This is a genomic window from Mesorhizobium sp. M0317 (genome assembly GCF_040321555.1).
In the GTDB taxonomy this organism is placed as follows: Bacteria; Pseudomonadota; Alphaproteobacteria; order Rhizobiales; family Rhizobiaceae; genus Mesorhizobium.
In genome coordinates this window covers 54753-98816 of the sequence record NZ_JAMYRV010000022.1, presented here as the reverse complement: position 1 = coordinate 98816, position 44064 = coordinate 54753, and the positions used below count along the sequence as shown (strand labels likewise).

Here is a 44064-nt window from a genome sequence, read left to right as displayed (position 1 = left end):
CACGCCGGCCACGGGCCGCCACCACCACATATCCCCCCCCCGAACGCGCATGGCCCCCCGCCACGTGGGCGCCCCCCCCGCGGGCCGCGGCCGCGGCCGCCATCGGCACCATGTCGAGCCCGGCGCCGTGGCGGACCGCGGCTCTGAGTTTCGTGGCGTTTTCGAACAGCGACGGCGGCAGCGGTGCGCGAACGATGATGACGTCGGCATGCTTCGCCTCGGCGGTCAGCGTTGCCGCATCGAGCGCTGAGGCGACGACGAGTTCACCGGCGCCCGCCAGCATGGCGGAGGCACGCGGGTGCAGCGTGTGCGTCGACAGGATTCTGGGCATGGGGCTCTCGCTAGTCGCGATTCTCAAAGGAAAGCGCCGCGCGCTTTTCCCAGAAAAACTGTTTCACACCTTTCCTGGAATTGCACTAGACTTTCTCAAGTGCCAGGCTTTGCGCTTGCGCCTCCCGGCCCTCGATGATCCCCTTCCAGTAGCTTTCCGCGCCTTGCAGGTGGGCGCTCATCAGCGCCTGAGCGAGATTGCCGTCGCGACGTAGCAGCGCCTCGTAGATCTGGATATGCTCGGCATGCGAGCGCACTGAGCGCTCGGGATCGTTGAAGTAGATCGGCAGCCGCTGCTCGCCCATCAGGTAATAGACACTGCAGATATTGTGGAAGACGCCGTTCTTGGTCGCCCGCACGATTTCGAGGTGGAATTCGCGGTCTTCCTTGGCGAGGCCTTCGCCGGCGGCGATGCACTCCTCCGAGGCTTTCAGGATCTCCCGCAGGCGTTCGAAATTCTCTTCGGTGGCACGCGAACAGGCAAGTTCGGCGGCCTTGATCTCGTGGATCTTGCGCAGTTCGACGGTCTCGTAGATCTGCACCGGATCGAGCGGCAGGCCCGCGCGGGCGAAAAGAGCCAAGGCTTCTACACTGGCCTGCCTGGTGTCGACATAGATGCCGGATTTGGCGCGGCGCTCGACGATGCGCATGGCCTCGAGGATGGCCAGCGCCTCGCGGATCTGGCCGCGGCTGACGACGAAATGCTCCGCCAGTTCGCGCTCCGAAGGCGTGCGGCCGGTCTCCTTGTCCGAATGGGCAAAGAGATAGGCGGCGAGCTCGGCGAGAAGGTTCTTTTCTTTCATCGTCAACCGCGTTGCGCGTGCGCCTCCAGGAACCGCTCCGAAATGGTGAATCCCAGACCCGGCTTTTCAGGGATCGCTATCATACCGTCCCTTGCTTCGACAGTCTCTTCGATAAGATCGTGGATCATCGGGTTGGCGCCGAGCGAATATTCAACGGTAAAACTGGCAGGCGAGGCCGCACAAACATGCAGGCCGGCGAAGAAGCATGGCGCGCCGGCCCACAGATGCGGGGCAAAGCGCAGATTGAAGGCACTGGCGATGGTGCCGATCTTCATCGCCTCGCTGATACCGCCGCAAAAGGCCGGATCCGGCTGGAAGATGTCGGCGGATTTCAGCACCGCGAGATCGCGGAAGGCGTAGCGCGTCGCTTCGCTTTCGCCGGTGGCGATCGGGATCGAGCCCGAGGCGCGCACCTCGGCCATACCAGCCTTGTCGTCGGCGATAACAGGCTCCTCGAACCAGGCGAGGTCGAGATCGCTGGCCAAGCTGATGAAGCGCTTGGCCTCGGCCACCGTATAGGTGCCATGCGCGTCGACCATCAACTCGACGTGAGGACCGAGCGCCTGCCGTGCGGCGCGGACGCGGGCGGCGGAGATGTGCGGGGCGCCGTCCATGGCGCCGACGCGCATCTTCAGCGCCTTGAAGCCGCCTTTGGCGATGTAGGATTTAAGCTGCTCGCCGATAGCGTCGGCGGCAGCCCAGCCGCCGGAGGCGTAGGCCGGCATGCGGTCGAGCTTGCGGCCGCCGATGAGCCGCCACACCGGCTGTCCCAACGACTTGCCCAGAATATCCCAGAGCGCGATATCGACGGCGCTGATTGCCGCTATGCTCATGCCGCGCCGCGCCAGCTGCGGCATGGCATGGCCGGCGCGCGCGGCACTGTCATGGCGCACGCCGTTGTAGAGCATCTCCCAGATCATGCCGATGTCGGCGGGGTCGCGGCCGATCAGCTGCGGCCCGACCTCCTGATTCAGCATGTAGACCAGCGCACCATAGCTGCCGGCGCTGCCGGCGGCGTTCTTGCCCTCGCCCCAGCCGATCAGCCCGTCGTCAGTCTCAATGCGCAGGATGGCGGCGTCGAACGTCGTCACCTGGCCAAAGTCGCTGCGGTGCTGCTTCGCGGCCTCAATCGGCACGCGGACCCACCACGCCTGGACCGTTGTGATGCGCATCCCGATCGGCTACTTGATCAGCGGCAGCAGCGTTTCGGCCGTGATGCGCATCTGGTCGGTGTAGAATTTCTCCGTCAGCACGCTGGAGCCGTGATCCTGGATGAACTTCAGCTGTTCGGGAGAAATGTCGACCGGATTCCGGTCGACCATGTCGGGATAGGGCGCGGCGGGTGTGCGGTCGACTGGCGCGACAAATTCGTTCGTCAGCGCGCCGTCATAGCCGACTTCCTTCAGCGTCTGCACGATTCGTGGCCAATCAATCTGGCCAAGGCCGGCGGCAAAGCGGTTGTTGTCGGCGACGTGGAAGTCGAACAGCCGTTTGCCGACCTGACGGATCGCGTCATGGACGTTAAATTCTTCCATATGGATGTGATAGGCGTCGAGGCAGACGCCGCATTCGGGGCTGACCGCATCGGCCAGGGCCAACGCCTGCGCGCCGCGGTTGAACAGATAGGTCTCGAAGCGGTTGAGCGGCTCGACCGCGATCTTGACGCCGACCTTCTTGGCATGGGTGAAGCATTCGCGGGTGGCGTCGACCACCCACTTCCATTCCTCTTCCTCGGTGCCGTCCGGTACCACTTTGCCGACGGTCGCGGGCACCAGCGTTATGATCTCGCCATCAAGTTCGCTGACCATGGTCAGCACGTCCTTGACGTACTGCACCGAGCGTTCGCGCTGGCCCTGGTCCCTGGCGGCAAGGTTGCGTTCGCCCAGCATCAGCGTCACCGACCCCCAGCAGCGGATGCCGTATTCTTTCAGCAGCGCGCGGGTCTCCTTGGTCTTGTATTGCTCGGGCTCGCCGGAAATCTCGATCGACTCGTAGCCGAATTTCTTGATGCGCTTCAGCGTCACCTCCAACGGTTCCGCGCGCATCCAGTTGTGCGTCGAAAGATGCATGGTCTATCCTTCCCAGAATTCGTCTGTGCCAGTTCGCCTGCGATGCGCCCCACAAGGCGCGTCGCGTGTTTCCTCCCCAAGGCGCTCCAGCGTTTTTGCGCAACTGGTTCGACCAATTGGGCCCTAATGGAGGTCTACAGCAATTTTTGTCGCGCGGCAAGAACCGCCGCCATGCGATATCGGCATCTGTGTACCGTATTGATTATGCTGGTATATATCGCCAAAAATGGAATGCCCTGGCAGCTTTGCGCGTGAGTCAAATGGCTTGACCCATTTTCGGTATTTGGTAATACCAGAATGCCGATACGAGAATGCACATCGCAAGAGACCAAAGAGGCTGGCCCTGCTTTCATCAGGCGCTATGCTTGGTCCTTGGAAAAATGAATTGGGAGGATGCCGATGCCGTCGACAATGAAGGGTCCGGGGCTGTTTCTGGCGCAGTTCGCGGGGGATACCGCGCCGTTCAATTCGCTGGCCTCGATCACCAAATGGGCGGCCGGTCTCGGTTACAAGGGCGTGCAGATCCCGACCTGGGATGCACGCCTGTTCGACCTCAAGAAGGCGGCATCTTCCAAGACCTATTGCGACGAGGTGAAAGGCATCTGCGCGGATGCCGGCGTCGAGATCACCGAACTGTCGACGCATCTTCAAGGGCAGCTGGTGGCGGTGCACCCGGCCTATGATGCCCAGTTCGACGGCTTTGCACCGCCTGCGGTGCACAACAACCCCAAGGCCAGGCAGAAATGGGCGGTCGAACAGATGGAGTTCGGCGCCAAGGCCTCGAAGAATCTTGGCCTGAAAACCTCGGTGACGTTTTCCGGCGCTCTGGCCTTCCCGTATCTCTATCCCTGGCCACAGCGGCCGGCCGGGCTGATCGAGGAGGCCTTTGCCGAACTCGGCAAGCGCTGGAAGCCGATCCTCGACGTCTATGACGAGAACGGCGTCGACGTCGGCTATGAGATCCACCCCGGCGAGGACATCTTCGACGGCGCCACCTTCGAAATGTTCCTCGATGCGGTTGGCGGCCACAAGCGCTGCAACATCAACTACGACCCATCGCATTTCCTTTTGCAGCAGCTCGACTATCTCGAATTCATCGACATCTATCACGAGCGGATCAAGGCCTTCCATGCCAAGGATGCCGAGTTCAATCCGACGGGGCGGCAAGGCGTCTATTCCGGCTATCAGAGCTGGACCAATCGCGCGGGGCGATTCCGCTCGCTTGGCGACGGACAGGTCGATTTCGGCGGCATCTTCTCCAAGCTTACCCAGTATGGCTACGATTCCTGGGCGGTGCTGGAGTGGGAGTGTTGCCTCAAGCATCCGGAGGACGGCGCGGCCGAAGGCGCGCCCTTCATCCAGCACCACATTATCCGGGTGACGGAAAAGGCCTTTGATGATTTCGCCGGCGGCACCACCGACAAGAAGACGCTGCGCGCCATGATGGGTATTTGAGACAAGCAGGAGAAAGACATGGTCGGCGCATCGAAGTCGGAAGCGGGAGGCGGCCCGATCCGCTATGGCATGGTTGGCGGCGGCCAAGGCGCCTTCATCGGCGCGGTGCACCGGATCGCGGCGCGCATGGACAATGACTTCGTGCTGGTGGCCGGCGCCCTGTCGGCCAATCCCGAGCGCGCCAAGGCTTCCGCCGCCGAACTCGGTCTCGACCCGGCGCGCAGCTACGCCTCCTATGCCGAGATGGCCAAGGCCGAGGCCACGCGCCCGGACGGCATCGAAGCGGTGGCGATCGTCACCCCCAACAATGTGCACGTGCCGGCGGCCAAAGCGTTTCTCGAGGCCGGCATCCACGTCATCTGCGACAAGCCGCTGGCGACGACTTTGGCCGAGGCCAAGAAGCTCGCGGCCGTGGTTGAAAAGACCGGCAAGGTGTTCGTGCTGACGCACAATTACACTGCCTATCCGATGATCCGGCAGGCGCGCGAGATGGTGGCCAAGGGGCAGCTTGGCGACATCCGCATCGTTCAGTCCGAGTACCCGCAGGACTGGCTGACCGAGGATCTTGCCGCCACCGGCCAGAAGCAGGCGGCGTGGCGCTCCGACCCCAAGCAGGCGGGCGCCGGCGGCGCGCTCGGCGACATCGGCACGCATGCCTACAATCTGGCGCGCTTCGTCTCGGGTCTGGAGCTCGATTCCCTGTCGGCCGATCTCGACGCTTTCGTGCCGGGGCGGCTGCTCGACGACAATGTCAATGTCATGCTGCGCTTCAAGCCGGTCGGCAAGGTGCATCCGGCCAAGGGCATGATCTGGGCGAGCCAGGTCGCGCCCGGCCACGAGAACGGGCTGAAGCTGCGCATCTACGGCTCGAAGGGCGGCCTGGAATGGGTGCAGGCCGATCCGAACTATCTCTGGTACACGCCGTTCGGCCAGCCCAAGCAGCTGCTCACCCGCAACGGCGCCGGCGCGCTGCCAGTTGCGGGACGCGTCAGCCGCGTTCCGTCTGGCCATCCGGAAGGCTATCTCGAAGGCTTCGCCAACATCTACCAGGAGGCGGCGCGGGCGATCCGCGCGGCACGCAAGAAGGGCGGCAAGCCGGGCAAGGACGTGGTGTTCCCGACCATCCAGGACGGCGTCGAAGGTATGGCGTTCATCGAGGCCTGCGTTAAGTCATCGAAGAAGAACGGGGCGTGGACGAAACTTTAGGGAGCGCCGGCGCCAAGTCTCTTCTCCCTTCGGGGAGAAGGTGGCCGCGAAGCGGCCGAATGAGGGCGCATGGTGCGAGGTGCGAAAGAAACCAGCGCGCGCCGTCAAACGGGGAGGGGCTGTCGATGAAAATCGGCATGTGCATGTTTTTGTGGACGACTTCCGTGTCTAAGAAACACGAGCCGTTGCTGCGCGACATCAAGGCGACCGGCTTCGACGGCGTCGAGATACCGATCTTCTCAGGCACGCCAGAGGACTACAAGAAGCTTGGCGATCTGCTCGACCGCATCGGGTTGGAGCGCACGGCTGTTACGGCGATGGGCGACCCGGCGATGAATCTGATTTCGCCGGATGCCGCGACCCGCAAGGCCGGCATCGGCTACATGAAATGGGCGATCGATTGCGCCCAGGCGCTCGGCGCGAGTACGCTGAGCGGGCCGCTGCATTCGACGCTCGGCGCCTTCTCCGGCAGCGGGCCGACCGCTGCCGAGAAGAAGCGCTCGATCGCCTCGCAGCGCGCCATTGGCGATCATGCCGGCAAGCGGAACGTTACCATCGGGTTGGAGGCGCTCAACCGTTTCGAGTGCTATCTGCTGAACACGATGGCCGATCTGTCCGAGCACGTCGATGCCATCGACCGGCCGCACATCAAGGCGATGTACGACACCTTCCACGCCAATATCGAGGAAGCCGACCCGGTCGGCGCCTACATGAAGCACCGGCGGAATGTCGTGCACATCCACATTTCGGAGAACGATCGCGGCGTGCCGGGGCGCGGGAACATTCCGTGGAAAGAGACTTTCGCGGCCATCCGCAAGAGCGGCTATGACGACTGGCTGACGATCGAGGCGTTTGGCAGGTCGCTGAAGGATCTGGCGGCGGCGACCAAGGTGTGGCGGGATTTTTCCGAGACGCCGGAGGCAGTTTATCGCGAGGGATACAGGCATATCAGGGATGGGTGGAAGCGGGCGGCTTAGCCGCTCACTTCCTCATCCACGGGCGGAGCGGAACGCAGCGCACGCGGAGACCCGAGGACCCATGCCGCGACTGTCGCGCGCCGCAGCGGCGCAGGTAGGAGATGCGAATGGACGCCTCTTTTTGCACCGCTGGATTCTAGCGCAGACGTCACCGAATGAATCCTCGGGTCTGCGCCGCGTCGCTTCGCTCCTTGCTCCGCCCATGGATGAGGAAGCGACGGGCCTTTTCGCAAATCGCCGCGGTATGCGATCTGCCTTAACTCGGCACTTTCGCTCCACCAGATTTTTTCGGATGTCTTACCCCAACCTCGATCACAGCCTTGATCAGCCCCGATTTCTCATGCGCCCAGCGCGCGAGATCACGCGGTGTGCCGGTTAGCGTGGTGCGGTGGGTGACGAGTTTTGCCAGCGGCACCGCGCCGTTGCTGATCGAGGCGGCGACGTGGTCGAAATCGACTTTCAGCGCGTTGCGGCTGCCGATCAATGTCATTTCCCGCTTGTGGAATTCCGGGTCGGAAAAGACGATGTCGTCCTTGACGACACTGACCAGCACGAGCGTGCCACCATGCGCGACATGGGCGAAGGCCGACTGCACCGAGGCGGTGTTGCCGGTGGCGTCGAAGACGATGTCGAACCCTTCGCCGCCGGTTGCCTCGCGCACCAGTTCGGCTGCCGCTTTTTGTGAGCCGTCGAGCGTGGCGAAGCCGAGTTCGCCTTTTGCAAAATCCAGCCGCTCCGTGCTCATGTCGAGCAGGCTGACATCGAGCCCGGCGATGCGCGCAAACAGCGCTGCGCCAAGGCCGATCGGCCCGGCGCCGATGACCAGCGTGCGGGCGCCTGGTTCGGCGCGAGCGCGCCGCACGGCATGCGCGCCGATGGCGAGGAATTCCACCGCCGCCGCATCGGCCAGCGACAAGCCGTTTGCCGGATAAAGATTCCGTGCCGGCACCAGGATCTGCTCGGCCATGGCGCCGTCGCGATGCACGCCAAGCACTTCGATCCTGACGCAGCAATTCGGCTTGCCGTGCCGGCAGGCGATGCATTTTCCGCAAGCGAGATAGGGATTGATGATGACGGGCTCGCCCACGGCAAGGTCGACATCTTCGCCGGTCTCGACGACGGTGCCCGACACTTCATGGCCCATGATGCGGGGATAGGCAAGGAACGGGTGCTTGCCTTCGAAGATGTGGTAGTCGGTGCCGCAGATGCCGACATGGCTGACGGCGACCAGCGCCCAGCCGGCAGGCGGCGCTCCTGGCGCCGGCCGGTCTTCCAGGACAAGCTCGCCGGGCGAGCGGCAGACAACAGCTTTCATTCGGCAATTCCAGTGTTTCTCAAAAAAGGCGCCGGTCCGCTGTTAAGCAGGCCGGCGCAGAAGGTCAGGGAGAATTACTTGCCGCGACGGCGCAGCCCGTCGAAATAGACGATGATTATGATCAGCGCGCCGGTGATGATGCGCTGCCAGAACGAGTTGACGTTGAGCAGATTGGCGCCGTTGTTGATGGTGGCCAGGATGAAGGCGCCGAGCAGCGGGCCATGCACCGAGCCGACGGCGCCGAACAGCGAAGTGCCGCCGATCACCGATGAGGCGATCGCCTGCAACTCCCAACCTTCCGCCTGGGTCGGGTTGCCGATGCCGATGCGCGCCGCCAGCAGCACGCCGACGAAGGCCGCGCACAGGCCCGACAGCGTGTAGGCCATATAGATGGTGCGCTGGACATTGACGCCCGAGAGGCGCGAGGCCTCGGCATTGGATCCCACAGAGAAGAGATAGCGGCCCCAGCGGCTGTGGTGCAGGAAGATGTAGGCCGGGATACCGACCAGGATCACCATCCAGAACAGATTGGGGATGCCGACAAAGGAACTGCGCGAGAACGCGGTGAAGCTGTCGCTGTTGATGTTGATCGAATTGCCGTTGGTCATCAACAGGCCGATGCCGCGCAACGAGGTCAGCGTCGCCAGCGTGATTATGAATGGCGGCAGGCCCATCTTGACGATGCCGAAGCCGTGGAACAGGCCGATGGCAACGCCGACCAGCAGCGTCACCAGAATGGCGACCCAGATCGGGAAGCCGGCATTGATCATCATGGCGACAATGACGGTGGCGAAGCCGACCACGGCGCCGACCGAGAGGTCGATGCCGCCGGTGATGATGACGAAGGTCTGGCCGACCGCCATGATGGCGATCATCGAGCCCTGCCGCAAAAGATTGGCGATGTTGTTGGAGGAGGCGAAGCTCGGCGTCGCCACCGACAGCACGATCCAGAGCAGAACCAGCAACGCCAGAAGCGTCAGCCCGAACAGGACGTTGTAGTTCCGTTTCGGTTTTTGGATCGCGACGGTTTCGATGCTCATGGTTCCTCCCGTTTCTTGTTTTGTCAGCCGATCGCCTGCGTCAGCACGTCTTCGTGGCTAGCCGCGCGAAAACCGTGGCTCGCCACCAGTTTGCCGCGCCGGAACACGTGCAGCGTATCGGCGAGCTCGTAAACCTCGGGCAGATAGGACGAGATCAGGATGATGCCGGCGCCCTTGGACAACAGTTCCCCGAACAGGCGGTAAATCTCGGCCTTGGTGCCGACATCGACGCCGACGGTCGGCTCATCGAAGATGAACAGCTTGGCGCCGTGCGCCAGCCATTTGCCGATGACGATCTTCTGCTGGTTGCCGCCGGACAGGCTGGAGGCCAGTGCGCCGCGTGTCGGCGTCTTGATGCGGAGGCCGGCGATCTGGCGATCGGCTTCAGCCTTTTCCTTCGTGTTCGAAATCAGCAGGTTGTTGGAGATGCGCTTGTAGATCGGCAGGTTGAGGTTGAAGCCGACCGGCAGGTTCAGGCACAGGCCCTGGTCGCGGCGGCTTTCCGGCGCCAGCGCCATGCCGAGCTTGATCGCGTCGTGCTCGGAATTGATGTGGACCGGCTTGCCTTGCCAAAGGACCTGTCCGGCCGACTTCTTGTGGCGGCCATAGAGCGTGGTGACGAACTCGCTCCGCCCGGCGCCGATCAGGCCATAGAGCCCGACGATCTCGCCGGCGCGCACCGTCATCGAGACGTCTTCGAAACCCTTGCCCGACAGGTTTTTCGCTTCAACGATCACGGCACCGGGGGTGAAATGCTCCTTGTGGTAGACTTGCTCGATCGAGCGGTTGATCATCATCTTGACCAGCTCGGCGTCATTGGTCTCGGCAATGTTGCGGGTGCCGACCAGCGTGCCGTCGCGCAGCACCGAGACGCGATCGGCGAGTTCGAACACCTCTTCCATGCGATGGCTGATGTAGATGATGGTGACGCCTTCGCCCTTGAGCCTGCGGATCAGCGTGAACAGCTGGTCGGCTTCCTTGCGGGTGAGATAGGCGGTCGGCTCGTCGAAGATGAGGAATTTGGTGCCGCGCACGGTGGCGCGGGCGGCGGCGATCAGCTGCTGCTGGCCGATGGTGAGGTCACCCAGCATGACATGCGCCGGCAGGTCGAAGCCGAGACCGTCGATGATCTTCTGCGCTTCCTTGACCATGGCGCGCTGCTGCAGGATGCCGAAGCGCGAGTTCTCCTCGCCGAGGAACATGTTGGCGGCGACGGTGAGATGGCGACAGAGCACGACCTCCTGATGCACGGCGTTGATGCCCAGCGCCATCGCCTCGTGCGGGGTTGCCAGCGCTGCCGGTTTGCCCTCCCAGATGACATCGCCGGAGGTGCGCGGCATGACGCCGGTCAGAAGCTTGATCAGGGTGGATTTGCCGGCGCCGTTCTCGCCGACGATGGCGTGGATCTCACCTGCCTTGAAGGCAAGGTGAACGGGCTTCAGCGCATGCGTGCCGGGATAGCGTTTTTCCAGCCCGTGCAGTTCGAGGATCGTCCTGCCGGGCGCTAGCGTTGGGGCCGGGTGCAGTTCCTGCGCCGTGGGCGTCATGACAATCCTCCCAGATTGGCCTTACGATTGGCACGTCGCGATGCAGTCAGCCACATCGTCGAGGTGATTCAAGCCGGTGGATATTCAAGCTGGTATCCGGTGTTTCCGGGGCGCGAGGCCCCGGAAACGATTTTTGCCTGACGGGCTCAGAGCTTCGGGTTGAGCAGGGCGTCGATCTTGGGGTCTTTCATGTTTGCCTTGGTCACCAGGTTGGCGCCGGTGTCGACATTGGCCTCGACCTTCTCGCCCTTCGAGGCGGCGAGCGCGGTCTTGATGCCGTCATAGCCCATCCGGTACGGATCCTGGACGACGAGCGCGGAAATGACGCCGTCATTGAGGAACTTGATCAGCTTCTCGTCGCTGTCGAAGCCGACCAGCGCCAGCTTGCCGCCAAGGTTGTTCTCGGCGACTGCCTGACCGACGCCCTGCGCCATGATCAGGTTGGACGCGAAGATTCCCTTGAGGTTCGGGTTGGCGGTGATCAGGTCGGTGGCGATGTTGAGACCGGTCGTTGCCTGCCCGTCGGCATATTTGTCCGCGACGAGCTTGAGCCCCGGATATTTCGCGGCCAGCTGCTCGGTGAAGCCCTGCTTGCGCTGCTCCAGCGAACCGGCGCCCGGCGCGTTGGTGATCAGGGCGACGTCGCCCTCGATCTTGCCGCCGTTGGCTTCGCCGATGGCTGCTGCAAGACCGTCAGCGGCGACGCGTCCGCCCTGCACATTGTCGGTGGTCAGGAACGAGGTGAACGCCTTGGAGTCGGCGCCGGAGTCGATGCCGATGACCTTGACCTTGCTGGCCGCTTCATCGATCGGCTTGCCGAGCGCCTTGAATTCGGTCGGCGCGATGACGATCGCGGCCGGGTTGCCGGCGACGGCATTCTCGAGGATCGAGACCTGGCCGTTGACGTCGGTTTCAGCCTGGGCGCCGAGTTCGGGTACGTTGACGCCGAGATCCTTGCCGGCCTTACGGGCGCCGGCCAGGACGATCTGCCAGTAGAAGGACGTGGTGTCCTTGACGATGATCGGAATGGTCACGTCCGCCGCCGAAACCGGCGCCGTGTGCAGCGTGCCGGCAAGCATCGAGGCGGCAGCTAGTGCCATCAGTGAGCGGCGGTTGAGAATGCTGGTCACGAATTTCATTAGGAATCCTCCCTAGATCGCCCGGTGAAGGTTACGGAAGCCCCATTTGGATAGGCGCGGCCCAAACAGAACTTTATCAATAAAAAACAGTTGCCGCTTTTTGATAGTGCATCGGTCCGGCCGACGCAAGCGGTGTTTCATATCGGCCTGCGCATGGCTTGGCGGGGAAACCTCCCTGCCGATCCTCAGTGCCACGTCCAGACGCTCCCGATCCTCCTTGATCATCATGGAATATTAATTCCACCGTCGAGTCAATATGGAATATTCATTCCTTCTTGAGAACCGTGATCGTGGCGTTTCGTCAGCCGAGCTCCTGCACGATGGTGTAGGGAGCGTAGCGGGCGAATTCCGCTTGCGGCACCTGGACGTCGAACAGGTCGAGGTTGCGCGTCAGGTTGGCAGGCTTGGCCGTTCCGGTCAGCACGCTGGCCACGACAGGCTCCTGCAGCGGAAACTGCAATGCAGCCGCCGCCAGCGGATATCCGCCCTCATCAGCGATTTTCTCCATCGCGCCGACACGCTCGAGTATGTCCTGCGTCGCCGGCAGATAGTCGAAATGCGCACCGTGCACCGGCCCGGTCGCCAGGATGCCGGAGTTGAAGACGCCGCCGATGATGAGCGAAGTCTGTCGCTCACGACACAGCGGCAGCAACTCGGCTTCAGCCGAGCGGTCGAGCAGCGAATAGCGGCTGGCCAGCAGGATGCAGTCGAGCGGTGCTTCGCGCAATACGTCGAGGCAGATCTGCACCTCGTTGACGCCGAGCCCATAGGCGGAAATCACGCCGGACGTTTTAAGCTCTTCCAGCGCCTTCAACCCGCTGTCCACCAGCTGGCGAAAGTGCAGCTTCGTCTTCTCGACGCCATGTGTGTAGGTGCCGATGTCGTGCACAAACAGGATGTCTATCCGGTTCAGCCCGAGCCGCGCATAGGAGAACTCGACCGAGCGCATGATGCCATCATAGGAGTAGTCGTAGTCGAGCGCGAAGGGCAGGGGGTCGACATAGGAATGATCGGGAACCTGGTCTTCCGGCACCGGGCGGAACAGCCGTCCGACCTTGGTCGACAGCACATAGGAATCCCGCGGCTTGTAGCGCAGGAAATCGCCGGTCCGCCGTTCCGACAGGCCGAAGCCATAGAAGGGCGCGGTGTCGAAATAGCGCAGGCCGGCATCCCAGGCTGTCTGCAGCGTCTCCATCGCCGCTTCGCGCGGACAGGCCCGGTAGAGCCCGCCGATCGCCGCCCCGCCGAAGCTTATCTCAGTGACCTCGAGCGCAGTCGTGCCGATGCGGCGTTTGTCCATCCAAAGCCTCCCCTTGTGAGCCGTCGTTGCAGCCCGCTTTTTTCGTCGGTGGTTAGAGCGTCGCGCCGAGGTGCCACGGCACGAACTCGTTGTCGCCGTAGCCGAACGCCTCGCTCTTGGTCTTGCGGCCCGATGCCGTCTCGACGATGAGCTCAAAGAGTTCCCGGCCCATGCCGGCGATGGTCTTTTCACCCGAAGCAATGACGCCGCAATTGACGTCCATGTCCTCTTCCATCTGGTGGTACATGGTCGAGTTGGTGGCGACCTTGATCGACGGCGTCGGCCGGCAGCCGAAGCAGGAGCCGCGGCCGGTGGTGAAGACGATGATGTTGGCGCCGCCCGCCACCTGACCGGTCGCCGAGACCGGGTCGTAACCGGGCGTGTCCATGAACACCAGGCCACTGCCGGTGACCTTTTCGGCATAACCGAAGACGCCGTTGAGCGGAGTCTGGCCGCCTTTGGCCACGGCGCCCAGCGACTTTTCCAGGATGGTGGTCAGGCCGCCGCGCTTGTTGCCGGGCGAGGGGTTGTTGTCGATCGAGGCGCCGTGCTTGGCGACGTGGTCTTCCCACCATTTGACGAAACCGTCGAGCTTCTTGGCGATCTCCGGCGTTGCCGCGCGATAGGCGAGCAGATGTTCGGCGCCATAGATCTCCGTCGTCTCCGACAGGATGCCGATGCCGCCGACGCCGGCCAGGATGTCGACCGCTGCTCCCAGCGCGGGATTGGCGGTGATGCCCGACATGCCGTCGGAACCGCCGCATTGCAGGCCAACGACGATCTCCGAGACGGGGATCGGCTCGCGCTGATACTGGCCGACTTCCTCGGCGATTTCGGCGAGCACGCCCATCGCCTTTTCGACCGATTTGCGCGAACCGCCGGCGTCCTGGATGTTGAAATGGCGTTTTCCCGCCGCCGCACCCTTCTGGCCGTAAAGGGTGAGCTGGTTGACCTCGCAGCCGAGGCCGACCATCAGCGCGCCACCGAAATTCGGGTGGCGGGTGTAGCCGGCGAGCGTGCGGTGCAGCACCATCATGCCGTCGCCGGTGCCGCTCATGCCGCAGCCCTGGCCATGGACGATCGGGACGAAGCCGTCGATCCCCGGATATTTCGGCAACAGCACGCGGTTGGCCTCGTCGGCAATGGCGTGGCAGACGGTGGCCGAGCAATTGACGCTGGCGATGATGCCGATGAAGTTGCGCGTGCCGGCACGGCCATCGGCGCGACGATAGCCCATGAATGTCCGGGCGCGGTCAGCTTCGGTGGCATGCTCCGCTTCGCTCGGCGGCACCACCGGCAGACGGCCGGACTCGAAGACCAGATTGTGCGAATGGACGTGGTCGCCGGGCGCGATGTCCTGGGTGGCGCGGCCGATGGCCTGGGCATACTTGACCACCGCCTCGCCGGCGGCGATAGGCTTGATCGCCACCTTGTGGCCGGGCTCGATCAAGGCCGTGGCGACGGCGCCGCCGGGCAGAGGGGTGCCGATCTCGATGCGGCCATTGGCGACCGCGACATTGTCGGCGGGGGACAGAAGAATGCTGTTCGAGGCGTTCACGGGCAGTTTCCTGGGTCTGTTCCTGGGGATGCGCGGATTGACACGCGTCTGTTTACATATAATGTCTTTTATCGTGAAAAAACATTTGTGCGTCAATTGTTTTTTCAGGAGGAGACCATGCGTCCGATGGACGCTTGGCTTGTGGGGAGCGGCGTCTGACACGCAGAGCGTTTGCTCTGCCGGGGTCAGCGCCAGGACATATGTGATATCGCGCTTCAAGCCAGCCACAGCAAGCGCCGGCGCGCAACGGGGCAGGGATGTCGAAGAGCAACAACGTCTACAAGGACGCTTACAACAGGGGTCTGCGGCTGCTCGATGAAACGCAGAGCCTGCCGTCGGAGCCGGAACTGGGCACTTTGCTCGGCGTCAGCCGGACCACCGTGCGCACCATTCTGGCGCGCATGGAAGAGACCGGGCTGATCGCGTGGAACAAACGCAGCAAGACAGTGCTCAGGGCGCCGAAGCCGGATGATTTCTTCCCCGAGGAGGAGACAGACACACTGGCCCAGATCATCGAGCGGTCGTTTATGCGCAGATTGCTGGCTGGCGGCGCCGAGGCCGGCATGCAGATCAACGAGCTCGAACTGGCGCGCGAGATCGGCGTCGGCACCACCAGCGTGCGCGAGTTCCTCATCCGCTTCTCCCGCTTCGGCCTGATCGAGAAGCGGCGCAACAGCCACTGGGTGCTGAAGGGGTTTACGCGAGCCTTCGCGCTCGAACTCACTGAAATCCGCGAGATGTTCGAGATACGCTCGGCGGCGGCCTTTGCCGCCTTGCCTGGGGATAGTCCGGTCTGGGCGGATCTCGACCGGCTGGAAGACGAGCACCGGCTTCTGGCCAGCGAAATCGCCATCCGCTTCAACGAATTCTCGGAGCTAGACGAGCGCTTCCACCGGCTGATCCACCGGGCGTCGCACAACCGCTTCATCGTCGATTTCTACGACGTCATCGCCATGATCTTTCACTACCACTACCAGTGGAACAAGGCGCAGGAGCGCGAGCGCAACGAAGTCGCGGTGAGCGAGCATCTCGCCTACATCGCGGCGCTGAAATCGCGCGATCTCGGCAAGGTCGACGCCGCCTGCCGCAAGCATCTGAAGTCGGCACGCCACACGCTGTTGACGTCGATCCCGGAAATCGGTCGGATTGCTTCTTAACGCGCCGCGTTGCCGCAGCGATGATTTGGCGATTTTCCGGCCGCGTGACGCATGCTAGGTATCCGCCGTTGCTGCGTGAAGAGGCAGATCCTTGAACTTCGGGCGTAAGAGATGGAGCATGATGGCCGCGTTTGTCGCGGCCTGTGTGCTGCTGCTCCAGTCGACGCTCGGCGTGTTTGCCTTCGGCATTGCGCCGGATGCCTCGCAACTCGACGTTTTCGGCAACGTCATCTGTACACATGAGGGGGCGGTCCAGCTTCCCGGCGGCGATCCGCACCAGCCGCACATGCCGGCATGCTGCATGCTCGGCTGCAGCATGGCCTCCGTCGCCTATGCGCCGCCAGCAGGCGTCGGCGTGGCGCCGGTGAGCCTGTCTTTTGAAACAGTCGCGTTTCTTCCGCCGGCAGTCAGGCATCCCGACGTCACGCGCGAGCGCTCTCCGGCCAATCCGCGCGCGCCGCCGCTTGCGGGCTGAAAACCGCCGCTCGCTTTGCGTAACCTGCGCAGGCGATAATCATCCAATGATAAACTCGTTCGCAGCCGGACAAAGGCGCGACCTCATATTCATGGAGCCTACCCATGTCCCGTTTTCGTCATGCCGGCGCGTTGCGCCGCAGCACCCCTATCTTCACCACTATCGAGCAGCGTCTCGGCAGCGCCCTCTTTGCCTTTGCACTGTTGTTCGTCGGCGCCCATTCCGTCCTTGCGCATGAGTTCAAGGCCGGTGACATCGAGATCGAGCATCCCTGGTCCCGTGCCACGCCAGCCGGCGCCAAGGTTGCCGGCGGCTATTTCACCATCGTCAACAAGGGCAGCGCACCAGACCGGCTGCTGTCGATTTCCTCCGACATTTCGGGGAAGGCCGAACTGCATGAAATGGGGGTGAAGGATGGCGTCATGACCATGCGCCCGGTCAGTGGCGCCCTGGACATTCCGGCGGGCGGCAAGATCACGCTGGGTCCTGGCGCCTACCACGTGATGTTCATGGATCTGAAGCAGCCCCCTAAAGAAGGCCAGATGTTTGCCGCCACGCTGACTTTCGAGAGGGCCGGAACCGTGACCGTCGAGTTTGCCGTGCAAGCCATAGGCAGCGCGCCACCCCTGGAAGACAACGACTGACCAATTATTGCCAATCAATTTTTTCGAGAGGGACCCATCATGAACAAGCATCATTTGCCGGCCGCTGCATTCCTCGTCCTGGGGACAAGCGCTGCCTTCGGCCATATCACGCTCGAAACCCAGGAAGCGCCGGTCGGTTCGACCTACAAGGCCGTGCTGCGGGTGCCGCATGGCTGCGACGGCAAGGCGACGATTGCCGTGCGCGTGCAGATCCCGGAAGGGGTGATCGGAGTGAAGCCGATGCCGAAGCCGGGCTGGACGCTGCAGGTCAAGAAAGGCAAGTACGAGAAATCCTACCAGCTCTATGGCGAGGCGGTGACCTCGGGCGTCAAGGAAGTCGACTGGAGCGGCGGCAGCCTGCCGGATGAATTTTATGACGAGTTCGTCTTCCGCGGCACGTTGGCCGCCGATCTGCCGGCCGGGCAAAAACTCTATTTTCCGGTGGTGCAGGAATGCGATGGCGCCACCACGCGTTGGATAGACATTCCGGCGGCTGGTCAGGATGAGGATGCGCTGGAAGATCCGGCGCCCGGCCTCAACCTGCTGCCCAAGAAATGATGCATTGGCGGCGCGCTGCTTCGAAGCGGCGCGCCACTGTTTTGGTGGATGGCATGAACGTGGCCTGTTTCCAGCGGATGGAACGGACAGCCGGCAGGTGCTTCAGCTTGCTGGCCGCGATCCTGCTGCTTGCCGTCCTTGCCACGCCAAACCAGGCCTTTGCCCATGCGGCGCTGATCAAGGCCGAGCCTGCCGACGGCGCGGTTCTGGAGCGAGCGCCGACGCAATTTTCGCTGACCTTCAGCGAGCCTGTGTCGCCGCTGGTGCTGACCTTGGTGCGGCCCGACGGTACGCCTGTCGCTTTGACCTCGTTTCGGTTGAGCGACCAAACGGTTGAGATCGACAATCCACAAAAGCTCGGGCCGGGCACCCATGTCTTGAGCTGGCGGGTGATTTCCGCCGATGGCCATCCGGTCGGCGGCTCGGTGCTGTTTTCCGTTGGCGCGCCAAGTGCGGCGCCGGCGGTGGGGGAAGCTGTCGATATAGATTTGCGGTCAGCGATCTGGACCGGCAAGGTTCTTCTCTACATCGGGCTTTTCCTCGGCATTGGCGGCGCCTTCGCGCTGACATGGCTGGCGCAAGGCCAGCGCTCAGGCCAGCGCTTCGTCATTGCCGCCATCCTGTGCGGGCTGGTCGCAGCACCCCTGTCGCTCGGGTTCCAGGGGCTGGACGCGCTGGGCGCGCCACTCGCCCGGCTGGCGCAACCGGTGGTCTGGCGGACGGCGCTTGGCACCAGCTTCGGCTGGACGGTGCTGATTTCGCTGGCGGCGCTCGGGCTTGGCCTGCTGTCGTTGGTCGGATCGCGTGCTGGCGCCAGGCCGTTGGCGCTCGCCGGGCTGGCCGGTGTGGGTGCAGCCCTTGCCGCCAGCGGCCATGCCAGTGCAGCCGAACCGCAATGGCTGACGCGGCCGATGGTGTTCCTGCATGGCGCCGGCATCGCTTTCTGGGCTGGAGCATTGCTGCCGCTCGGCCTGGCGTTGAGCAGCCAATCGGTGGAAGCCGGGGCGTTCCTGCGCCGGTTTTCGCGCGCGATCATGCCCGTGGTGGCAGTGCTTGCCGCCGCCGGAGTGGTGCTTGCAATCGTTCAGGTGCAGACGCCGGCAGCGCTCGTCAACACCGCCTATGGCCGGCTGCTGCTGATCAAGCTGGCGCTGCTGGTGTTTCTGTTCACGCTGGCGGCGGTCAATCGATGGCGGCTCACCGCCTTGGCCGAGGCCGGAGCGACGGAAGTGCGGCGACGGCTTAGCCGCTCGATCTCAGTCGAAATGCTGATCGTGCTCCTGATCTTCGGCGTTGCCGCCGGCTGGCGCTCCACGCCGCCTCCACGGGCGCTGGCAATCGCCGCGGCACAACCGACGTCGACCCATATCCACACCATGAAGGCGATGGCCGACATCGACATCACGCCCGGCCATACCGGGGAGGCCACCGCCTCCATCGTCATCATGGATGGCGATTTCGGCCCGCTCGACGCCAAGGAAGTGACGCTGGTGCTGTCCAAGCCCGATTCGGGGATCGAGCCGATCAAGCGTCCGGCGACCAAGCCAGGCGACGGCACCTGGCGCGTCGATAATCTCGTCATTCCGATTCCAGGCCGCTGGACGGCGCGGCTCGATATTCTGGTTTCGGATTTCGAAGTGGTAAAGATCGAAGCGCCGATCGATATCCGCGCCGAGTGATATTCAGCCCGCCTGCGAAGGGCGCTCAGCCGAGTTCCTGGGCTAACCCGATGAGATGCCCTTCCGGCCCGCGGATGTAGCAGAGCCGATACACGTCCTGGTAACGGACGACTTCACCGGCCAGCTGCGCGCCACGCTTGCGGAGCCTTTCAAGCGTGTCGTCGATGTCGTCCAGGGTAAACATGACGCGCAGGTAGCCCAGGGCATTGACCGGGGCGTTGCGGTGATCGGCGACGACCGTCGGCGTGAGGAAGCGGGAGAGCTCGAGCCGGCTGTGGCCATCCGGTGTGCGCATCATGGCAATCTCGACGTGCTGATCGCCGAGCCCGGTGACACGTCCGGCCCACTCGCCTTCGATCGTCGCCCGCCCTTCCAGTTCGAGGCCGAGCTCGCGAAAGAAGGCAATCGTCTCGTCGAGGTCATCGACGACGATTCCGACATTGTCCATCCGTTTGACTGCCATAAGTTCAACCTAACGTCATTCGATCGGCAAGGCGTCGCCTGGTCACCAACTGACCCTTCCTGACTCGGTCTGACACAACGCAGACGCAACACAATTCGGCGAGGCGGTTGACGTGGCGCGAAAGGCCCGTCAATCATCTCGCCGAAAAATGGGCATCCCGAAAAACGCGGCCTCAACAAAATCCGAAAGCAGGGAAGAAACGATGGAAAAAGCCGAAATAGGCCTGATCGGCCTTGGCACAATGGGCTCCAACCTCGCGCTCAACATTGCCGAGCACGGGCACCGCATCGCCGTCTTCAACCGCACCAAGGCGCGCACCGATGCCTTCCTCGAAGGCGCCGGTTCGCTCAGGGACATGGTGGTGCCCTGCTACAGCCTGGAGGAACTGGCAGCTGCGATCAAGCCGCCGCGCCCGGTCATCATCATGGTGCTGGCCGGCAAGCCGGTCGACGAACAGATCGAAGCGCTGCGCGGCGTGTTGTCTGACAACGATATCGTCATCGATGCCGGCAACGCCAATTTCCGCGATACGATGCGGCGCTTTTCGGAACTGTCGGGCTCAGGTCTCACCTTCATCGGCATGGGCGTATCCGGCGGCGAGGAAGGCGCGCGCCATGGACCGTCGATCATGGTCGGCGGCACCGAAGACTCCTGGAAGCGCGTCGAACGCGTGCTGACCGCGATCTCGGCCAAGTTCAAGGATGAACCGTGCGCTGCCTGGCTTGGCACAGACGGCGCCGGGCATTTCGTGAAAACCATCCACAACGGCATCGAATATGCCGACATGCAGATGATCGCCGAGATCTACGGCATCCTGCGTGACGGTCTCGGCATGGGGCCGAAGGAGATCGGCAAGGTCTTCGAGGACTGGAACAAGGGCCGGCTCGATTCGTATCTGATCGAGATCACCGCCAAGGTGCTGGCCGCCGACGATGCAAAGACCGGCAAGCCGGTGGTCGACATCATCCTCGACCGTGCCGGCCAGAAGGGCACCGGCAAATGGTCTGTCATCGAGGCGCAGCAGCTCGGCATTCCGGCGACGGCCATCGAGGCGGCGGTGGCGGCCCGCGTGCTGTCCTCGATCAAGGATGAGCGGCAGGCGGCCGAAAAAGCCTATGGCAATATCGGCGTCACCAAGATCTCCGGCGACAAGGCGGCACTTCTGAAAGACCTGGAGCTGGCGCTGCTCGCCGGCAAGATCGCCGCCTATGCACAAGGTTTCGCGGTGATGAGCGCCGCCTCGAAGGAGTTCAACTGGAACTTGCCGATGCCGACCATCGCCAAGATCTGGCGTGCCGGCTGTATCATCCGCTCGCAGATGCTCGACACCATGGCGGAAGCCTTCGGCTCGGGCGGCGCGTCCACCAACCTTTTGATGGCGCCGGCTTTCACCACCATGATGCAGGAGGCGCATCCGTCGCTTAGGCGCACCGTTGCCAAGGCATCGGAAGCAGGCTCGCCGGTGCCTGCACTGGCGTCGGCACTTGCCTATTTCGACAGCTACCGCCAGGGCCGCGGCACCTCGAACCTGATCCAGGCGCAGCGCGACTTCTTCGGCGCGCATGGCTTCGAGCGCATCGGCGAGCAGGGCGCTTTCCATGGGCCATGGGGAAGTGGAGCGGCCGGATAGGGTCAGGTGAGGCGGACCTCTCAGGTCGTGCCAGTCAGCCCTGATACGCGACGACGTCGCCTGGCTTGACCACAGTCTGCAAAGAGCCAGGTGCCGCGCCGCCTATCCAGCCCAGCACGGCGCGGGCAAGCTCGGTGCCGGCGAGGCGGAAATCTTCGTTGACGATCAGCAACTCCCGGCGGAACAGATGCAGCAGTTCCGACGATTGCTTGGACACGACATCGACGTCGCGGCCGAGTTTCAGGCCGGCATCCTCGATGCCGGCGACGATGGCCAGCGTTGCTGCGGCGGCGCTGCTGACGAAACCGTCCGGCCTGACGTCGCGGCGCATCAACTGCGCGGTCCGCGTCCTGATCTGATCGATCGACTGGTCGATCGAAACAGCGTTGAACGGCACTTCGCTGGCGTCGACCTCGCTAAGTGCGTCGGCAAAGCCATTGACCGTGTGGTCGTAATAGGTGAGCCCGACCGGCGGCGCTACCAGCGCCAGCCGGCGCCGGCCGACGCTGGCCAGATGGCGCACCGCTTCGGCGGCGAAGGCGTAATTGTCGAAGTCGTGATAGGGGTGGACAAGCCCCATATCGGTGCGGCCATGCGTGGCAAAGGGTATGCCACGCTCCAGCATGTAGCGGGCGCGCGGATCGTTGGGCTGCGTGCGTGAGATGATGACGCCATCGGCCGAGCCGGACTCGACCAGATACTTTACCGGGTCCAGCGGATCCTGCGAGCGCGAGTAGGGCGTGACGATCAGGTGATAGGGTGTGTCGGCAATGACCTCCGAGACGCCGTAGATGATGTCCGAGACAAAGCTCATGATCTCGCGCTCGGTATTGAGCACGAGGCTGATAACATTGGTCTTGCCAGTCCGCAGGCGCACGCCGGCGCGGTTCGGCCGGTAGCCGATCTGCCTGGCGACGAGTTGAACCCGCCGCCTGGTCTCGGCGCCGATCTCGGGTGCATCCTTGAGCGCGCGCGAGACGGTGGTGACGCCGAGCCCGGTCATGAAGGCAAGCGTTTTCAGCGTCGGCCGCTCATGCGCCGACGCCTCGTCGTCCTTCTCCGTCTGGTCCCTGTCCATTCGTCCCGCCCCGTCAGGCGCATAGCAGCCGCCGGACCAGCCGACAATCGCTTCGATGACGATGTGGCACGGTTCTTCGCCGTCAGCCTCAATATACTGAAACGTTACAGATTTCCAACATCGCAGCGCGTGGGCCTCTCAAGCCATGGTTTTGGCAGGGTTTTGGCGGCCAGAAACGTTGCGCGACCATCAGGTTCGAGACGGTTTTCTTGCGCTGCAGCATGATTTTGCAGCGCAGCACCCGGTTTTGCGCGGAGTTTGCCGGTTTGCACGCAACGAATTTGTTCGCGCCTCGAAAAAACATTCGAGCGCGTTTATCTCAGGGGTTGCACGCACCGAATAATTGCCGTATCGAAAATCTGTAACGTTTCAGATTCTGGGAGGAACCGAAATGCGCTATAGACTTTTGACCGCTGCCCTTGCCGCGACGGCCGCGCTTCAGCTTGCCGGCCCGGCGGCCGCCACCGACCTGGAAGTCACCCATTGGTGGACGTCGGGCGGCGAGGCAGCGGCGGTTGCGGAATTCGCCAAGGCCTTCGACGCCACCGGCAATCACTGGGTCGATGGCGCCATTGCCGGATCCGGCGGCACGGCACGGCCGATCATGATCAGCCGCATCACCGGCGGCGATCCGATGGGCGCCACCCAGTTCAATCACGGCCGGCAGGCCGAAGAACTGGTGCAGGCCGGCCTGATGCGCGACCTCACCGATGTCGCCACCAAGGGCAAGTGGACGGAAATCGTGCGGCCGAAGAGCCTGCTAGACAGCTGCACCATCGACGGCAAGATCTATTGCGTGCCGGTCAATATCCACTCCTGGCAGTGGTTGTGGCTGTCGAACGAAGCCTTCGAGAAGGCCGGCGTGCCGCTGCCGAAGGACTGGAATGAATTCGTGGCGGCAGCGCCCGCCCTGGAAAAGGCGGGCATCATCCCGCTCGCTGTCGGCGGACAGGCCTGGCAATCTTCCGGCGCCTTCGATGTGCTGCTGGCGGCGGTCGGCGGCACCGATGCATTCCTCAAGGTCTACAAGGACAAGGACGCCAAGTTCGCCGCTGGGCCCGAGATCGCCAAGGTCTTCAAGGCCGCCGACGATGCCCGCAAGATGGCGAAGAACACCAATGTGCAGGACTGGAACCAGGCGACCAATCTGGTCATCACCGGCAAGGCCGGCGGCCAGATCATGGGTGACTGGGCGCAAGGCGAGTTCCAGGTTGCCGGCAAGGTCGCCGGCAAGGACTATGCCTGCCTGCCGGGCCTCGGTCTGAACGAAGTTATCGCCACCGGCGGCGACGCCTTCTATTTCCCGCTGCTCAAGGATGCCGACAAGTCCAAGGCGCAGGAGGTGTTGGCAGAGACGCTGCTCGACCCTAAGACTCAGGTCGCCTTCAATCTCAAGAAGGGCTCGCTGCCGGTGCGCGGCGACGTCGATCTCAATGCGGCGAACGACTGCATGAAGAAGGGTCTGGCCATCCTCGCCAAGGGCGCTGTCATCCCGTGGACGGACCAACTGCTTTCGCAGGATACCCAGAAGCAGAAGGAAGATCTCTTCGCCGAATTCTTCGCCAAGCCGGACCTGACCATCGAAGACGCGCAGAAGCGCTTCGCCGACCTCATCGCTTCGGCAGACTGACGTTGGAGGCAATACACCTCGCTCCCGGCCTTGCGAAAGCAGGGCCGGGATCGCACCGCCCTTACCCAGCCGGCTGACGAGATGAGCAAGAGCGAACGCCCCAACCCGCTGTTCCGCAACATCAATGCGAAGGTCGCCTCGATCCCGATGATCCTCACCGCGTCGGTGGTTTTCGTCGGCGGCACCGTCTGGACGGTGTTCTATTCCTTTACCAATTCGAAGCTGCTGCCACGGCTGAATTTCGCCGGGCTCGACCAGTATTACCGGCTGTGGGCGACGCCGCGCTGGCTGATCTCGATCGAGAACCTTTTGATCTACGGCGCGATCTCGCTGGTGTTCTCACTGGTCATCGGCTTCCTGCTTGCAGCGCTTCTCGACCAGAAGATCCGTTTCGAGGACACGTTCCGCACCATCTTCCTCTATCCGTTCGCGCTTTCCTTCATCGTCACCGGCCTGGTCTGGCAGTGGCTGCTCAATCCGGATTTCGGCATCCAGCATGTGGTGCGGGACCTCGGCTGGACGAGCTTCAACTTCGACCCGCTCTACAATTCCAGCATCGTCATCTACGGCATTTCGATTGCGGCGCTGTGGCAAGGCACCGGGCTCATCATGTGCTTGATGCTGGCCGGCCTGCGCGGCATCGACGAGGACATCTGGAAGGCGGCGCGGGTAGACGGGATCCCGATGTGGAAGACCTATCTGTTCATCGTCATCCCGATGATGCGGCCGGTTTTCATCACCACGCTGGTCATCATCGCGTCGGGCATCGTCAAGGTCTACGACCTCGTTGTCGCCCAGACCAGCGGCGGTCCCGGAATCGCCTCCGAAGTGCCGGCCAAATATGTCTACGACTACATGTTCTTCGCACAGAATCTTGGCCAGGGCTTTGCCGCCTCGACCATGATGCTGCTCTCGGTGGTGATCGTCGTCGTGCCGTGGGCCTACCTTGAATTCGGAGGCAGGAAGCGTGGCTGACCCGGCCGTCCCTTTGCCCGCCAGCGCGGGTGCCGCCGAGCGCGAAGCCTCGGGGCCGCGCGGGCCGAAGCCGCGGCATGTCTTCTCGCGCCGCAACATCTTCCTCTATGGCACGCTGATCGTGGTGGCAGTCTACTATCTGCTGCCGCTCTATGTGATGGTGGTCACCTCGCTTAAGGGCATGCCCGAGATACGGATGGGCAATATCTTCTCGCCGCCGCTCGAAATCACGTTCGAACCGTGGGTGAAGGCGTGGGCGACGGCCTGCACCGGCCTCAATTGCGACGGGCTTTCGCGCGGCTTCTGGAATTCGGTGCGCATCACTGTGCCGTCAGTGCTGCTGTCGATCGCGATCGCCTCGGTGAACGGCTATGCGCTGGCCAACTGGCGCTTCAAGGGCGCCGACACATTCTTCGTCATCCTGATCGTCGGCGCCTTCATCCCCTATCAGGTGATGATCTATCCGATCGTCATCATCCTGCGCGAGATCGGCCTCTACGGCAGCCTCAGCGGCCTGGTGATCGTCCATTCCATCTTCGGCATGCCGATCCTCACGCTTTTGTTCCGCAACTATTTTGCCTCGATGCCGGAAGAGCTGTTCAGGGCGGCACGGGTCGACGGCGCCGGCTTCTGGGGCATCTTCCTGCGGATCATGGCGCCGATGTCGCTGCCGATCTTCGTCGTCGCCATCATCCTGCAGGTGACCGGCATCTGGAACGACTTCCTGTTCGGCGTCGTCTACACCCGCCCCGACACCTATCCGATGACGGTGCAGCTCAACAACATCGTCAATTCGGTGCAAGGCGTGAAGGAGTACAACGTCAACATGGCCGCCACCATCCTGACCGGCCTTGTGCCACTCATCGTCTACTTCATTTCCGGCAAGCTTTTCGTGCGCGGCATCGCCGCCGGTGCGGTGAAAGGGTGATGGCGATGATGGCAGCCAACGGCACCAGCGTTTCGATCCAGGACCTGTCCCTGAACTTCGGCTCTGTATCGGTGCTGCAGACCCTCAATCTCGAGGTCGCAGAGGGCGAGTTCATCGTGCTGCTCGGTCCCTCGGGCTGCGGCAAGTCGACCTTGCTCAACTGCATCGCCGGGCTGCTCGATATTTCCGAAGGCCGCATCTTCATCAAGGGCAAGAACGTCACCTGGGAAGAGCCCAAGGATCGCGGCATCGGCATGGTGTTCCAGTCCTATGCGCTTTATCCGCAAATGACGGTGGAGAAGAACCTGTCGTTCGGCCTGCGCGTTGCCGGCGTGCCCAGGGACGAGATCGCCAAGCGCATCGCCCGCGCCGCCGAGATCCTGCAGATCGAGCCGCTTTTGCAGCGCAAGCCCGCGGCCTTGTCCGGCGGCCAACGCCAGCGCGTGGCGATCGGGCGGGCGCTGGTGCGCGACGTCGACGTCTTCCTGTTCGACGAGCCACTATCCAATCTCGACGCCAAGCTGCGCTCGGAACTGCGCGTCGAAATCAAGCTTCTGCATCGCAAGCTGCAGAACACCATGATCTACGTCACCCACGACCAGATCGAGGCGATGACGCTGGCCGACCGTATCGCGGTCATGCGCGGCGGCGTCATCCAGCAGCTTGACGCGCCGCAGACGATCTATAACCGGCCGGTCAACCGGTTTGTCGCCGGCTTCCTCGGCTCGCCGGCGATGAATTTCCTCGAAGGGGAGCTGGAGGCCAGTGCTGCTCCAGTGTTCAGGACCGACGGTGTTTCGGTGCCGCTCGATCGCTATACCTTTGACGGCACGGAGCGCCCGGCCGGCGCTTGCGTGCTGGGCATCCGGCCTGAACATATCGCTTTCGGTGACGCGGCTAAGTCGATGCCGTTTTCCGCCGGCGGTTCGGTCGAGATCGTGGAGCCGATGGGTTCCGACACGCTGGTGTGGACGAAGCTTGCCGGCCGCAACCTCTCCTTCCGCGTCGAGGCGGAACGGACGCTGCGCAGCGGCGATCCGATCCAGTTCGGTTTCGATCCGGCGCGCGCCTCGCTGTTCGACGCTGCGACCGGCAATCGCCTGTGACCCTCTAGAATCATCCGCAAACCATCCTCCCAAGAACGATCCCCCTAAAACGATCTCGCGAAAACGATCCCCCGAAAACATCCCCAAGCCTTAACCACCCAAGAAACGGACAGAGACGATGAACTGGTCATTCCAACTCTACAGCGCCCGCAATTTCCAGCCGTGGGACGGCATCCTGAAAATGCTTGGTAAGCTCGGCTACAAGGAAGTCGAAGGTTTCGGCGGCGTCTATGACGACCCCAAGGCGTTCCGCGCCGAACTCGACAAGAACGGGCTTTCGATGCCGACCGGACATTTCTCGATCGATGCGCTGGAGAATGATTTCGACGGCGTACGCAAAACAGCCGACGCACTCGGCATCACGCTCGTCATCTGTCCCTATCTGCTGGCCGAGCAGCGGCCGGCCGACGCCGCCGGCTGGCGCGGCTTTGGCGAGCGTCTGGCCAAGGTCGGCGAGACCGCAAAAAAAGCCGGCTACGGCTTTGCCTGGCACAACCATGATTTCGAGTTCAAGACACTCGCCGACGGCTCGGTGCCGCAGGACCACATCCTGTCGGCTGCGCCCGACATCGGCTGGGAGATGGACGTCGCCTGGGTAGTCCGCGGCGGCGTTGATCCGCTGCCGTGGATCGAAAAGCACGGCAAGCGCATCAGCGCCGTCCATGTCAAGGACATGGCCAAGTCAGGCGAAGGCCTTGACGAGGACGGCTGGGCGGATGTCGGCCACGGCACCATCGACTGGGCCGGCATGATCAAGACACTTCGGGCGAAGAGCGCGGCCAAATATTACGTCATGGAACAGGACAACCCCAACGACATCGAGCGCTTCGCCAGCCGCTCGCTCGCATCCGTCAAGGCTTACTAGGAACAATCATCATGGCAAAGAAACTGGGTATCGGCGTCATCGGCTGCGGCAACATCTCGAAAGCGTATTTCTCGCTGGCGCCTCTGTTTCGCGCCATCGAGATGCGCGCCTGCGCCGACATCAACATGGACGCGGCCAAGGCACGGGCGAAGGAGTTCAAGCTGCGCGCCGAGACCGTCGAAGAACTGCTCAAGGATGACGAGATCGACATCGTCGTCAACCTCACCATCCCGGCGGTGCACTACGGGGTGTCGAAGCAGATCCTCGATGCCGGCAAGCACGTCTATTCGGAAAAGCCGTTCGTGCTGTCGGTCAAGGAAGGCCTCGACCTCAAGAGCCGGGCCGAGAAGAAAGGGCTGCGCATCGGTTCGGCTCCGGACACTTTCCTCGGCGGCGCGCACCAGCTGGTGCGCAACCTCATCGACACCGGCGCGCTCGGCAAGATCACCAGCGGCACCTGTCATGTGATGGGCCACGGCATGGAGCACTGGCACCCCAATCCCGATTTCTTCTTCCAGCCGGGCGCCGGGCCGGTGCTCGACATCGGGCCCTACTACATCACCAACCTGATCCAGCTGATCGGGCCGGTGAAGCAGGTGGCGGCCTTCGCGACGACGCCTGCCAAGGAACGCACGATCTCGTCGAAACCGCGCGCGGGCGAAAAAATCCCGGTGAACACGCCGACGACGATCCACGGCCTGCTGGAGTTCGAGAACGGCGCCGTGATCACGCTCAACACCAGCTGGGACGTCTGGGCGCATGGTCACGCGCCGATGGAACTCTATGGCGAGACGGGCACGGTGTTCGTGCCGGATCCGAATTTCTTCGGTGGCGACGTGCGCATAACCAAGGCGGCAAAACCGGTGAAGAAACTGCCGAAATGGCAGCATCCGTTCGGCGTGCCCAACGAAATGCACGGCCAGGGCATGATGGCCAACTACCGCACCGCAGGCCTTGCCGACATGGCGCTGGCGATCGCCGAGGGCCGGCCGCATCGTTGCTCGATGGAGCTCGCGCTGCATGCCGTCGATGTCATGACCGGCCTGTTGCGGTCGGGCGAGACCGGCAAGTTCGTCGCCATGCAGACCAGCTGCGAGCGGCCGGCTGCACTCGGCGTCAAGGACGCAAAAGGACTGTTGGCGAAGCAGAAATGAGGTAGAGCAGAAATGAGGTAGAAGGGTGGGGGCACGCTCGCGCCGACACCCATACAATCCAGGATCTGTACCCATGCGCTGGCAGCCGGCTGAACACCGCTATGAGAAAATGCTCTACAACAGATGTGGGCGATCCGGCCTGAAACTGCCGGCGATCTCGCTCGGCCTGTGGCACAATTTCGGCAACGACACGCCGCACAAGACCAAGCAGGCGATCGCGCGCAAGGCCTTCGATCTCGGCATCACCCATTTCGATCTCGCCAACAATTACGGCCCGCCGCCCGGCTCGGCCGAGATCGCCTTCGGCGAGATATTGCGCACCGACTTCGCCGGCTATCGGGACGAGCTGATCATCTCGACCAAGGCGGGCTATGAGATGTGGGCAGGGCCTTATGGCGAATGGGGCAGCCGCAAATATGTGCTGGCGAGCCTCGACCAGAGCCTGAAGCGGATGGGGCTCGACTATGTCGACATCTTCTATTCGCACCGCTTCGATCCGGATACGCCGCTTGAGGAAACGATGGGCGCTCTCGACCATGCGGTGCGTTCCGGCAAGGCGCTCTATGCCGGCATCTCGTCCTACAATTCGCAGCGCACGCGCGAGGCCGCCGACATATTGAAGCAGCTCGGTACGCCCTGCATCATCCATCAGCCGAGCTATTCGATGCTCAACCGCTGGGTCGAAGAGGACGGACTGCTCGATACGCTGGAAGGGCTCGGTGTCGGATCGATCGTGTTCTCGCCGCTGGCGCAAGGCATGCTGACCGACAAATATCTCGGCGGCATCCCCGAGGGTAGCCGCGCCAGCCAAGGCAAGTCGCTGCGGCCCGCCTTCATCAACGAAAAGACCATCGCCAACATCCAGGCGCTGAACGCGATCGCCGGCAAGCGTGGCCAGACGCTGGCGCAGATGGCGCTAGCCTGGGTGCTGCGCAAGGGCCGGGTGACCTCGGCGCTGATCGGCGCCAGCCGGCCCGAACAGGTCGAGGACTGCGTCGGCGCGCTCAAGGTGCTCGAGTTCAGCGATGCCGAGCTCGCCGAAATCGACACTTACGCACGCGAGTCCGACATCAATCTGTGGGCGGCGTCGGCCGAGCGCAAGGGACCGCCACGGAAGTAAGCGGAACAGCCGGCACCGGACATGAATCAAAACGGCGGGAAAGATCCCGCCGTTTTGCGTTAATCAAGCTTCGGGCTCGTTCAGGGCTTCTTGGCCGTGCCGAGACCGGCCTTGGGCGCCGCCGCGGCTGCCGGAGCCGGGGTCTTCATCTTGGCTTCGATCCAACCCGTATAGTTGGCCAATCGCGTGTAGATGCCATAGGCATTCTTGTGGCCGCAAGCGGCGGTGCCGTCGGACGGACCTTCGCCCCAGGAGACGACGCCGACCTGGACCGGACCGTTGGCGCCGGTCATGAACAGCGGACCGCCGCTGTCGCCGTTGCAGGCGTCGCGTTCGCCGCTGTCGGTGCCGGCGCAGATCATGTTCTTGGTCAGCGGATCCGACATATCGGCGGCGATCGCATTGGCGGCGGCATCGATGCCCTTTTCCGAATAACGCATCCGGTGCGAGAGATCGCCAAGTGCCGCCTTCAGGTCATGCGCATAGATTGACTTGATGCCGCTGTTGCAGGCAGCGCTCGGCTCGAGATCGAGATCGGCCACCATCAGCGCGGTCGGGAAGGTGCCGTCCTGCATCTTGCCCCAGCCGATGACCGTGGTCTTGCCGCTGTCTGGCGTCGGCTCATTGGTGATCTTGATGACCGGCGCATCGGCGGGCTCCGCCAGCCGGAGCAGGCCGAGATCATTGTCCAGCGTCTGTTCGCTGTAGCCCTCGTTGACGATGACCTCGACCACCTTGTAGCGCTTGCCTTCGGTAAGATCGGTGGCGCCGGTCAGCACGGTCACCGTGTCGGGCGAAATCGGCCGGCCCTTGTCGTTGAGGCAGTGCGCCGCCGTCAGCACCCATTGCGGCGCGATCAGGCTGCCGCCGCAGAATTGCGCGTTCGGCTGCGAGGCCGGGCTGGGGTCCAGCCGGGCGCTGGTCAGCAGCGCCACCTGGAACGGATAGGCCCCTTTGTCGGCTTCCTTGCCGCCATAGACGCGGTCGGCGCCGCCGGGATTCTCGGCCTTGGCCTTGTCCCGGGATTCGGCGACGCGCTGCATCGGCGAGACCGCCGCTTCCGGCCTGGCGGCGTCGTCGGCTGCATAGAGCGCGTTGACGGCGGGGAAAGCGGCCGCGATGCCCAGCAGCGATGCAGCGGCAAGCGGCCTGAACCGATGGATAATGTTCACCTTGAAACCCTCCTGAGATGAAAAATGCCGAGCCATGCCGCCATGACGCATAACCAACAGAAGCGGTACCGGTACCTCGATCGCCTTCTGCCAGAACGAACGACATCCGCGCGCTCATAAAACCGAAATACGACTTTTGCTAATCGTGCCCCCATCGGGCAGAGCCCACCCAAACCCTATAGCCCCCCACGGGCTACGTGGAAGCGATTTGTCATTGCCAATGTTGGATTATTTTAGGCAGTATATCGACGCGGGTGCGTTTGGCGGAGGGCTTTAACGAGGCCGCCCGGACCGATGATCCGATACGGGCGGGTAACCAAACTAATTTTTTAACTCCACCACGATCTCGACAATATTTCTGTATTTTGCTCCACTCCTTGCTGACTTTTGGGAGAGTCTCACCATGACGAAACTGACAAGCACTATCATTGCGTCCGCACTGCTATCCACCGCACTGTGGACGATGCCTGCCTTCGCCGCCGATCCCGGCTCAGCGAATGCCGGCAATGGCGAAAGCATGCGCGATCTCGGAACGGGCGACTACCAGCCCGGCCGTGCAAAGCCGATCGCGCCGCCGAAACTGACCGAAGATGAAGCCAGCCGGGCAGCGCCGCTGACCGACGAGGGCACGGCGGTCAAATCCTATGGCATCGTCGGACGTTCCGCCGATGGCAAGGACATCAAGATCGATGCAGGCGAGACGCTGAAGGACCTTGTCATCAAGGAATTGAACGCGCCCGCCAACACACCGAACGCCGACAAGACCGGATTGACGGGCGGCGACGAAGCCGGCCGCCAGGTGTTCGGGGCCGACGATCGCGAGCAGATCAAGAACACCAAGACCTACCCGTTCACCGCGATCGGGTATATCGAAGGCAAAGCCAAGAGCGGTTATGGCAGCTGCTCGGGAACCCTGATCGGTCCGCGCACGGTGCTCACCGCCGCGCATTGCCTCTACAGCAATGAAGACAAGGCTTGGCTCGACGACGTCATCTTCGTGCCGTCGCTCAACGGCAACACCGCCGACGATGCACCGTTTGGCGCTTTCAGCTACGAGAGCGTCTATATCCTGCAGGGCTTCATCGACAATTATCAGGGTTACTACGGCTCGGTCATTCCGTGGGACCTCGGCATCATCACGCTGAAGCAGGATGTCGGCACCAATCTCGGCTGGCTGGGTTATGCCAACTATGAGAACCTCGGCGATTTCACCGCAAACATCGTTGGCTACCCCGGCGACAAGCCGATGGGTACGATGTGGAAGGCGACCTGCGAAGTGAAAGCCGAAAACGTCGGCGCGGAGTATTTCCAGTACGACTGCGACACCTATCCGGGGTCGAGCGGCAGCTCGGTCTACGCCTACGACAATGGCGCCAAGCAGCGCGTCGTCACCGGCGTGAACGTGGCGGAAAGCCCCAACGCCAACACTGCGGTGCGCCTGAACGCTGCCAACGTGGCGTGGATCAACAGCCTGTACAAATAAGGCCCGATCTTTCGCCGGCAAACAGCGGCGAAAACCAGCAATACCAAACCGGCGGCGGGACGTTCCCGCCGCCGGTTTTTTGGTATCGAAACACCTCTCTTGCACTGTGTTACAGCGGTGCTTACGCTAGGCGATCCAAGGGGTTGGGTAAGATGGCGCGGGCAAGAATGATCTTCGGGGTCAAAGCGATCGCGGCTGCATCCACGCTGGCCGCACTGACATGCTTTTCCGCTATGGCCGATCAAGGCGGTGCCGCACCCGATGGCGCCTGGGCCGAGCGGGTGCAAATCCTCTATAAAAGCGAAACACGTTCGGTGCTGCGCAAGAATGTACGGGTCTGGGATTCCCACCCGGAATTGGGTCTTGATTTCACCTGGGAGCCGGCGTCCGGCGTGTCGCCGGACCGCACCGTCGCAGCCGACGGCACCGTCAACGGCAAGGGCAGGCTGGTCTGGCGCGTACGCGGCTCGGCGAGCTACGACCCCAAGACGATCTATTCCAGCTATTTCGGCGAGATCAGGAATGGCCGCCCCGATGGACAAGGCCGGCTGGAGCTGCGTTCAGGCGAGATTCTCGACGGCCGTTGGGTCGCCGGCCAGCTCGACGGCCATGCGATCCATGTCGATGCCGACGGCAATCGCTATGAAGGGCAATTCAGGGCCGGTGTGCCGAATGGCGAGGGCAGGCTGGAGACGAAGACAGGCAAGATATTCGTCGGCTCTTTTGCCGATGGGCTGAAGGACGGCAAGGGCCGCACCCGGTTGCCCGGCGGCACCGTCTACTGGTCGCAATGGGCGATGGGCAAGGAGATCGGCGGTGCGCGCCCCGATGTGCTGGCCGATGCCAGAGTGGGCGGGTTGCTCAAGGCGCAGACCGGCGGCGGTTCCGCCGACAAGGTCGAGATCGGCATTGCCGTCGACCAGCGCATGACGCAGCAGGCCGACATGCAGTACCAGCATCTCGTGCGCGACGAAGACATCGCGATCTATCCGGTGTCGGACCAGTACAACGATGCCTGGAACGGCACCGGAGAGATTCGTACCGGCAATGTCTATGAAGGCATGGACTGGGAGACGGCGCCGGCCTTCGCCGAAGTCGACCTCAAGACCACCGACCGGTCGAGGGTCAAGATCGACAGCCTGGAAATGAAGGTGGCCGCGAGCGAGGCCTACCGCAAGCCGATGCTGTCGATCAGCGAGCATTATGGCTGCGTCGGCTTCCGCCCCGACTTCTCGATCGTCAACAATGGCTGGGGCGACGTGAAAGACATGAAGATGTCGATCCAGTTCACCAGGACCGACGAGGAGGACAACGCGACCGGCGAGCCGAGCGGCACGTTCACGAAAGACATCGGCACTTTCGGCGATGGCGTCGACGTCTCGATCAAGAACGTGCTGACTGAAGCCGGCGTCGACACAACCACGCTCGAGACCGAGCGCTTCACCTGCCCGTCAAGGGACAGCCTGGATGTCTGCCGCGCCCAGGTGGCCAACAAGGTCAAGTTCGGCGACGTTGCCGATTACATCAGCGGCAGCGTCGAGAAAATGAGCGTGACCGGGATTGGCAAGCTCGATTATTCCTGGGCGGACGATCAGGGCGCTGTCTACCAGCAGAGCGAGCCGTTTCGCGTCATCGTCTCGCTGGTCAGCATCGAGGTCCCAGAATCGCTCGCCGAATGCGGCGATGGCGGCGGCGCGTCGCCCGAAGCGCTGCGCTACCAGAACATCGAATTTCCGATCGGCAAGACCGATTACAGCATCCCCATGCCGGTGCGCGGCAACAAGAATCTCAGCGCCTACACGGCACGGCTGAAAATGTGGTCGTCAATGTCGTCGATCCATCGCTTCAGCATCGCCGCCCATTTCGCCGATGGCAGCACACGCGAGAGCAAGCCGGCCACGTTCTTCTATTTCAGGCCGAAGCAGTCGCTGTTTGAAACCAGCACCAAGCCGGCGGTCTGCTATCTGCCGGAAGATCTGCAAGGCTGTTGAGGTCCTGTCACGTCCTTTCGGGAATGGCGTTATTTCGAGCCCATCTCGAAAAAATTGGGCAGCGGGATCAGCCGGGCAAAGATCGTGCCCTGGCTGAACACCCTGAGTTCCAGCATCGACCCGGACGATCGTTCGGCCTTCTGGTCGAACAGGAAATTGCCGAGCGAATAGATCTCCGCAACATCGCCGCCGCCGAGCGGCAGGATCGCCTCGCTCGATACATGTGGATGACCGCCGACGATTGCCGTGACACCGCGCAGCCGCATCTGGTCGGCAAGCATCTCCTCGCGCGGCGACGGCTCCGTCTTGTACTCGCGGCCCCAATGGACGAAGGCAATCACCGGCCGCTCGGCATTGTCGTGCAGCAGCCGGTCGAGCAAAGCAGGCGTCAGAAGGTCGGTGTTCCTGGAGCCGTTGGTATCGATGTCGGTCAGCCCGACCAGGTCGAGATCGGCAAGCGCCAGCGTCTCGCCCTGGCCGAAATGGGCGATGCCGGCCGCATCGAGTGCGGCCAGCGTCTCGGCATAGCCTGACGGGCCGAGGTCATAGGCGTGATTGTTGGCAAGGCTGACAGCGGCGACATGCAATTTCTTCAGCATGCCGATGGCAAGATCTGCGGGCATGGCCAGCGTCATGTCGTCGATCGTTTCAGGGACGTTGGGCAGGATCACGCCTTCGAGATTGACGATCAGCGGCCGCGAGCGGGTCAGGGCCAGCACGCTTTCGACGATCTTCTCGGCAACACCGTCGCGGACCAGGATCTTCTTCATGGCGCGGCCGAAATTCACGTCGCCCGCGAAATAATAGAGCTTGTCGTCGGGACGGGCAGGATTGTTGAAGCCGGGGCCGAAGGCGCCGAACAGCGCCACGACATAACTGGTGGTGCGCTCGACATAGTCGCTTGAATGCGCCTGCGAGTTCTCGTTGGCGACGACCAGCGGCGCAGCACCGGACAGTTCGCGCTGCAGCCTGGTCTGGATATAGAGCGCACCGACCGAATCGGCGTGATCCGGCTGGCGCAGCGCCGCGATGCCGTCGAGCGAACCGGCGGCGAGCATGTTCAGCGTCTGCTGGTCGAAACGCCTGGCTTCGTGCTGCGGCAGATAGTGGGAGAAATCGGTGGATTCGACGATCAGCGTGTCCTTGTCGACGATCGCTTTCAGCGCCTGCGCCAGCCGGTCCCAGTCGGCTCGCTTGGCTTTGACCGACATCGCCACCGGCACGATTTCAGCTTCGGGGAAATAGTGATGCAGGAAAGGCAGCATCGCCTGCACGCCATGCTCCCTGGCGAACAGGCAGGAGTCTTCGACCATGTCGCTGTTCGCTTCCAGAAGGTGCACGGCTTCCGTGTCGGCCAGGACCGGGCCAAGCACGGTGTCGAAGCCGCGCGTCGTGGTGGCGAAGAGTTTCTGCGTCTCGTGGAAATGGTCCGGCGACAGGATGACGATGCGCTTGTAGCGGAAGCCGGACGCGGCGTGGAAACCGAGTGCGACGAGATCTGCGACGAGCAGGTGGTGGGGGACTGTGATGCCGGTGAGGCGTTGGTTGGACGGCTCGATTCTGGCGACGGCGGCGATGGCGTCGGTGAAGAGTGTGGGGTCGGAGTAGAAGGACGGGAAGTTTGTGTCGCCGGGCGGGCAGGTGATGGCGGCGGCAGACGCTTGAAGCACTGAGAGGATAAGCAAGGCGGTGGCAAAGACCAGAATGCTGGTCCGTGCCCAGGCACCCCCCGCTGTCCTGCCGGACATCTCCCCCGCAAGGGGGGAGATTGGATGTCGCCTCGACTTTCGCCAATCATCAACCTTGAAAATAGATCTCCAGCAATGAAGAGACTGATCTCCCCCCTTGCGGGGGAGATGGCCGGCAGGCCAGAGGGGGGTGCCTGGGTGCCGACCTCTCACGGCTCAGCCAGCACAATGTTCTCCACGCCGCCGACATAGTAGAACGGCTTCTGCTTGGACGCGGTCAGCCGCAGCACTTCGCGCGAAATATAGTCGGCGAGGCCGAACAGCGTCACGCCGCCGTCGGAGGTCTTGGCCCGGCCGCGCAGGCCTTCGAGGATCGAATAGGTGAAGACGCCATGGCCGAGCTCGGGCAGTTCGGCGGCGGTGTTGTTGGCAGCGGTGGCCGAGAAGACGACGATGCGTGCGTCCTGCGCGTCTTTTTCCAGGCGCGGGTTGAAGGCGTTGGCGGCGTGGCAGGTGTCGAGCAGCATGAAGCGCATGCCCTTGGCCCGCTCAACCGATTTCTGGATGTCGCCCCAGTCGACCAGCGAGGAGCGCTTCCAGCGGTCGGCATCCTGTTTGCGGCCGTCCGTGGGGATGAAATAATAGTCTTCGTCGATGTTGATGCCGTGACCGGCGACGAAAATGATGGTGGTGTCGTTCTCGCCGGGTCTGTCGAGGAAGTCGGCGAGCTGGTCGTCGATCGTGTCGGAATCCGGTTCCAGGATGGTGTCGGCGCTGGCGACCTTGAACACGTCCTTGCCGGAATCGGGCGCCTCATCCAGCGCTTCGCGGTTGACCAGAACCAGCGTCTCCATCGCCGAAAACAAGGGCGCGGATTTCTGCGAGATCACCTTGAGGAATTCGGTGGCGTCATCGACGGGATAGCGCAGATCGCAGGCGTGGCCGGCGCATGCATCGGTGAGGAAAGGATATTTGTCGACGCCGATCACGGCGACGTAGAGCTTGCCCTTGTTGGCGGGCTTTTCGGTTTTCCTGCCAAGTGCTGTGACACTGCGCTCGGTCAGATAGCCGAACTCGTTGGTGCCGGTGATGCGAATGGTATTTTCGCCATTCTCGACCGGCACTTCGACGATGGTGCTCTTGCCACCATCGATTGACCGTGCGGTGACATCGCCGACATTGCGGCTGTTCGACAGGATCGAAAATCCGGCGACATCGGCGCCGGCTTCCTGCGCGCCCGAAATCTCGACGGCGACATAGCCCTCGCGGACGTTGCTCTGGTCGGCGGCAAGCTTGATGCCGAATTCCGGCGGTTTGCGCTCGAGCAGCTTTTCCAGCTGGCGGTCGACGCCGGGGCGCATTTCCTGGACCGCCTGTTCGGCGCTGCGCAGGATGATGGCCCGGCGCACCATTTCCGGGCTCCAGAGATATTTCTTCAGCTGGCCGGCGCTGATGAAACGCCCTTCGTGGTCGCGGCCCTGATTGACGTGCCAGCCGATCAACTTGTCGCCATCGGCGGAGGAATAATAGTAGCCCTGCGGCATCCAGGCGATCCATTCGGAGCCGGCGAAGAACATCGACACGATCAGTTTGTGGCTCTTCAAATTCCACAGCCGCACGGTCTGGTCGGCGCTGCCGGTGACCAACAGCCCTTCCTTCTCGACGGCAACCATGGCGTTGATCTCGCCGGTGTGGCCGGTGAATTCACCCGATACCTCGGCGGTCGCGGTTTTGTATTCCAACAGCGTGCCGTCGCTGCCGCCGGTGATCAGGCCAAGCCCATTGCCGATCAGCGTGTAAGCCGAATGGAGGAAGCCATTGGTGGCGGCATTCTCGATGCTGTGCATCACCTTTCCGCCGCTCGCGATTTCGAGCACGGCATTCTCCAGGCCGTCCTTGCCGCCGGGGACGGCGCGAAGCGACCACTCACCGTCGGTCAGTGCCGCGCGGGCATAGGCGCCCTGTTCCGCCAACGCCTCCGGGTCCTCGAAGAACCGCTCGGCCGTCGGTAGCACCAGCACCTTGTCCAGCGTGCCCTGCAGCTCGGGACAGGACACGCGTTCAGGGCAGGGGTTGGTGTTGCCCCAACCGATGGAGCTGCTCGCCGCATCGATCCCGATCGCCGTCACCGGTTCGCCGACCCCTTGCAGCAGCGCCTTGCGCTCGCCGGTCATGGGGTTCCAGACCTGGATGGCGTTGCGGGTGCCGCCGGCTGTCGCCACCAGCGAGCCGTCGGCATTGCCGGCGCCAGCAAAGACCGTGCCGTCATGGCCGTTATAGTCGAGCAGTTGCTCGCCGCTGTCGGTATCCCAGACCACCGAGCGATGCTTGTCGGCGCAGCGATAGCTGCATGACGCCACAAGCCGCGAACCCGTGGCGAAGCTCAGAGCGCCGATCTGGAAATCCTGCTTCGGCATGGCGCGGACGAATTTGCCGGTGCTGGCCTGCCAGAGCTGGACGTCGCCGTCCTTGCTGCCGGTGGCGAACAGGCTGCCATCCAATGACACGGCGAGTGCGGCGACGCCGACATCGCGCAGCGGCTCGGCCTCGGCGGGCAAAGGAATTTCCTCGGCCTTGGCGACGTCCCAGAGCCGGATGCCATTGTCGGTGGTCGTCGCTGCCAGCCGGGTTCCCGCAGCGGCGAAGGCGAGCTTTTCCACACGCCAGGAATCGGCATCGAGTTTTTCCGCCAGCGTCCAGCCCGACGCGGATTTGTCGTCCGCCCGCCAGAGGTAGACGAAACCATCGCCACCGCCGGCGGCGAGCGTGTTTCCGTCGGGTGAAAAGGCGACATCATAGATGGCATAGTCGGTGGCCTTGAGCACGGTTTTGATCTTGCCGGTGGCGAAATCGAACAGCCTGATATCGCCATAAGGGGGCTTGTCGCCGATGCCGGCGCCGAAATAACCGCCGGCGGCGATCGTCTTGCCATCCGGCGACACGGCAATCGCAAAGACCTTGCCGTCATTGCCATTGCCAAGATAGCCGCGAATGGTGCGGAGCGTCACCCCGCTCTGCCAGTCCCAGATGCGGATGGCCTTGTCATCGGACGCCGAGACCAGTCCCTCGCCGTCCGGCGTGAAGGCAAGATCGGTGACCCTGGCGCTGTGGCCGCCGGTGTTGAGATCGAGATGGAAATCGAGGTCCTCGGCACCGGCGGTTGACGTTAACGCCAGAAGACCGACCAGGATTAGCCACCGGATAGCACGCAAGGGATGGGAGCTGCCCGGCACCTTGTTGCGCCGCTATTTGGAGTCGGCGGGCGGCGGCGACCCGTGACCCACATAATTCTCGATCGCCTGGGCATAATTGGCGGAACCGGCCTTGCGTTCTTTTTCGATGTAGCCGGCAAAATAGCTCCAGAACGACACCGCATAGTCGCGGAAATAGGCATCGGCGACATCGCGCGAACAGAGTTTGCCCTCAACACAGATGGAGAGACGATTGAGGAAATAGACGATGCGATCAAAATTGTCGTTGAAATCGGCGATCGGCATGGTGCCGCCGCCGGCAGTCATCGCCTCAATCCCAATGCGTTGCCGGAAGACCTGTTCCTCGGTCGGCGACGGCGTGGCGCTGAGCAGATTGTCGTATTTGGCGTTGAGCGACGAGAGGCGCTCTTTGAGCGCGCGCTGCGCCTGCTGAAAATCCTTGCTTTCCCAAAGCTCGACCAGCGACATCGTCTGCTCGACGCGCTTCTGTTCCTGGTTTGCGAGAAACTGGAAGACCGAGAAGGCCAGGGTGAAGATGATCGCCAGGCGCACGGCGAGACCCGACCAGGCGTAGATCAGCATGCGCCAGTCGCGGTCGGTGAAGGGGTTGGCTTCCTTCTTGATCTCGTGACTGCTCGGCCACGGAAAGCCTTCGGTGGTTTCGGGCAAGGTCGCCGGCTTCTTGGCCGGCGGAGGCGCCGATGTGGCCGGCGATTTCTGCGTTGCAGTGCCCCCCGGCTTTTTCATCCGCAGCTGTCCAGTTGGATGGTGGCGGTGGGGTCGAGCACGATGCCGGGTGTCTCCAGCTTCTTTTTCAGGCAATCGAGCTGCGTGCGCGAAATCATGAACTGCACGTCCGGTTCGGCAGCCGCCTTGCTGGGTGACGGCAAGGGCTCGACCACGCCGCGCGAGGCGCAGCTGGAGAGATCGACGACAACGGCCGTGCTGCCGGTCTTGGCGATCTGGTCGTACTGGTCGAGAAAGCAGGTGGCGAGCTCGGAATTGGTGACGATCTGCTTGGCGCACAGGCCGCAATTCTCGTCCGCCGAGGCGCTGGCAACCAGCAACAGGCTGCCGGCAAGGCCGACCGTCGCTGCACGCCAGGAGAGCACGGGGATAGTCACTGATGTCCTCATCTGTTGCATCCAGCCGCGGCGCATAGAAGTGTCGCGAGCCGGGAATGTTCCTATATCACGCCGGCAAGAGCCGGCGAAGCGATGTCAGGTCAGGCGCGGGGCACCGTCTCCATCGGGAAGATCATCACCGCGCCTTTGGGACCGCTCTTGTCGGCAAGCCGCATCACGGAGCGCGTTGCCGGCGCCATGCCGATGTCGGCCAGCATGTCGGAAAAACCAGGCGTTCCCGATGCGGCACGCGTCACGGCGCGCACGCCTTCCTGGGCAAGAAAGCTCAGATCCTCTTTCTCGCTCTGCGGCGGCGCCTCGGTCAGCACGGCAATCATGCGCTCCATGCCGAAGCTGGTGTCGGTGAAGGCGAGCAGCCCTTCCTTCAGGCCCTGATCGGCCTGCTCGTTGATCGGCGCCAGCCGCTCGGCGACGATATGGGTGATCGAATAGTCGCTGCCGATGTAGAGCACGTTGATGTCGACGAACTCGTCGGACCCGTTCTTGGCCGCAATGTGTACCTGATCGCCCGGCGAAACGCGCGGCACCGTCGAGGATTCGATCGGCTCCAGCACATCGCTGTCCTGGCGCTTGATCAGGAACTGGACGCTGACCTCGTCCGGCCGGTAGTCGGACGCCGCGGCGAGCCGCGACAGGCCGGTGGCGCGGAAGATCGTGGTCAGGGTCTTGGCTGTGTTTTCCGCAAGCTTGTCGCGGCCATCCTGATCGATGACGATGCGTGGCGGCTTGCTGCCGTCCTTCAGGCTGATGTCGCCGGACGCCGGCAGGAACCACAGCGCCGGTTCGTCGCTGGCGTTGGCGGCAGCGCCGTCCATGGATTTTTCGCGCAGCACCGCAAGCCGCAGATCGGCGCTCTTGCCGGGCTCGACCAGCGCGATGTGGAAGCCGGACTTCGGCTTCGCCACCAATTCGTCCAGAACCGAATTGATCAGCTCGGTTTCTTTTTCGAGCCCTGCGGTCGGCGCCGGCTTTGCCACCAGCAGCTTGTAGTCGACCGCGAGTTCGGCAACGCGCGCATAGGCGCCGGCGGGCACCGCCGTCGGCGCAAGCGCCGGCTTGCCGTCGAATTCGACCGGTGCGAGCTGGCTTTCGAGGTTTTTTGCCGATTTCACTTCGAGATAGCCGACGGCGTCGGAGAGCTTCGACAGCGCCGAAGGCAAAATGGCGAGCTTGCTGCCGGGGGTCAGACCCTGCAGCAGCCCGGCGCCGATCGCGACATCGCCGTCCTTGACGGCAATCGGCCATTGCATGACGGCGTCGGTTTTGTCGGTGCCGAACACGCGGGCGTCCAGTTCGCCCTCGAACAGGGGCGTCGGCCTTGTGCGGCCGTCGGCCGAATATTGCTGCAGCACGGCCTGGCCGAGCTGGCGATAGGTGACGTTGGGGTTCTCGGCCAATTTCGACAGGATGGTGAAGGTGAACAGGCCGAAGCGCGGCGCGTCGGGCGTGCCCTTGGGCAGCGGCATTTCCGGCGTCGTCTCGACCGTCTGCGCGGCATAGAAGGCGACCAGCTTGCCCCGGGCGATCGGCTCTGCGCCGGTCGGCGTCAGGTTGAAGGCCGGCTTGCGGCCGCCATTCTCGTCGAAACCGCGCGATGCGCTTGCCGAGATGTCGTCATAGGCCTTCACCGCGGCTGCTCTCGCCGCGTCGTCGCCGCCGACGAGGTCGGCGAACTCGACCTTGCGCTCCAGTTCGTCATCGACTTCCGCGGCGCGCGTCGCGGTGCCCGAATGGCAGCAGTCGAACACCACCCAGACAAAGGCGCCCTTGTCGCGGATGGCGTCGAGTGCGGCGCCGACTTCGTTGTCGACCAGCGCGTTCGGCACGCCCTCTTCGCGGTTGATCCATTTGTCGATATCGGACGGCAGGAAAATCTCGTCGAGGCCGTCGGTCTCGTCACCGGCCTTGGCTTGCGGCTGCTGGGCGCCGTGGCCCGACAGATGCAGATAGACGAAATCGTCGCGTTGCACCTTGCCGGCGAGGTCGGCAAGGGCGGCCTTGATCGCCGCATGCGTCGGCGGGCCGTTGGCGCCTTCGACGTCCTTGGCGAGCAGGATCACATTCTCGGCCGAGAACTTCACCGGATCGGGCGTGTTCTTCAGGAGATAGTCGCGCACCAGGCCGGCATCGTTCTTCGGCCCGATCAGCCAGTTCTTCTGCGGCAGGTTCGGATAGTCGGTGCAGGCAACCAGCAGCGCGTGATAGGTGCGCGAGGCGGCGAGAGCGCGGAACGAAACCGTACCGGCAGCCACAAGCGCCGACGTGCCGACGAGCAGCGTCCGTCGTGTCAGTTTGATCATAATTGCTTCCCCAAGCCCGATCGAATTTGCAAGTGCGGCACCTTTCGTCGCGAATTTTGTCAGTATTTTGAATGTGGTCGGTGCCGTCAATCGGCGGTGGTGGTCATGGTGTCGATGGCGATAACGGAAACAGTGGCAAAAAGCCTGCTTCGTCGCTATCTCAAGGGAATTGAGACCGTCGCATGGCAGAAATGATTTGCGAGCGGCGCTGGATCAAACAGATAGAACATGATGTCGTCCGAGAACCGCTCCACACTTTTCGGCATTATGCTCTAAACGATCGGAAAACGGGATCATGGCGGCAAGGGATGTGCTGACGAAGAATCAGCTGAGCGTGCTCGAAAAGCTCGAGGCCGCCAGCGGACCGCTCAGCGCCTATACGCTTCTCGACCAGCTGCGCGAGCGCGGTTTCCGCGCGCCGCTACAGGTTTACCGGGCGCTCGACAGCCTGGTGAAGTCAGGCTTCGTGCACCGGTTGGAAAGCCTCAACTCCTTCGTCGCCTGCGCCGAACCGCACGACCATACGCATTCGATGACAGCCTTCGCTATCTGCGACACATGCGGGCAGGTGATGGAGATGTCCGACCATGACGTCGACCATCGGCTGGACGAATGGGTGCGCTCGACCGGGTTTGCTGCGAAGAAGGCGGTGATCGAGTTTCGAGGGACGTGTGCCAAGTGCCTGGCTGAGGCTGCCTAACGTTTCGACGCTGGCGGGACAGCACCCCCCTCTGTCCTGCCGGACATCTCCCCCGCAAGGGGGGAGATTGGCAGTTCAAGCGCTGCGCCCATTGCAGCAACGTCGGAGATTGGCCAAACCGGAAGTGGCGGCTGATCTCCCCCCTTGCGGGGGAGATGCCCGGCAGGGCAGA

General features: G+C 63.0%; 37 protein-coding genes and 1 pseudogene. 19 read left to right on the top strand and 19 right to left on the bottom strand.

Annotated features, from left to right (window positions below; all coding sequences use genetic code 11):
- From NKI88_RS17080 to NKI88_RS17065, 4 genes and pseudogenes are all read right to left on the bottom strand, one after another.
- Positions 1 to 331, bottom strand: a pseudogene (locus NKI88_RS17080) (dehydrogenase); the annotation flags it as partial.
- 85 nt (positions 332 to 416) lie between these two features.
- On the bottom strand, positions 417 to 1133 hold the full coding sequence (locus tag NKI88_RS17075; protein ID WP_023686625.1) for a FadR/GntR family transcriptional regulator: 717 nt from the start codon (positions 1131 to 1133) through the stop codon (positions 417 to 419).
- A gap of 2 nt (positions 1134 to 1135) precedes the next feature.
- The gene (locus tag NKI88_RS17070) at positions 1136 to 2305 is read right to left on the bottom strand and encodes a mandelate racemase/muconate lactonizing enzyme family protein (protein ID WP_352656264.1); all 1170 of its coding nucleotides are present in this window, start codon (positions 2303 to 2305) and stop codon (positions 1136 to 1138) included.
- A gap of 9 nt (positions 2306 to 2314) precedes the next feature.
- On the bottom strand, positions 2315 to 3202 hold the full coding sequence (locus NKI88_RS17065) for a sugar phosphate isomerase/epimerase family protein (protein ID WP_023669836.1): 888 nt from the start codon (positions 3200 to 3202) through the stop codon (positions 2315 to 2317).
- A gap of 399 nt (positions 3203 to 3601) precedes the next feature.
- On the opposite strand from NKI88_RS17065, the gene NKI88_RS17060 reads away from it, so the two are divergent.
- From NKI88_RS17060 to NKI88_RS17050, 3 genes are all read left to right on the top strand, one after another.
- The gene (locus tag NKI88_RS17060; RefSeq protein WP_352656262.1) at positions 3602 to 4657 is read left to right on the top strand and encodes a sugar phosphate isomerase/epimerase family protein; all 1056 of its coding nucleotides are present in this window, start codon (positions 3602 to 3604) and stop codon (positions 4655 to 4657) included.
- 18 nt (positions 4658 to 4675) lie between these two features.
- Complete coding sequence (locus NKI88_RS17055) at positions 4676 to 5863, top strand: Gfo/Idh/MocA family protein (RefSeq protein ID WP_023740804.1); 1188 nt, start codon at positions 4676 to 4678, stop codon at positions 5861 to 5863.
- Positions 5864 to 5988: 125 nt separating this feature from the next.
- Positions 5989 to 6840 carry a sugar phosphate isomerase/epimerase family protein gene (locus tag NKI88_RS17050; protein WP_352656260.1) on the top strand — a complete coding sequence of 284 codons (852 nt, stop codon included), beginning with the start codon at positions 5989 to 5991 and terminating at the stop codon, positions 6838 to 6840.
- Positions 6841 to 7096: 256 nt separating this feature from the next.
- Here NKI88_RS17050 and NKI88_RS17045 read toward each other — a convergent pair whose 3' ends face one another.
- From NKI88_RS17045 to NKI88_RS17015, 7 genes are all read right to left on the bottom strand, one after another.
- On the bottom strand, positions 7097 to 8155 hold the full coding sequence (locus NKI88_RS17045) for a zinc-binding alcohol dehydrogenase family protein (protein ID WP_352656258.1): 1059 nt from the start codon (positions 8153 to 8155) through the stop codon (positions 7097 to 7099).
- Between the two features lie 74 nt (positions 8156 to 8229).
- Positions 8230 to 9195 carry an ABC transporter permease gene (locus tag NKI88_RS17040; RefSeq protein ID WP_352656256.1) on the bottom strand — a complete coding sequence of 322 codons (966 nt, stop codon included), beginning with the start codon at positions 9193 to 9195 and terminating at the stop codon, positions 8230 to 8232.
- 23 nt (positions 9196 to 9218) lie between these two features.
- The gene (locus NKI88_RS17035; RefSeq protein ID WP_352656254.1) at positions 9219 to 10742 is read right to left on the bottom strand and encodes a sugar ABC transporter ATP-binding protein; all 1524 of its coding nucleotides are present in this window, start codon (positions 10740 to 10742) and stop codon (positions 9219 to 9221) included.
- 146 nt (positions 10743 to 10888) lie between these two features.
- Entirely contained in the window at positions 10889 to 11881 is a 993-nt protein-coding gene (locus NKI88_RS17030) for an ABC transporter substrate-binding protein (protein ID WP_023744071.1), read from the bottom strand.
- A gap of 12 nt (positions 11882 to 11893) precedes the next feature.
- Complete coding sequence (locus tag NKI88_RS17025) at positions 11894 to 12109, bottom strand: hypothetical protein (protein WP_352656252.1); 216 nt, start codon at positions 12107 to 12109, stop codon at positions 11894 to 11896.
- Between the two features lie 73 nt (positions 12110 to 12182).
- The gene (locus NKI88_RS17020) at positions 12183 to 13181 is read right to left on the bottom strand and encodes an aldo/keto reductase (protein WP_352656250.1); all 999 of its coding nucleotides are present in this window, start codon (positions 13179 to 13181) and stop codon (positions 12183 to 12185) included.
- A gap of 52 nt (positions 13182 to 13233) precedes the next feature.
- Positions 13234 to 14739, bottom strand: coding sequence for a UxaA family hydrolase (locus NKI88_RS17015; RefSeq protein WP_023683018.1), 1506 nt, complete (start codon positions 14737 to 14739; stop codon positions 13234 to 13236).
- Between the two features lie 257 nt (positions 14740 to 14996).
- Between NKI88_RS17015 and NKI88_RS17010 the strand changes: the two genes are divergently transcribed.
- The 5 genes from NKI88_RS17010 to NKI88_RS16990 all read left to right on the top strand — a co-directional run bounded on the left by NKI88_RS17010 (position 14997) and on the right by NKI88_RS16990 (position 19252).
- Positions 14997 to 15896 carry a GntR family transcriptional regulator gene (locus tag NKI88_RS17010; protein WP_023692007.1) on the top strand — a complete coding sequence of 300 codons (900 nt, stop codon included), beginning with the start codon at positions 14997 to 14999 and terminating at the stop codon, positions 15894 to 15896.
- A 118-nt stretch (positions 15897 to 16014) separates the two neighbouring features.
- The gene (locus NKI88_RS17005; RefSeq protein WP_023713447.1) at positions 16015 to 16371 is read left to right on the top strand and encodes a DUF2946 family protein; all 357 of its coding nucleotides are present in this window, start codon (positions 16015 to 16017) and stop codon (positions 16369 to 16371) included.
- 104 nt (positions 16372 to 16475) lie between these two features.
- Entirely contained in the window at positions 16476 to 17015 is a 540-nt protein-coding gene (locus NKI88_RS17000; RefSeq protein WP_352656248.1) for a copper chaperone PCu(A)C, read from the top strand.
- A gap of 39 nt (positions 17016 to 17054) precedes the next feature.
- A complete protein-coding gene (locus tag NKI88_RS16995) occupies positions 17055 to 17573 on the top strand; it encodes a YcnI family copper-binding membrane protein (RefSeq protein ID WP_352656246.1) in 519 nt (172 codons plus the stop codon).
- 53 nt (positions 17574 to 17626) lie between these two features.
- The gene (locus NKI88_RS16990) at positions 17627 to 19252 is read left to right on the top strand and encodes a copper resistance CopC/CopD family protein (RefSeq protein WP_352656244.1); all 1626 of its coding nucleotides are present in this window, start codon (positions 17627 to 17629) and stop codon (positions 19250 to 19252) included.
- Positions 19253 to 19277: 25 nt separating this feature from the next.
- On the opposite strand, the gene NKI88_RS16985 is transcribed toward NKI88_RS16990, so the two are convergent.
- Positions 19278 to 19715 carry a VOC family protein gene (locus NKI88_RS16985; RefSeq protein ID WP_352656242.1) on the bottom strand — a complete coding sequence of 146 codons (438 nt, stop codon included), beginning with the start codon at positions 19713 to 19715 and terminating at the stop codon, positions 19278 to 19280.
- A gap of 202 nt (positions 19716 to 19917) precedes the next feature.
- On the opposite strand from NKI88_RS16985, the gene gnd reads away from it, so the two are divergent.
- On the top strand, positions 19918 to 21345 hold the full coding sequence (gnd, locus tag NKI88_RS16980) for an NADP-dependent phosphogluconate dehydrogenase (RefSeq protein WP_023714135.1): 1428 nt from the start codon (positions 19918 to 19920) through the stop codon (positions 21343 to 21345).
- A gap of 34 nt (positions 21346 to 21379) precedes the next feature.
- On the opposite strand, the gene NKI88_RS16975 is transcribed toward gnd, so the two are convergent.
- Complete coding sequence (locus tag NKI88_RS16975) at positions 21380 to 22423, bottom strand: LacI family transcriptional regulator (protein ID WP_023683027.1); 1044 nt, start codon at positions 22421 to 22423, stop codon at positions 21380 to 21382.
- Positions 22424 to 22814: 391 nt separating this feature from the next.
- On the opposite strand from NKI88_RS16975, the gene NKI88_RS16970 reads away from it, so the two are divergent.
- The 7 genes from NKI88_RS16970 (at position 22815) to mgrA (ending at position 30201) form a co-directional block, all read left to right on the top strand.
- Positions 22815 to 24053, top strand: a complete 1239-nt coding sequence (locus tag NKI88_RS16970) for an ABC transporter substrate-binding protein (RefSeq protein ID WP_023683028.1) — start codon at positions 22815 to 22817, stop codon at positions 24051 to 24053.
- Between the two features lie 81 nt (positions 24054 to 24134).
- Positions 24135 to 25028, top strand: coding sequence for a carbohydrate ABC transporter permease (locus tag NKI88_RS16965; protein WP_023683029.1), 894 nt, complete (start codon positions 24135 to 24137; stop codon positions 25026 to 25028).
- Positions 25021 to 25956, top strand: a complete 936-nt coding sequence (locus NKI88_RS16960; RefSeq protein WP_023669802.1) for a carbohydrate ABC transporter permease — start codon at positions 25021 to 25023, stop codon at positions 25954 to 25956. The genes NKI88_RS16965 and NKI88_RS16960 overlap by 8 nt, the downstream gene beginning before the upstream one ends.
- A gap of 5 nt (positions 25957 to 25961) precedes the next feature.
- Complete coding sequence (locus NKI88_RS16955; protein WP_023804597.1) at positions 25962 to 27062, top strand: ABC transporter ATP-binding protein; 1101 nt, start codon at positions 25962 to 25964, stop codon at positions 27060 to 27062.
- 118 nt (positions 27063 to 27180) lie between these two features.
- Positions 27181 to 27927 carry a sugar phosphate isomerase/epimerase family protein gene (locus tag NKI88_RS16950; protein WP_352656240.1) on the top strand — a complete coding sequence of 249 codons (747 nt, stop codon included), beginning with the start codon at positions 27181 to 27183 and terminating at the stop codon, positions 27925 to 27927.
- A gap of 11 nt (positions 27928 to 27938) precedes the next feature.
- Entirely contained in the window at positions 27939 to 29081 is a 1143-nt protein-coding gene (locus tag NKI88_RS16945) for a Gfo/Idh/MocA family protein (protein ID WP_352656238.1), read from the top strand.
- Positions 29082 to 29154: 73 nt separating this feature from the next.
- The gene (gene mgrA / locus NKI88_RS16940) at positions 29155 to 30201 is read left to right on the top strand and encodes an L-glyceraldehyde 3-phosphate reductase (RefSeq protein WP_023686605.1); all 1047 of its coding nucleotides are present in this window, start codon (positions 29155 to 29157) and stop codon (positions 30199 to 30201) included.
- A gap of 80 nt (positions 30202 to 30281) precedes the next feature.
- On the opposite strand, the gene NKI88_RS16935 is transcribed toward mgrA, so the two are convergent.
- Entirely contained in the window at positions 30282 to 31373 is a 1092-nt protein-coding gene (locus tag NKI88_RS16935) for a S1 family serine peptidase (RefSeq protein ID WP_352656236.1), read from the bottom strand.
- 403 nt (positions 31374 to 31776) lie between these two features.
- Here NKI88_RS16935 and NKI88_RS16930 point away from each other — a divergent pair, with 403 nt between their 5' ends.
- Together NKI88_RS16930 and NKI88_RS16925 are read left to right on the top strand one after the other, a co-directional pair.
- On the top strand, positions 31777 to 32856 hold the full coding sequence (locus NKI88_RS16930) for a trypsin-like serine peptidase (RefSeq protein ID WP_023691993.1): 1080 nt from the start codon (positions 31777 to 31779) through the stop codon (positions 32854 to 32856).
- 152 nt (positions 32857 to 33008) lie between these two features.
- Positions 33009 to 34847, top strand: coding sequence for an MORN repeat-containing protein (locus NKI88_RS16925; RefSeq protein WP_352656234.1), 1839 nt, complete (start codon positions 33009 to 33011; stop codon positions 34845 to 34847).
- Positions 34848 to 34876: 29 nt separating this feature from the next.
- On the opposite strand, the gene amrB is transcribed toward NKI88_RS16925, so the two are convergent.
- From amrB to NKI88_RS16900, 5 genes are all read right to left on the bottom strand, one after another.
- On the bottom strand, positions 34877 to 36595 hold the full coding sequence (amrB, locus tag NKI88_RS16920) for an AmmeMemoRadiSam system protein B (protein WP_352656232.1): 1719 nt from the start codon (positions 36593 to 36595) through the stop codon (positions 34877 to 34879).
- 149 nt (positions 36596 to 36744) lie between these two features.
- Positions 36745 to 39747 carry a hypothetical protein gene (locus NKI88_RS16915; RefSeq protein ID WP_352656230.1) on the bottom strand — a complete coding sequence of 1001 codons (3003 nt, stop codon included), beginning with the start codon at positions 39745 to 39747 and terminating at the stop codon, positions 36745 to 36747.
- Positions 39748 to 39780: 33 nt separating this feature from the next.
- Positions 39781 to 40494 (bottom strand): DUF4760 domain-containing protein, encoded by a 714-nt coding sequence (locus NKI88_RS16910; RefSeq protein ID WP_023804601.1) that lies wholly within the window; start codon positions 40492 to 40494, stop codon positions 39781 to 39783.
- The gene (locus tag NKI88_RS16905) at positions 40491 to 40883 is read right to left on the bottom strand and encodes a hypothetical protein (RefSeq protein ID WP_031201314.1); all 393 of its coding nucleotides are present in this window, start codon (positions 40881 to 40883) and stop codon (positions 40491 to 40493) included. The genes NKI88_RS16910 and NKI88_RS16905 overlap by 4 nt, the downstream gene beginning before the upstream one ends.
- A gap of 89 nt (positions 40884 to 40972) precedes the next feature.
- Positions 40973 to 43192 (bottom strand): caspase family protein, encoded by a 2220-nt coding sequence (locus NKI88_RS16900; protein ID WP_352656227.1) that lies wholly within the window; start codon positions 43190 to 43192, stop codon positions 40973 to 40975.
- A 295-nt stretch (positions 43193 to 43487) separates the two neighbouring features.
- Between NKI88_RS16900 and NKI88_RS16895 the strand changes: the two genes are divergently transcribed.
- Positions 43488 to 43892: a Fur family transcriptional regulator gene (locus NKI88_RS16895; RefSeq protein WP_023669789.1), complete on the top strand. Its 405-nt coding sequence runs from the start codon at positions 43488 to 43490 to the stop codon at positions 43890 to 43892.
- Positions 43893 to 44064: the final 172 nt, after the last annotated feature.

Coding starts and splice junctions, on each gene's coding strand:
- gnd (WP_023714135.1), top strand. CDS start 19,918: ATGGAAAAAGCCGAAATAGGCCTGATCGGCCTTGGCACAATGGGCTCC.
- NKI88_RS16995 (WP_352656246.1), top strand. CDS start 17,055: ATGAACAAGCATCATTTGCCGGCCGCTGCATTCCTCGTCCTGGGGACA.
- NKI88_RS17010 (WP_023692007.1), top strand. CDS start 14,997: ATGTCGAAGAGCAACAACGTCTACAAGGACGCTTACAACAGGGGTCTG.
- NKI88_RS16970 (WP_023683028.1), top strand. CDS start 22,815: ATGCGCTATAGACTTTTGACCGCTGCCCTTGCCGCGACGGCCGCGCTT.
- NKI88_RS17045 (WP_352656258.1), bottom strand. CDS start 8,155: ATGAAAGCTGTTGTCTGCCGCTCGCCCGGCGAGCTTGTCCTGGAAGAC.
- mgrA (WP_023686605.1), top strand. CDS start 29,155: ATGCGCTGGCAGCCGGCTGAACACCGCTATGAGAAAATGCTCTACAAC.
- NKI88_RS16990 (WP_352656244.1), top strand. CDS start 17,627: ATGAACGTGGCCTGTTTCCAGCGGATGGAACGGACAGCCGGCAGGTGC.
- NKI88_RS16905 (WP_031201314.1), bottom strand. CDS start 40,883: ATGAGGACATCAGTGACTATCCCCGTGCTCTCCTGGCGTGCAGCGACG.
- NKI88_RS17020 (WP_352656250.1), bottom strand. CDS start 13,181: ATGGACAAACGCCGCATCGGCACGACTGCGCTCGAGGTCACTGAGATA.
- NKI88_RS17070 (WP_352656264.1), bottom strand. CDS start 2,305: ATGCGCATCACAACGGTCCAGGCGTGGTGGGTCCGCGTGCCGATTGAG.
- NKI88_RS17075 (WP_023686625.1), bottom strand. CDS start 1,133: ATGAAAGAAAAGAACCTTCTCGCCGAGCTCGCCGCCTATCTCTTTGCC.
- amrB (WP_352656232.1), bottom strand. CDS start 36,595: ATGTCCGGCAGGACAGCGGGGGGTGCCTGGGCACGGACCAGCATTCTG.
- NKI88_RS17040 (WP_352656256.1), bottom strand. CDS start 9,195: ATGAGCATCGAAACCGTCGCGATCCAAAAACCGAAACGGAACTACAAC.
- NKI88_RS16975 (WP_023683027.1), bottom strand. CDS start 22,423: ATGGACAGGGACCAGACGGAGAAGGACGACGAGGCGTCGGCGCATGAG.
- NKI88_RS17055 (WP_023740804.1), top strand. CDS start 4,676: ATGGTCGGCGCATCGAAGTCGGAAGCGGGAGGCGGCCCGATCCGCTAT.
- NKI88_RS16950 (WP_352656240.1), top strand. CDS start 27,181: ATGAACTGGTCATTCCAACTCTACAGCGCCCGCAATTTCCAGCCGTGG.
- NKI88_RS16910 (WP_023804601.1), bottom strand. CDS start 40,494: ATGAAAAAGCCGGGGGGCACTGCAACGCAGAAATCGCCGGCCACATCG.
- NKI88_RS17000 (WP_352656248.1), top strand. CDS start 16,476: ATGTCCCGTTTTCGTCATGCCGGCGCGTTGCGCCGCAGCACCCCTATC.
- NKI88_RS17005 (WP_023713447.1), top strand. CDS start 16,015: ATGATGGCCGCGTTTGTCGCGGCCTGTGTGCTGCTGCTCCAGTCGACG.
- NKI88_RS16900 (WP_352656227.1), bottom strand. CDS start 43,192: ATGATCAAACTGACACGACGGACGCTGCTCGTCGGCACGTCGGCGCTT.
- NKI88_RS17065 (WP_023669836.1), bottom strand. CDS start 3,202: ATGCATCTTTCGACGCACAACTGGATGCGCGCGGAACCGTTGGAGGTG.
- NKI88_RS17050 (WP_352656260.1), top strand. CDS start 5,989: ATGAAAATCGGCATGTGCATGTTTTTGTGGACGACTTCCGTGTCTAAG.
- NKI88_RS16955 (WP_023804597.1), top strand. CDS start 25,962: ATGATGGCAGCCAACGGCACCAGCGTTTCGATCCAGGACCTGTCCCTG.
- NKI88_RS16965 (WP_023683029.1), top strand. CDS start 24,135: ATGAGCAAGAGCGAACGCCCCAACCCGCTGTTCCGCAACATCAATGCG.
- NKI88_RS16985 (WP_352656242.1), bottom strand. CDS start 19,715: ATGGCAGTCAAACGGATGGACAATGTCGGAATCGTCGTCGATGACCTC.
- NKI88_RS17025 (WP_352656252.1), bottom strand. CDS start 12,109: ATGATGATCAAGGAGGATCGGGAGCGTCTGGACGTGGCACTGAGGATC.
- NKI88_RS16930 (WP_023691993.1), top strand. CDS start 31,777: ATGACGAAACTGACAAGCACTATCATTGCGTCCGCACTGCTATCCACC.
- NKI88_RS16945 (WP_352656238.1), top strand. CDS start 27,939: ATGGCAAAGAAACTGGGTATCGGCGTCATCGGCTGCGGCAACATCTCG.
- NKI88_RS16895 (WP_023669789.1), top strand. CDS start 43,488: ATGGCGGCAAGGGATGTGCTGACGAAGAATCAGCTGAGCGTGCTCGAA.
- NKI88_RS17035 (WP_352656254.1), bottom strand. CDS start 10,742: ATGACGCCCACGGCGCAGGAACTGCACCCGGCCCCAACGCTAGCGCCC.
- NKI88_RS17060 (WP_352656262.1), top strand. CDS start 3,602: ATGCCGTCGACAATGAAGGGTCCGGGGCTGTTTCTGGCGCAGTTCGCG.
- NKI88_RS17030 (WP_023744071.1), bottom strand. CDS start 11,881: ATGAAATTCGTGACCAGCATTCTCAACCGCCGCTCACTGATGGCACTA.
- NKI88_RS16925 (WP_352656234.1), top strand. CDS start 33,009: ATGGCGCGGGCAAGAATGATCTTCGGGGTCAAAGCGATCGCGGCTGCA.